Origin of the sequence: Streptomyces sp. NPDC048191 (assembly GCF_040652655.1) — a bacterium.
Lineage (GTDB): Bacteria > Actinomycetota > Actinomycetes > Streptomycetales > Streptomycetaceae > Streptomyces.
The window spans coordinates 114,992-170,243 of sequence record NZ_JBEZMO010000015.1 but is presented as its reverse complement, the minus strand read 5'-3'; the positions used below and the strand labels follow the sequence as shown (position 1 = coordinate 170,243).

Below are 55,252 nucleotides of genomic sequence, written 5' to 3'. Positions count from 1 at the left end.
CGCGACCCTGTCAATGCCGGGTTCCCGGGAACGGCGGTGCCGCGCCCCTGACGGGACGCGGCACCGGGGGCGTACGAGTCCTCAGGCCAGCTCGGCCGTGAGGGTGATGGTCGTACCGGCCAGAGCCTGGCTGACCGGGCAGTTCTTCTTGGCGTCCTCGGCGGCCGAGGCGAAGCCCTCCGCGTCCAGGCCCGGCACCTCGCCACGCACGGTGAGGTGGATGCCGGTGATGCCCTCGCCGGGCTGGAAGGTCACGTCGGCCTTGGTCTCCAGCCGGGTGGGCGGGGTGCCGGCGCCGGCCAGGGCGTGCGAGAGGGCCATGGAGAAGCAGCTGGAGTGGGCGCCGGCGATCAGCTCCTCGGGGCTGGTCCTGCCGTTCGCGTCCTGGGAACGCGACGCCCACGTGACCGGCTGCTCGCCGATGCCGGAGGAGTCGAAGGTGACGACGCCGTTGCCCTCGAGCAGGTTGCCTTCCCAGACGGTGTGCGCGGTGCGCGTGGTGGCCACGTTGGTTCCTTTCGCGTCGGGTCCCGTTACGGGGGTTTTCCGTAGCCCTATCCGATCACATCCGGGCTCGTCGCACTCTGAAGACGGGCCCACGCGCAGTGAACGGAAGGTGACTTCCCCGCGGAATCGGAACACGGGCCGGACCGACCAGCTTTCAGGCCGCCCGCTCGTCCTCGGTGTCGTCCGCGCCGGTGTCGTCCGCGCCGGTGTCCTCCGCGCCGGAGGCCTCGACGCCGGAGGACTCGACGCCGGAGGACTCGGTGCCGGTGACCTGGCTCCCGGAGGCCTCGGTGCCGGTGTCGGCGGTCAGCGGCACCTGGGGCCCGTTCAGCTCGCCCAGCCAGCGGCGCAGCACCCGGTGCACGTGCTCCGCGCCGGCCAGTTCCTCCTCGTCGTCGACGGGGGCGGACAACTCCAGGGGCGAGAGCAGGAACGGGTGGGACTGGGCGCCGCCGAGGCCGCCGTGGGAGCCGATCTGCTCCTCGAAGGCGAGAACCTCGCCGTCCGCGGGGTCGAGGGCGGAGTTCACCATGATGTCGGCGGTGTGCGGGAAGGAGTGGGTACGGCGGACCGCGTCGGCGGCACCGGGCCCGAAGCGGGCCAGCGGGCCGGGCCGCTCGTCGAGTTCGGCGAGCGGGATCTCGGCGCCGTGGGCACCGAGCACCACACCGTCGTGCTCCTCGCTGCGCACCAGCAGGAAACCGATTCCCGGGTGGTTGGCGAGGGTGGTGAGCAGAGCGGGGTGGCGGGCGTCGATCTCCTCCTTCGTCATGCGGTGGCGCACGTCGGGGAAGGAGACCAGGCCCAGGTTGCCGGAGGCCAGCACGATCGGCTCGGAGCCGGGCACAGGGCGCTGCTGACCGCCTTTCTCCTCCACGGGACGGCGCAGCGCGGCCCGGACGGCGGCCCGGGCCTCGGCACCGCTGTGCGTGCCCTCGGCCCGGCGCGGCACATGCAGCCCGCACCCGGCCCGGACCAGGTCGCCGAGGGTGAGGCCGTAGCGGGAACGGAAGGTCTCGCCGGGGCTCTGCCCGTGGTCGGAGAGGACGACGAGGCGGTACGGGCGCGGGGCGTGCTCGGCGACCCGCTGCAGGAGGGCGAGGGCACGGTCGAGGCGCTGCAGGACCTTCTCGGCGTCCCGGCCGCACGGGCCGGAGTGGTGGGCGACCTCGTCGTAGGCGACGAGATCGGCGTAGACGGCGGTGCGCCCGGCGAGCATGTCACCCATCACCGCGGCGACGACGACGTCCCGTTCGACGACGGTGGCGAAGGCACGCACGAGCGGATAGAGCCCGCCCCGGCTCACCCGGGGGCGCTGCCTGGCGATCCGGGCGCGGGTGGACTGGCCGATCTCGCGGCCCACCTCGGCGGCGAAGGACAGGGCGGTGCGGACGGCGTTCGCGGGATCGGAGAAGTAGGCGAAGTAACCGGCGCGGGAACGGTTCTCGCGGCCCCGGCGGCGGGCCGCGATGGACAGGACGAGGGCCTGCTCGCCGGCGCCGCCGCTGAAGAGGTTGCCGCGGCTGGCGCCGTCCACGGTGAGCAGCCCCCCGTCGCCGGTGTGCCGTACGGCGCGGCGCTGCAGTTCGGCGGCGCTCGTCGGCCGGTTGCAGACCATCACCTCCCCGCGGTCCTTCTCGTACCAGCGGAAGGCCGGCACGTCGAAGGTGCTGCCGTGCAGGATGCCGAGCTGGCTGGCCCCGGTCTGGCTGGACCAGTCGGTGCGCCACGGAGTGAGGCGGTGGGTCGGCCGCGGGCCGTCGCCGGCCGGTGGTGTGCCGTCGCCGGTCGTCAGCCAGCGCGCGACCGTGGGCATCAGACCCTTGCGGACCGCGGCCGTGAGGACGTCGTGGCCGACGCCGTCGAGCTGGACGAAGACCAGACCGGGCGTGCTGGGGCAGGGCAGGCCGGTTCTGCGGCGGCGGGCGGCGAGGCGGTGCAGGCGCCGTCGGTAGGTCTCGTCGTCGCGTACGGCGAGGGCGGCGCCGGTGGCCGAGGCGACGGCGGACATCACCGCGGCCACGATGACGGCGGTCTCGGGGGCGGCCTCGCCCCGGCCGGAGGGGTTGACGCGCAGGGCGAGCAGCAGCAGGGAGCCGTTGAGGAAGAAGACCAGCAGGCCGAGCACGAGAGCGGGTACGAGCAGCAGGAGCCGCACCAGGAGGGGCCAGACCACGGCCGACAGCACACCGAAGGCACCGGCGCCGCAGGCCGCGGTGACGGCTATCCGGGTGGCGCTGTCGCCGTCGGCGGACTGGAGCTGGAAGTCGGGCAGGAGGCCGGCCAGGACCAGCATGGTGAGCGTGGACACCGCCCATACGACGGTGCTCCGCCCGATCTGACTGGCGACCCGTCGCCACCGCACCCCGCGCACGCCCTGCACACCTCACGTCCGGGCCCTGCTCCGCCCCTTCGGCGGGAGGACCCCGTCTCGCTTCGCCGGCCCGGCGGGCCGGGATCCACCTTGTCATACCGGACACGGCGTCTTCGGGGCCGTACCGGACGGCCACGGCCGGGACCGGTCCGGTCCGGTTCGGTCCGGCAGGGTGTCAGCGGCCGTCGTAGCCGGCCGTCGGCATGGACAGCCGACGGTGCACGCGCGCCTTCATCTGTGCGTCGTACGACGGCTCGGCCCGCCCGACGGTCTCCACCCGGACGCCGCGGCGCGCGCACTCGGCGGTGAACGCCTCGACCGGGGACACGGCCCGCTGGAGCACGCGCAGGCTGGGTGCGACGAAGACGTCCACGCCGGGCCGTACGCCGTCCCACAGCGCGCCGTGGTCGAAGCGCAGCCCGCCGACGAGGAGCTCCCGGGCGATGACGTATCCGCGTTCGGCGGCCCAGCGGGCGCACATGGCGTGCTGGCTGCGGGAGTCGACGAGGAAGGGGTCGGCTTCCAGTTCCTCCAGGGGGGTCAGGCTCGCGATGGCGGTGACGCGCACGGTCGAGAGCGCGTCGAAGGAACCCCGCAGCTGTCCCATGGCGTCCCCCCTCACCTCCGGGTTTCGCCGCCGACCCTACTCCTGCCCGTAGGCTTCGGGGAGTCGCGTGAAGGAGGCGAAGAAGGTGCCGGTGGAGATCACCTGGTGGGGTCACGCCACCTGCACGCTGCAGGACACGAACACGCGTGTGCTCACCGATCCCCTGTTCGCCCGCAGGCTGGCGCACTTGCGCCGACGCCGGGGCGCCCTGCCGCCGGCCGAGGCTCGTCACGCCGACGTGGTCCTCGTCTCCCATCTGCACGCCGACCATCTGCATCTGCCGTCGCTGGCGGATCTCGCCCCAGGCACGCGCCTGCTCGTGCCCCGGGGCGCACCACGGGCGGTGCCCGGTCTGCGCCGTCTGCGGCAGGCACGGGTGACCGAGGTGGTGCCCGGGGACCAGGTGCGCGTCGGTGAGCTGCTGGTGCGGGTGGTGCCGGCGCTGCACGACGGGCGGCGGCTGCCGGTGGGGCCGCACCGCTCGCCGGCGCTCGGCTACGTCGTGGAGGGTGAGGCGCGCACCTACTTCGCCGGGGACACCGGGCTGTTCGACGCGATGGCCGAGCGGGTCGGGCCGGTGGACGTGGCGTTGCTGCCGGTGGGCGGCTGGGGGCCGTACCTCGGTGCGGGGCATCTGGACGCGGGGCGGGCGGCGCGGGCGCTGGCGGGGCTGGCGCCGCGGGCCGCGGTGCCGGTGCACTACGGGACGTACTGGCCGATCGGGATGGACGCGGTGCGCCCGCACGAGTTCCACGCCCCGGGTGACGAGTTCGTACGGCTGGCGGCCGCCGCGGCGCCGGAGGTGGCCGTGCACAAGCTGGGTCACGGGGAGAGTGTGCGGCTGGAGGTCGCACGGTGAGGTGGCCCGCCTCGGTGGCGGTGCTGGCCGCCGCGTCCACGTCGACGGTGCCGCCGGAGTCGACGCAGCAGGCGCTCGGGTACCCGTCGTTGTTCCTGCTGGTGCTCATCGGGGCGCTGGTGCCGGTGGTGCCGACCGGGGCGCTGGTGAGTTCGGCCGCGGTGGTGGCGTTCCATCAGACGGCGCCGTTCGCGCTGGCCCTGGTGTTCGCGACGGCGTCGCTGGCGGCGTTCCTGGGGGATGCGGCGCTGTACTGGCTGGGGCGGCGCGGGATGCGGTCGCGGAACGGGTCGCGGTGGCTGGAGGCGATACGTGCCCGGGCGCCGGAGGAGCGGCTGGCCCAGGCGCGGGGGAAGTTGGCGGAGCACGGGGTGGCGGTGCTGGTGCTGTCCCGGCTCGTCCCCGCGGGGCGGATACCGGTGATGCTGGCCTGTCTCATGGCCGACTGGCCGCCCCGGCGGTTCAGCCGGGGGAACCTGCCGGCCTGCCTCGCGTGGGCGGCCACGTATCAGGTGATCGGCATTCTGGGGGGTTCGCTGTTCCACGAACCGTGGGAGGGGGTTGTGGTGGCGGTCGCGCTGACCGTTGTGATCAGCGCGATGCCGGGTGTCGTGCGACGCCTTCGGGGGGCTCTGCGATAGCGCCGCCGGGGTTCTTGTCCGCTTCGGGCCGCGGGTCCCTCGTGATGTCCCGCGCGGTTCCCCGTGCCCCTTTCAGGGGCACCTCACTCGAGCACCTTGGAAGCGCCGACCGGCAGATCCCACAGGTCCTTCCGCTCCAGTCCCGTCTTCTCCCAAGCGGCCCGAACCCGCGTGAGCGGTTCCAGAACCGGCTCGGCCGAGAGGACGAAGGTGCCCCAGTGCATGGGGGCCATGCGGTGGGCGCCCACGTCGAGGGTGGCCTGGACGGCTTCCTCGGGGTCGCAGTGGACGTCGCTGAGCCACCAGCGGGGGTCGTAGGCGCCGATGGGCATGAGGGCGAGGTCGATGCCGGGATAGCGGCGGCCGATACGGGAGAACCAGTGGCCGTAGCCGGTGTCGCCCGCGAAGTACAGGCGCTGTCCGTCGGCGTCGGTGAGGACCCAGCCGCCCCAGAGGCTGTGACAGGTGTCGGTGAGGGTGCGCTTGGACCAGTGGTGGGCCGGGACGAAGTCGAAGCGGACCCCGGCGAGTTCGGCGCCCTCCCACCAGTCCAGCTCGGTGACACGGGTGAAGCGGCGGCGGCGGAACCAGCGGCCGAGGCCGGCCGGTACGAACACCGGGGTGTCCCGCGCGAGTCGGCGCAGGGTGGGGGCGTCGAGGTGGTCGTAGTGGTTGTGGCTGATGACGACGGCGTCGACGGACGGCAGGGAGCCCCAGGGGACGCCGACCGGCGTGATGCGGGACGGGGTGCCGAGGATGCGGCGGGACCAGACGGGGTCGGTGAGGACGGTCAGGCCGCCGATCCGGACCACCCAGCTGGCGTGTCCGGCCCAGGTGACGGCGAGGGTGCGGGTGTCGACGCGGGGCAGCGGGGCGGGTGCGCAGGGGAGCCTCGGGAGGTCGGCGAGGCCTTCGCGGCCGGGGCGCACGGTGCCTTCGCGGGCGAAGCGGGCGAGGGCCTTGAGGCCGGGCAGCGGGGCGGTGAGCCGGTCGTGGAAGGTACGCGGCCACACGCGGTGTTCGCCGAGCGGCCGGGGCTCGGCCAGCGGGGGGAAAGGGGGTGCCAGGGGAGCCGGCGTGCCGGTGCCGCGCGTCGGCGGGGTGGTCGTCGTCACGGTGGTCGCGGGCGTCGCGGGCGTGGCGGTGGTCGCGGGCGTGGACGTGGTCGTGGTCGTCGTCGTGGCCGGTCCGGGCTCGTGGGTGTCGGGCTCGTGCGTCTCGGGCTCATGCGTCTGCTGCGTCATCGAGGAGGCTCCCATCGCTGAGCTTCGTCGCGGAGGTCGTCGAGGACCGACGTCAAGGAGTTCAACGCGCGTTGCAGGTGTGGCAGTTCCAACGGTGCGGGTGAGGTGAGGCATTCCCCGCGTTCCTCGTCCGTGCCGCCCAGCAGGGGGCCCGTGGCGAGGCGGACGCGCAGCGCCCCGAGGTCGTCGCCGAAGCGGTGGCCGCCGGGCGCCGGCATGCCGAGCCGGGCGGTGAGCAACTCCTCCAATTCCTGGGCGTCGCGGACGCCTTGGGCCGCGAGGGGTTCGCGCAGCGGGCCGAGGTCGGCGTACAGGTGGCGGCCGGCCTGCGGGGGGCGGGCGAGGGCACCGGCGGCGACGACGGCGGCGTGCGCGGCGGCGGCCACGCGCGCGTGCAGCCGGACGGCGGCCTCGCGCCGTTCGGTGACGGGCAGGGGTTCGTCCAGGGCGTAGCCGGCGGCCGCGGCGACGGGTGCGGCGATGCGGGCGCCGAGCGCGGTGAGGATGTCGAGCACACGCGCGTGGAGGTGTTCTCCGGTCTCGGTGTCCGGGAAGCGGGCGACGGCGGCGGGCCAGCCGGCCGGCAGCAGGGAGCCGGCGAGGTCGGTGACGACGGTGACCCGGTCGGACCACATCTCCGCAGGACTGAGCAGCACGGTGCCGTGCGGGTGGTGCAGGGTGTCGCGCCACGTCTCGTCGCTGACCAGGTGCAGGCCTTCGGCGGTGGCGGCCTCGACGGTCTCGTGCAGCAGCTCGGGCGGGGCGACGGTGGCGGTGGGGTCGTCGGCGACGGACAGCACCAGCAGTCGCGGGTCGCCGCCCTCGGCACGGACCCGGCGGACGGTCTCCAGCAGGGCGTAGGGGTCGGGCACGCCGCCGCTCTCGGCGGGGGTGGGGACGTGGTACGCGGGCCGGCCCAGCACCCGGGCGTACGGCACCCACCACGCGGCGCACGGCCGGGGCACGAGGATGTCCGCGCCGTCGCCGGCGAGTGCCGCGGTGAGGGCGAGCAGCAGCGCGGGGGCGCCGGGGCCGGCGGCCACCTGGTCGGGGACGGTGGGCAGGCCGCGCCGGGTCCAGTAGCCGCAGGCGGCTTCGAGGAGGGCGGGGGCACCGCCGACGGGCTGGGCGCCGGTGCGGCTCGCGGCGGCGGCGAGTACGGCGGTGAGTTCGGGAAGTACAGGGAGGCCGTCGGCGGGCAGGGGCGGGCCGTAGCGGACGGGGCCATGGCCCTCGGTGTCCGTCCGCCGCATGTCCGCCTCCGCGCGGTCCTGGTGCCGTGTGCCGCCGGTCCGGTCCGGGTGGCCGGGGCGGGCTGTGCCGTCGTGCCCTGCCGGTCGTGCCGGTCGGCTACCGCCGTCGCCCGTGTGTCGGTCGGTGACCGCCGTGGCCTGAGGTGCCGTTTGCTACGGGAGCCGCCTTCCGGTGTTCTCGTGAGGGTGTGTACCCGCCCGGCGGCCCTTCATGGGGCGGGCGAGGTCCCCGTCTCACATGTCCAGGGGCCGCCCGCCCGCGGCGCGCCGGCGGCCGTACAGCCGGTAGCCGGCTCCGCCGCAGGCCGCGGCGATGAGGGTGGCGCCGGAGGCGAGGGCCGGGACCGATTCGGTGAAGGCGCCGCCCTCGCCGGCCGCGACCCCGTGCTGCACGGTGGGCGGGCCGCACCGGTCGGGTCCGGGGGCCTGCCGGTCGCCGGGTCCGCCGCAGTCGCGCCCGTCGGAGTGGGGCTGGTCGTGGGCCTGCGGGTTCCCGTGGTCGTCGCCGTGGCACTGACCGGGCTCGCGGCACGGGGTCCGGTCGGGGCACGTCTCCCCCGTCTTGCAGGCCGCACCGCTCGGGCAGGGCTCGCCGGCCCGGCACGCGGCGGTGCTGTCGTGGGACTGACCGCACTGCTGGGGCGTGACGCACGGGCTCGGGGCGGCGCTGGGGACCGCGCCGCCGGACGGAAACACCGTGCCCGGTACGTCACCACGGGATGCACCGCCGGACGGAAACACCGTGCCCGGTACGTCACCGTGAGGTGCGGTGCCCGTCGGGTAGCCGGTGCCGGGGACATCGCCACGCGATGCGGTACCGGAGGGATACACCGTGCCCGGGACATCGCCACGAGCCGCGGTACCCGCCGGATACCCGGTGCCCGGAACATCGCCACGCGCTGCGCCGCCGGACGGGTACAGCGTGCCCGGGACCTCACCAGGGGCCCCGGTGCCCGTCGCATACCCGGTGCCCGGACCACCGCTGAGGCCCGTGCCGCCCGGCGGATACACAGCGGCCGGGACATCACCGCCAGCCCCCGCACCCGCCGGATACCCGGTGCCCGGAACCTCACCACGAAGTGCGCCGCCGGACGGGTACACCGTGCCCGGCACGTCACCAGGAGCCCCCATGCCCGTCGCATACCCGGTGCCCGGACCACCGGTGAGGCCCGTGCCACCCGGCGGATAGCCGGCTCCGGGGCCTGGTTCGGCGGCGGTCGCGGCGGGCCCGGACAGGGCGAGCGCGGCACCGGCGACGAAGGCGACGGACAGGGCACGGGCGGTGCGGCGCATGGGACGGGCTCCTCGGCGGAAGGTCGGCGGTGGTGGGTGGGCCGGACACCGGTACGGCAGCGCGTCGGGCACCGGTTGGCGGTGCGGTGGCACGGCCCGGCGGCGTCACGGGTACGGGGCACGGGGTGCGCCCTCACTGCCATCACAGCCCGCGCGGCGCCACGGCGCGCGCGGCCGGGCCCCATTCGCAGGACCCGCCACGCCCGGCCGGGTGACGGAGCCCGCCGCAGGCCCCTCCGGAACACCTGAACGGTCCCGCGTCCGCGCCATGGGGAGGTTTTCCGTCCCCGGCGCAGGTCACTCGGTAGCTGCTGACCGGGTTGTCCGTTCGTCCCCCACCGTGGAGGTCACTTCATGAGCACCAAGGTCGCCGACCACATCCTCGAACGCCTGCGCGCCTGGGGCGTGGACCAGGTATTCGGCTATCCGGGCGACGGCATCAACGGGCTGCTGGCGGCGTGGGGCCGGGCCGAGGACCAGCCCCGCTTCATCCAGTCCCGGCACGAGGAGATGTCCGCGTTCGAAGCAGTCGGGTACGCGAAGTTCAGCGGCCGGATCGGCGTGTGCGCGGCGACGTCGGGTCCGGGTGCCATCCATCTGCTGAACGGCCTGTACGACGCCAAGCTCGACCATGTGCCGGTGCTGGCGATCGTCGGCCAGACCAACCGGACCGCGATGGGCGGCTCCTACCAGCAGGAAGTCGACCTGCACACGCTGTACAAGGACGTCGCCTCGGACTTCGTGGAGACCGTGACGGTGCCGGAGCAGCTGCCCAACGTGCTGGACCGCGCGATCCGCACGGCCTACGCCCGGCGCTGCCCGACCGCCCTGATCATTCCCGGCGACGTGCAGGAACTGGACTACTCGCCGCCCACGCACGAGTTCAAGATGGTGCCCTCCAGCATGGGCATGAGCGACTACACGGCGACCCCGACGGACGAGGCGCTGCGCCGGGCGGCGGACGTGCTGAACGAGGGCGACAAGGTGGCGATCCTGGTCGGGCAGGGCGCGGCCGGTGCGGTCGCGGAGGTCCAGGAGATCGCCGAGCTGCTCGGCGCGGGCGTCGCGAAGGCGCTGCTGGGCAAGGACGTCCTCAGTGACGAGCTGCCGTACGTCACCGGGCCGATCGGGCTGCTGGGCAGCCGGCCGTCGTACGAGCTGATGCGGGACTGCGACACCCTGCTGACGATCGGTTCGTCGTTCCCGTACACGCAGTTCATGCCGGACTTCGGCAAGGCGCGGGGCGTGCAGATCGACATCGACCCGCACATGATCGGCATGCGCTTCCCGTACGAGGTGAACCTGGTCGGCGACGCCCGGGCCACGCTGCGGCGCCTGATCCCGTTGCTGAACGGCGAGCGGGGCGGACGCGAGTGGTACGACACGGTGTGCGCGAACGTACGGCGCTGGCACGAGACGATGGACCGGCGGGCGGGCCTGTCGGCCGATCCGATCAACCCGGAGTACGTGGCGCGGGCGCTGGATCCGCTGCTGCCGGAGAACGCGATCCTGACCTCCGACTCCGGTTCGGTCGCCAACTGGTACGCACGGCACATCACGATGCGGCCGGGCATGCGCGGTTCGCTGTCCGGGACGCTGGCCACGATGGGGCCGGGGGTGCCGTACGCGATCGGCGCGAAGTTCGCGCATCCGGACCGGCCGGTGTTCGCGCTGGTCGGAGACGGCGCGATGCAGATGAACGGCCTCGCGGAGATGATCACGGCGGCGAAGTACAAGGACCGCTGGTCGGATCCGCGGCTGGTGGTGGGGGTGTGGAACAACCAGGACCTGAACCAGGTGACGTGGGAGATGCGGGCCATGGAGGGCGCGCCGTCGTTCCTGCCGTCGCAGGAGATCCCGGACGTGCAGTACGCGGCGTTCGCCCGTTCGCTCGGCCTCACCGGGGTCCGGGTGGAGAAGCCGGAGGACGTGGAGGCGGGCTGGCGTGCGGCCCTGGAGGCCGACGGGCCGTGTGTGATCGAGTTCCTGACCGATCCCGCCGTACCGCCGATCCCGCCGCACGCGAGCTGGGAGCAGATGGAGTCGACGGCCGCGTCGATCCTCAAGGGCGACGCCGACCGCGGGTCGATGATCAAGCAGGGACTGAAGGCGAAGGTGCAGGAATTCCTGCCGGGCAAGGACAAGAGCTAGCCCCTCGTGGAGGCAGACATGCAGCGAGGCAGTGACCGGCTGAACGTCCATCGGGACGACGAGATGAAGCACGAGCTGAAGGGACTGCTCAGGTCCGGGCATCCGACTCGGGTGGAGGAGTGGCACGATCCGGAGCCGGCCGCCGACGACGACCCGGAGGTGTGGAGCGGGCCCGTGGGCGGCCTGGGATCGCCGGCGTCGCTGGAGCGGGTGCGGACGGAGCTGACCCACACCCTGAGTCGCAGCTCGTTCCCGGCGACGGCCCGTGACGTGGCCCGGATGCTGCGTCGGCGGAACGCGCCCGCCGGACTGGTCGACGCGGTGGCCCGGCTGCCGCACTCGGCGCGCTACGAGAACGTGCAGCAGCTGGCCGAGGCGCTGGCGGCCGGCCGGTGAGCCGGGGCCAGGCGGCGGACATCGCACGGGGTGCCGGTGTCGACGTCGACGTGGCGACCACCCGGTTCCTGCTGTACGGGCTGCTGCCCGGCTGGTTCGTGCCCGGCCTCGCCGACTGGGCGATGCACCGGCGCACCCGGATCGAGGACACCGCCGGGACCAAGGAGTCCCTGATCCACGCGCTGATGATGGCGGAGGTCGGGCTGCCGATCGCGCTGACCCTGAGCTGCCGGATCAATCCGCTGCTGCTCAGCGTGCAGCTCGGGACGGCGGCGGTGCACGAGGCGACGGCGCTGTGGGACGTGCGCACGGCCGTGAACAGCGACCGGGAGGTCGGGCCGGTCGAGCAGCACATCCACAGCTTTCTGGAGTCGCTGCCGTTCGGCGCGCTCGCGTCGCTGATGTGCCTGCACGCCGACCAGGTGCGCTCGCTCCTGCGGGGCGGCCGCGGGGATCCGGACGCCTGGCGGCTGCTGCCGCGCCGGCGGCCGCTGTCGCCGGGCTATCTGGCCGGCATCGGCCTCGGGATCGGGCTGTGCGTGGTGCTGCCGTACGGCGAGGAACTGCTGCGCTGCCGGCGGGCGGCCCGGCGCCGCAGGCGGCGCACCCGCGACCGCAAGGCCGTTCTGAAGGGCATGGAAGGAAGCTGAGCACGATGCGTATCGCTTTTCTCGTGGCGCCCGAGGGCGTCGAGCAGGTCGAGCTGACCGAGCCGTGGAAGGCGGCCTCCGACGCCGGGCACCAGCCGGTGCTGGTGTCGACGAAACCGGGGAGGATCCAGGCGTTCGACCATCTCGACAAGGGCGACACCTTCGACGTGGACGAGGTGGTGGGCGAGGCCTCGGCGGGGTCGTTCGGCGCTCTCGTGCTGCCCGGCGGGGTGGCCAACCCGGACTTCCTGCGGATGGACGACAAGGCCGTGGCGTTCGTGAAGGACTTCTTCGACCGGGGCCGTCCGGTCGCCGCGATCTGCCACGCGCCGTGGACGCTGGTGGAGGCGGACGTCGTACGGGGCCGGGTGCTGACGTCCTGGCCGAGTCTGCGCACGGACATCCGCAACGCGGGCGGCACCTGGGTGGACGAGCAGGTCAAGATCTGCGACCACGGCTCCAACCAGCTGGTGACCAGCCGCAAGCCGGACGATCTGAAGGCGTTCTGCGACGCGTTCCTGCACGTGTTCGCCGGGGAACCCGGCTGACCCGGTGTCCCTCGACCCGGTGTCCTTCGAAGGCCGGCCCGCCCGGGCCGGCCCTTTCGTGCGCCCGCCCGGGCCTTGGGGACGCGCGGTGTGCCGGTCAGGTACCGGACGCCTCCGGAGTCGCCGCCTCGCCACACCGACGGTCACGGGCGCCCTCCCGGGTGCGGCCCGCGCTGACCAGGCGGCGCGGGTTGCGGCGCAGATACTCGCCCTCCAGCTGCGCCATGCGCTCGTTGTGGGTCCGCAGCGCGTCGTTCGAGCCGTACAGAAGGGTGTCGTGGCGCGTGCGGTGGATCGTCTCCAGCTCCTTCATGAGCTGCTGGTCGTCCAGTCGGTTGGGGTCGACTCCGGTCATGTGGTGCCCCGCTCGTCGTGTCCGTGTCCGTGGGTCCCGGCCGGGTACCCGCCCGGCATGCACTGCCCCCGAGCGTTTTCCGGGAGGAATCCATGGAGCTCGCGTTCCTGAGTCCACTGTACGAACATCCGGGGTCCTGGGCCTCCGCATACGTCGACACCTCGGTGCACACGGAGGACCAGCAGCAACGACGTCATCTGAGTGCGGAGGCGGTCACCCGGGAGCTGGCCCGGCTGGGGGCGGACGAGCCCATCTGCCGTGCGGTGCACGACGCCCTGGAGGGTCTGCGGCACGCTCCGGAGCCGTACGGCCGGGCCGTGTTCGCCCGGGACGGCGAGGTGGTCCTGGAGGTCCCGCTGACACGGGGGCCGCAGGACGGCGAGGCGTACTGGGGCGCTCTGCCACGGGTGACACCACTGCTGGACCTGGCCGGTGAGGACCCGCTGACGCTGGTGGCCTACATCGACCGCACCGGTGCGGACTTCGAGCTGCGCAGCGCACTGCTGCACCAGGAGGCCGGGCAGGTGACGGGCCGCCAGTGGCCGATGCACCGGTCGAAGGCCTCCGACTGGTCCGAGCGGCACTTCCAGCTCAAGGTGGAGAACACCTGGGAGCACAACGCGCGCGAGGTCGCCGCGGCACTGGCCGCCTGCCAGGAGGAGACCGGCGCCGACCTGCTGATCCTGTGCGGTGACGACCGGGAGCGCAGGTCGGTGCACGAGCAGTTGCCGAAGGCGCTCCAGGACCGTGCGGTGGAGATGTCCCGCGGCAAGGACAGCCCGCTGCTGCCGCGGGAGGTGGAGGAGATGCGTGCCGACCACGTACGGCGGCGGATCCTCGCCGAGACGGAGCGGTTCCGGGCGGCGCGGACACCGGACGAGGAGCGGCGGGCCGCGGCCGTCGAGGGGGTGCCCGGGCTGATCGAGGCGGCGCGCGAGCACCGGCTGGCCGAGCTGTTGATCCGTCCGGACGCGCCCGACACCCATCGCGAGGTGTGGATCGGTGAGGACCCGGACCAGCTGGCCGCCCGCCGGGGCGAGCTGCGGACCCTCGGCGAGCGGCAGGCGTGGCCGGCCCGCGCCGACGACGCGCTGATCCGGGCGGCCGTGGTGACAGACGCGCCGGTCGTGTCGCTGACACCCGTGCTGGAGGACACCGGTGCTCAGGTCGCGGCGGGCGGCCTGGGCGGGCTGCTGCGCTGGAGGTGACGGGGCGCCGGGGGCCCGTGACGGACCCGCGTGCTTCGCCGGCCGTAACCCCCGCCGGGGTCAACGGGCCCGTTCCACGCGGCGTTCGTCCCAGACCGGTTCCGGGGTCTCGCGGACGCGGCCGTCGCTGCCGAAGACCAGGTAGCGGTCGAAGGAGCGGGCGAACCAGCGGTCGTGGGTGACCGCGAGGACCGTGCCCTCGAAGGCCTCCAGACCCTCCTGGAGCGCCTCGGCCGACTCCAGGTCGAGGTTGTCGGTCGGCTCGTCGAGCAGCAGCGCGGTGGCGCCGGCCAGTTCCAGGAGCAGGATCTGGAAGCGGGCCTGCTGGCCGCCGGAGAGCCGGTCGAAGGCCTGCTCGGCCTGCAGGGTCAGCTCGTAGCGGCGCAGCCTCGACATGGCCGCGCCGCGGTCCTGGGAGTGTTCCTTCCACAGGATGTCGAGCAGGGTGCGGCCCTTGAGTTCGGGGTGTGCGTGGGTCTGCGCGAAGTGTCCGGGTACGACGCGTGCGCCCAGCTTCCACTGCCCGCTGTGCGCGACGTCCTCGCCGGCGAGCAGGCGCAGGAAGTGCGACTTGCCGGAGCCGTTGGAGCCGAGGACGGCGACCCGTTCGCCGTAGAAGACCTCCAGGTCGAACGGTTTCATCAGGCCGGACAGCTCAAGTCCCGTGCAGGTGACGGCCCGTACGCCGGTACGGCCGCCCTTCAGGCGCATGGTGATGTCCTGCTCGCGCGGCGGCTCCGGGGGCGGTCCGGCCTCCTCGAACTTGCGCAGGCGGGTCTGGGCGGCCGCGTACCGGGAGGCCAGCTCGTGGCTGACCGAGGCCGCCTGACGGAGGCTCAGGACGAGCTTCTTCAGCTGGGCGTGCTTCTCGTCCCAGCGGCGGCGCAACTCCTCGAAGCGGGCGAAGCGTTCGCGGCGCGCCTCGTGGTAGGTGGCGAAGCCGCCGCCGTGCACCCAGGCGTCGGCGCCGGCCGGTCCCGGTTCCACGGAGACGATCTTCTCGGCGGCGCGGGCGAGGAGTTCGCGGTCGTGGGAGACGAACAGGACGGTCTTGCGGGTCTCCTTGAGCTGCTCCTCCAGCCACCGTTTGCCGGGCACGTCGAGGTAGTTGTCGGGCTCGTCCAGCAGCAGCACCTCGTCGGTGCCGCGCAGCAGGGCCTCCAGGACGAGTCGTTTCTGTTCGCCGCCGGAGAGGGTGCTCACCTGCCGCCACTGGGCGCGCTCGTACGGCATGCCGAGCGCGGCGGTGGTGCACATGTCCCACAGGGTCTCGGCCTCGTAGCCGCGTGCCTCGGCCCAGTCGGCGAGGGCCTGCGCGTAGGCCAGCTGTGCGGCCTCGTCGTCGACGGTCATGATGGCGTGCTCGGCCTCGTCGACGGCCTTCGCCGCCTCCCGGATCCGGGGCGGTGCGACGGACACGAGCAGGTCCCGTACGGTCGTCTCGTCCCGTACGGAGCCCACGAACTGGCGCATCACGCCGAGGCCGCCGCTGACGGTGACGGTGCCGGCGTGCGGCTTCAGCTCGCCGGAGATCAGCCGCAGCAGGGTGGTCTTGCCGGCGCCGTTCGGTCCGACGAGCGCGACGGCGGCACCCTCGCCGACCCGGAAGGACACGTCCCCGAGCAGGGTCCTCCCGTCGGGGAGGTGGTACTCGAGGTGCGCGGCTTCCAGATGTCCCATGCCGAGGCATTCTCCGGGCCGCCTTGCCCACGGGCAAACGGATATCCCCCGTCCACCTACCACCCGGGCCACCGGACGCCCCCGTGGCCCGTTCCGCGTGGGCGCAGGCCAGGGTCCGGTCGGCCCACAGACCGCTCCACGAGGCCCGCTCCCCGGCCGTGACGAAGGTCTTCCTGCGCCGGCGCGTCCTAGCCGGCCGTGTCCACCGGCTCCCCCGCCGGTCCGGCCTCTCCTGCCGGTTCCACCGTGGCTCCCTCCCAGGAGAGGGCCTTCCAGCCGTCGGCCGGGGTGCCCTCCAGGACGATGGTGCCGGTGTTGCCCAGGGGGCGGGCGGCGGCGAAGGCGATGTCGACGTTGTCGGCGCGGGCGGAGGTCCACAGGCGGATCGCGGCGCCGTGGCTGACCACGGCGACGGTGCCGGCGCCGCTCGCGGCGGCCTCCGCGATCACCGCGTCGTACCGGGCGAGGGCCTCCTCGCCGCTCTCCCCGCCGGGGATGCGCGACGCGGTGTCGCCGGCCGCCCAGGCGAAGATCGTGCGCATGTACTGCCGGCCCTCGGCGGATTCCCCGGGCAGCATCTCCAGGTCGCCCGCGGACACCTCCCGGATGCCGTCGCGGACGATCACCTGAAGGCCCCGGGCGGCGGCCAGCGGGGCGGCGGTCAGCCGGGTGCGCAGCAGCGTGGAGGCGTAGACGGCCTCGATGTCCTCGTCGGCGAGCGCCTCGGGCAGTGCGGCTGCCTGCGCCTCGCCGAGCGGGGTCAGCGCCGGTCCGGGCACGGCGGTGTCCAGCAGACGGTCCACGTTGGACGGGGTCTCACCGTGGCGGACGAGGAGCAGGCGCATCCGGGGAACTCCTTACGCGCCGGCCGGGCACCCGGCGCTGACAGGCACAACAAACGGGCACTTCAGGGTAACCGGACCCCATGAGCCCGGATCTGGATCTCACTGCCCGTACGACCGGCCACCGCACCCTGTGCTGGCTGCTGGACCTGGACGGCCGGCTGTTCGAGGCGGCGGCCTCCTGGCACTGGCCCGGCGCCGAACGGGTGCTGCCCCGCCTCAGCCGCAGCGCGAACCACGGAGTGCTGTGGTTCGCGACGGCGGCGGCGATGGCGGCGAGCCGCACCCCGAGGGCCCGTAGCGCGGCCGCCCGGGGCCTGGCCTCCCTCAGCGTGGCCTCGATGGCCATCAACACGATCGGCAAGCGCTCGGTGCGCCGGGCGCGGCCGGTGCTGGACCCGGTGCCGCTGGTGCGGCAGCTGAAGCGGCAGCCGATCACCACGTCCTTCCCCTCCGGGCACTCCGCGTCGGCCGCCGCGTTCGCGACCGGCGTCGCGCTGGAGTCCCCGGCGTGGGGCGCGGCGCTGGCCCCGGTGGCGTTCTCGGTGGCGGCCTCCCGGGTGTACACGGGTGTGCACTTCCCGAGCGACGTGCTGGCCGGCGCGGCCCTCGGCGCGGGCGCGGCGTTCTTGGTACGACGGCTGATGCCGACCCGCAACCAGGCGCGCCGGGCGGCCCGCCCGCGGGCGGAGGCGCCCGCGTTGCCGGAGGGCGAGGGCCTGGTGATGGTCACCAACCGTGCCTCGGGCACCGCGGACCGCGTGCGGGCCCTGCACAACGCGCTGCCGAGGTCGGAGATCGTCGAGTGCGCGCCGGAAGAGATCGGCGACGAGCTGGCCAAGGCGGCGGCCCGGGCCCGGGTGCTGGGCGTGTGCGGGGGCGACGGCACCGTGAACGCGGCCGCCGGGATCGCCCTCAGGCACGGACTCCCGCTGGCGGTGCTGCCCGGCGGCACCCTCAACCACTTCGCCCTCGATCTGGGCGTGGAGGACGAGCGGGACCTGGCCCGTGCGGTCCGGCACGGCGAGGCGGTGCGGGTGGACGCGGGCCGGTACGCCACCGGCGCCGAGGAGGGCCTGTTCCTGAACACGCTGAGCCTGGGCGTCTACCCGGAGCTGGTGCGCGAGCGGAACCACTGGTCGCACCGGATCGGCGGCTGGCCGGCCGGGCTACTGGGCGCGCTGCGGGTGCTGCGCGCCGACCGGCATCCGCTGGAGGTGGAGCTGGGCGGTGAACGGCGGCCGCTGTGGCTGCTGTTCGTCGGCAACGGCGTCTATCACCGGATGGGGCTCGCGCCCGGCCGCCGTACCGATCTCGCGGACGGGCTGCTGGACGTGCGGGTGGTGCACGGCAGCCGCCGGCCCGCGCTGCGGCTGCTGGCCGCGGCCGCGGCGGGCCCGCTGACACGGTCCCCGGCGCATGCGGCGGTGCAGGTGAACCGGCTCCGGCTGACGGGGGTCGCGCCGGGCACCCCGCTGGCGTACGACGGCGAGGTGACGGCCGCGTCGGGCGAGGTGACCCTGGAGAAGCTGCCGGAGGCCCTGACGGTCTACCGCCCGTTGAACACCGGTTCCTGACGGGTGGCCGGTGGACCGGATCTGACGCTCCGTCAGTCCATTATGCAAAACGGCGGTCTCATCATTCGGCATGCGCGCGTACGGTGATGCGTACCAGCGGTGACGAGGGGCGAAGGGGAACACCATGCCGAAAGCGCAGGAGACCGCCGTCTACACGCACGGGCACCACGAGGCGGTGCTGCGTTCGCACACCTGGCGGACCGCCGAGAACTCCGCGGCCTATCTGCTGGGCTCCCTGAAGCCCCACATGAAGATCCTGGACATCGGCTGCGGGCCGGGCACCATCACGGCCGACCTGGCGGCGCTGGTCCCGGACGGCCATGTCACCGGCGTCGACCACGCGCCGGGCGTCCTGGAGCAGGCCCGGGCCACCGCCACCGCGCGCGGCCTGACCAACGTGGACTTCGCGGTCGCCGACGTGCACGCCCTGGACCATCCGGACGACACCTTCTGCGTGGTCCACGCCCATCAGGTGCTGCAGCACGTCGGCGACCCCGTGCAGGCGCTGCGCGAGATGAGGCGGGTGACCAGGCCGGGCGGGTTCATCGCCGTACGGGACGCGGACTACGCGGCCATGACCTGGTATCCGGCGGTGCCGGGCCTGGAGGACTGGCTGGACCTGTACGAGCGTGTGGCCCGCGCCAACGGCGGCGAGCCCGACGCCGGGCGCCGGCTGAGGGCGTGGGCACGGGCGGCCGGGCTGACCGACGTCACCGCCACCTCCAGCACCTGGACCTTCGCCACGGCCGCGGAGCGGGCCTGGTGGAGCGGCCTGTGGGCGGACCGGACCGTGGCCTCCGCCTACGCGGAACGGGCCACGGAGGGCGGTCACGCGACGGCGGAACAACTGGGGGCCGTGTCCGAGGCATGGCGGGAATGGGGCCGGCACGAGGACGGCTGGTTCGCGGTACTGCACGGAGAGATTCTGTGCCGTAAAGAAGCCTGATCCGCGAAATTCGGGAAACCCGTTCTGCAGGAGGTTGACATTATGGTTCCCATCCTGCTGGTACTGCTTCTGGCGCTGATTCTTTTCGGCGCCGGATTTGCGGTGAAGATTCTCTGGTGGATTGCTCTGATAGTGCTTGTCGTCTGGCTGCTGGGTTTCCTGGTCCGCAGCACCAACGCCGGTGGCGGCAGGGGCCGCTGGTATCGATGGTGACGTGAGCTAGTCGCGAGGCAGTAGCGGTCCGAGCGGCCCGAGGTCCAGGTTCAGGTCCTCGGGCCGCAGGCCGTACCGGTCGCGCAACTCGGCCATGCGGTCCTCCAGGAGCATCAGGGTGAGCCCGATCCGCTCCTCCTGCTCCTCGGTCAGCTCGCCGGTGTCGAAGCGGCGCACGGCCTGCCGTTCCATGAGCTGCCGCAGCAACTCCACGACGGTGAGCACCAGTTTGACCAGGTCACGCTCGACCGTGTCGGGCTCCAGGTCGAGCCGGTTGCGCGGGGTCACAGGATCTCCTCGAAGGGCGAGGGCACCGACTCGTTCACCGAGCTGATCAGCGCGTTCAGATCGATGCGGACCAGGTCGACGTCCGCGATCCGCAGGGTGACGTCACCCGTGATCACCACTCCGCCGGCCAGCAGCCGGTCGAGCAGGTCCACGAGGGCGATCTCACGCCGTTCGACCACGGTCACGGCGTCGCCTCCCCGACGAACGAATAGGCGGCCCAGGGTCCGGTGAGTTCCACTCGGATTCCGGGCGCCTCGTCCTTCGTACGGTCCACCATTTCCACGAATTCCTCGGAATGTCCGCGGGGCACCAGATAGGCCGCGTTGAGTACGTTGCGGCCGGGCTCGGCGGAAAGCGCGGAATTCTGTGGGGCATGCAACCGGGAATCCTCGGCATACCGGGAAAGACCCTCGTGCAGCGACCGGGCGAAGGCCTCCGCCCGCTGCCACCGCTCCTCGGTCGCGTGGGTGCTCTCGCGCCGTCGGCGCAGGTAGTCCCGGCCGCTCGCGGGCTGCGCGGCGGGGGCGAGCTCGGCGGGCTCGGCGGGCTCGGGTTCCAGGTACACCTTGACCCCCCACTCCACCCGGCCCTCCAGCCGGTCGAGGGTGCGCAGGAAGTCGTCCTCGCGGGCCTCGATCATCATGCGCACCCCGCTGTCGTCCCGGAAGACGGTGGCGAGCTGGAGCGGCAGCGGGGTGGTGACCGTGGTGAGGGCGTCGATCACGCCCTGGTGCGCCCGCGCGGTCACGGCGAGCCAGTCCAGGTCCTCCAGGTGCGCCTTCAGCGCCTCCTCGCTGAAGTCCGCCGGCGGGACCTGGCTGACCACCGCGATCAGGCCGCGGTGGTGCAGCAGCGCGGGCGGGGCGCCCCCGACACCCGTGAGCTGGGACTGCAGGGGCGTCCCGAAGGGGCGGCACACGGCGTAGACGTAGCGCAGTCCGGTCATGGTGCCTCCTTCGGCGCGCGGCCCGGCTCCAGCTCCTCCAGGCGGGCCAGCCGTTCCCTCAGCTCGACGTTCTCCCGGGTCAGCTGGTCGCGGCGGGCCCGCGAGGAGAGCGCGGGATCGCTCTCCCACCAGTCGATGCCCATCTCCTTGGCCTTGTCGACCGAGGCGACGATGAGCCTCAGCTTGACGGTCAGCAGTTCGATGTCGAGCAGATTGATCCGGATGTCACCCGCGATCACCACACCTTTGTCGAGCACGCGCTCCAGGATGTCGGCGAGGTTGGCTCCGCTGCCCTGGCCGTACGGCTCGGGGAACCGGCTGGGCGTCGTCATCGACGGCTCCCGCGCTCGGCGTACTCGGGCTCCTCTTCCTCTTCCTCGTACGCGTCCTCCTCGGGTTCGTCCTCGTACGTTCCCTCGTCCTCGCCCTCGTACTCCTCCGGCTCCTCCTCTTCCTCCTCTTCCTCGTCGGCCTCCTCGGATTCCCCGGGCTCCTCGGACTCGTAGGGCTCCTCCTCGTCCTCGTACTCCCCGGACTCCTCCTCGGCGTTCTCCTCCTCCTCGGCCACCGCGTCCTCGTGGCTCTGGACGAGCTCGCCGTCGCTGATCTCGCCGCGCCAGCCGTCCTCGGCCTCACCCTTCAGGGTGATGAACCTCGCGTAGTTCTTCAGGTCCAGCCTGACCCGCCGGCCCTGGGCGCGCCACAGATTGCCGGTCTTCTCGAAGAACCCGCTCGGGTAGTACTCGATGACCAGCAGGATCCGGGTGAGGTTCTCGCCGAGCTCGTGGAAGGTGACGACGCCCTTGGTGCTGCCCTTGGCGCCCTGCGAGGTCCACTGGATGCGGCGGTCGGGTATCTGCTCGGTGGTGTGCGCCTTCCAGCTCCGGCTGGACCAGAAGATCTTGGCCTGCCAGTCGGAGTCGGTGTCTCCGGCGCGGCTCGCGCTCTTGACGCCCTTGGCGAAGGTGGAGAAGTCCTGGTACTGGGTCCACTGGTCGTAGGCCGTGCGCAGCGGCACGCCGACGTCGACCGACTCCATGATGACCGTGGGCTTGTTGCCGCTCCGGCTCTTCTTCCCGCCCTTGCCGCCCCCGAGGTTCTTGAAGGCTTCCGTGACGTTGTCCTTGACTCTCGAGGTCCCCAGCTCCAGGGCGGAACGCAGCGGCCCCTTGCCTTCGGCGACCTTGCGCCCCGCGTCGAGGGCCAGCTTGGCGAAGCCGGGGCTGTTGCCCTCGGCGATGTCGGTGAGCTTGACGGTGGTCTCGCCCAGCTTGCGGCCCAGGCCCGAGAGCAGCCGTTCGGCCTGGGCGGACAGGTACTCCTCGGCCTCGGCCTTCAGCCGGTCGGCGGCCTCGCTGTGGGCGAGGTCGGCGAGCGGGTTGCCCTTCGCGCCCTTCCCGGTCGCGCCCTTCGCGGCCCGGCCGGCCGTGGAGGCCGCCGATCCGAGCGTCTCGGTCATCGGTCATCGCCGCCCTTCGACGAGCCCCCGCCACGCGTTCCGGCCGTCTTCTTCGCGGCCGTCCTGCGGGCGGGGCCGGTCTTCCCGGCCGCAGCCTTCTTCGCCGGGGCCGTCCTCTTTCCCGTTGCCTTCTTGTCGGTTGCCTTGTTCGCGGGGGCCTTCTTGGCCGTCTTCCTGCCGGACGGCTGCCGCTGCCGCTCCTCGCGGTCCGGGTCGTCGTCCTTGCGTGCCCTGCGGCCACCCTCGCCCCGCGCCTCGCGGTCGTCGTCCTCGCCCTCGGCGTGGTCGTCGTCCGCACGCTCCTCGTCCGAGCCGGCCGTGGGCAGCGCCCCGGACAGCCCGTCGCGGACGTGGGCGGTGCGGTCGTGCAGCCGGTCGGCGAGCGCGCCCATCTGCCGCTCGACCATGGCCCCGGACGCGGCCTTGCCCACGCCCCGCAGGTCCTCGCGCAGCTGATCGCCGATCTCCTTGAACTGCGGGTTGTCGCGCAGTTGCTGCCGCGCCACGGCGGCGAGCGCGCCGGGACCCAGGTTCAGCTTCTTGCCCGCGACCAGGGAGCCGACCGCGAGCGCCATCTTCAGCTTCTTCGTGCGTCCCAAGAGATACCCGGCCCCTATCGCGAGGCCCAGTGCCGTTCGGTTCATCATCACGTCCCGTCGCCTGTGGCTTGGCCTGAGTGCAGGCCGGTCTCCAGCCGGTCGAGCAGTTCGTCCTCGCGGCGGTCGAACTCCTCCTCGGTGATCTCGCCCGCCTCCAGTTGTTCTTCCAGTCGCGCCAGCTCGGCCCGTACGGTTGCGGGGTCGTAGTAGATCCGTTCCGCCTCGCGGAGGACCTGGCCGACCGCCCACCTGGCGCCGCGCACCGGTGCGAACGGCAGCAGCAGCACCTCACTGATCAGTCCCATGGGCTCCTCCTTCCGTCCGGGCCGCCCGGTCAGCGCGCCCCGCTGTCCGTGCCGGCCGGCTCGGCCGCCGGCTGGGCGGGGCCGGGCTCGACGAAGCTGTACGGCGGCAGCGGACCGTTGACCCGCAGTTCGAGGTGGGGGTGGTCGGCCCGGACCCGGTCGACGGCCGCCAGGAAGTCGGCGGCACCGTCCCGGGCGACCAGGAACGAGACGTTGAGCAGCCAGCCGGTGGACTGCGGACCGGCGCTGACCGCGGCGGCGGCCGGCTCCAGCCCGGACTGCACCGAGGCGGCGTCCTCGGCCTCCTTGGCCTTCACGGCGCTCGCGACCAGTTCGCCGAGGCGCAGCTTGTCGTCGTAGCTGCCGCCGCCCGCGCGCCGGTTGGCCTCGGCGAGGCTGCGCAGCTCCGTGTTCTCGGCCATCACACGATGCAGCACGGCCTCTTCGATGTGGCTGGCCTTGACGTTGTACTCGACCTTCCCGTCGAGGGCTTTCAGTCGCTCCAGGTAGTGCTCGGCGCGCTCGTCGAGCACGTGGGCGACGGCCTCGTCGTCGGGCGCCACGTTCCCGAACCGCATGGGCAGCACACAGCCGGCCGCGCCGGTCTCGGCGAGGACGTTCTGGTGCGCCAGCAGGTCCCGGCGCTTGGCGCGCAGGCCCTCGGGGGCATCGCTGACCACGGCGGCCAGCTCACCGCTGCTGAGAACCCGCACCCGCTGGGGCGGCTCGCCCACGCCGTTCATGCCCTCGGGCAGCCCCCGGTGCGAACGGGCGGTGATCCCGTAGACGTAGGTACTCACTCCCGCTCCTCCTTCCGGCGGGCCGGGGCCTTACGGGGGCGGGGCCGGTCCTCGCCCTCCTCGCGGGCCTGCTTGAAGGCGTCGGAGATGGTCTCCGCCGCGCCGGACAGGGCACCCTTGGACTTGCCGCGGGCACCGGACTCGGTGACCTCGCCGACGAGGTCGGGCAGCCCCGGGCTCTTGCGGGGTCCGGCCTCCAGGTCGAGCCGGTTGCACGCCTCGGCGAAGCGCAGATAGGTGTCGACGCTGGCCACGACGACCCGCACGTCGATCTTCAGAATCTCGATACCGACCAGGGAGACCCGCACGAACGCGTCGATCACGAGCCCCCTGTCCAGCACCAGTTCGAGTACGTCGTAGAGGCCGCTGCTGCCGCCTCCGCCTGCGGCCTGCTGTGCCGGGACAACAGTCATGCCGGCCGTTCCTCCTCTTGGATAGTCGGTGTCACAGTGGCTCCGCGGACGCGGCAGGAGGCGGGGCGGCCTAGCGGCCGCCGCGACCTCGCGCGTCGGCCCGCCCGCGTTCGTATCGGTGGACGCGTCGGTAGCCGGTGAGCTGCCCCGAGTGGTCGAGTTCGACCTGGTAGCTCGCCATCAGGCTCATCGTGTCGGGAACCCGCGCGAGCTCGAGGACCTCCACCTCGAGCGCCCATCCGTCCTCGGTCCGCTCGAAGGAGGTCACCGACTCGGGCGCGAGCCCGGTGAGTTCGGCGAGCTGGGCACGCGCCTGCCGCAGCACCTCCATGGGTGCCGAACGCTCCTCGTCGGCCCTTCTCGGCTCGGCGTCCTGTGACTCCTGTGAGTTTTGGTTTTCCTGTGAAGTCTGTGACTGGGATGTGTTCTTTGTGTTCGACATGGCCACCTCTCTCTGCGGGTGGCCCCTCATCCCATGGCCAAACCTCAGGAGCGAATCTCCGCCAGGCGCCGCCGGGCCGGGCCCAGGGCGCGGCCCCGGCCCGGCAGGCCCGCCCAGGGGTCGCTGCGGGCCTGGTCGACGGCGTCGGCGATGGTCCAGCGGCGGGCGTCGAGCCCGGGGTCGTCCAGCTGCTCCCAGGCGAGGGGGACGGCGACGGGCGCGCCGGGGCGAGCGCGCACGGTGTAGGGGGCGACGGCGGTCTGCGCGTAGGCGTTGCGCTGCACGTCGAGGTAGAGACGGTCGCCGCGGTCCGCCTTGCGGGCCGCGGTGGTGAGCCGGTCCGGGTGCCGGGACGCCAGCAACTCGGCCACGTCCCGGGCGAATCGGCGCGCCTCGTCGAAGTCGCTGCGGCCGTCGAGACGGACGACGAGATGGAGTCCGCGCGAGCCGGTGGTCATCGGGGCGGCGGGCAGCCCCAGTTCGTCCAGCAGCTCCTTCAACCGGACGGCCGCTTCGCACACTTGGGAGAAGTCGTCGCCCGGCGGATCGAGGTCGAAGACGAGCTGGTCGGGGTGGTCGACACCGCCGGAGCGGTCGGTCCGCGAGAGCCAGCGGTGCAGGGTGAGGCAGGCCTGGTCGGCGAGGTAGAGGAGGGTCGCGGTGTCGTCGCAGACGGCATGGGTGACCGTGCCGCCCTCCTTGGCGACCTCGGCGCGGGTGATCCAGTCGGGATAGTGCTCCGGGACGTTCTTCTGCATGAACCGCTGCCCGTCGAGACCGTCCGGGTAGCGCTCCAGCATCAGCGGACGGCCCCGCAGGTGCGGCAGCAGGTGCGGGGCGACGGACCGGTAGTAGTCGGCGAGGTCGCCCTTGGTGTACTCCGCGGCGCCGGAGCCGCCCGGGAAGAGCACCTTCCCGGGCCGCTGGATCCGCACCGCACGGCGGCCCGCCCGTATGGTCCGGGCGTCCGCGGCGCTCATCGCACGACCGCCTCCTCCACCAGCAGCTTCGCGGCCGCCGTGATCCCGGCGGCGTCGATGCCGGACGCGTGCAGCTGCTCGTCGGGCGCGGCCGACCCCGGCATGGTGCGCACCGCGAGCCGGACCAGCCGGGGCACGGGCCGGCCGTCGCCGAAGGCCTCCGCCACGGCGTCGCCGAGGCCGCCCTCGGCGCGGTGGTCCTCCACGGTGAGCAGACAGCCGGTCTCCTCGGCGGCCCGGTGCAGCGTGTCCGCGTCGACGGGCTTGACGGAGTACAGGTCGATCAACCGCACCGGGATGCCGTCCTCGGCGAGCCGGTCGGCCGCGGCCAGCGCCTCGGGCACGGTGACCCCGGCCGCGACGACCGTCAGCCGGTCCTCCTCGCTGGAGCACAGCGTCTTGCTGCCGCCCACCGGGAACTCCTCGTCGGGGCCGTAGATCACCGGTGTCTTGCCGCGGGAGGTGCGTAGATAGCGGATGCCGTCGAGCCCGGCCATGGCCCCGACCAGCCGGGCGGTCTGGTTGGCGTCGCACGGGTACAGCACCGTCGAGCCGTGCACGGCCCGGAACATCGCCAGGTCCTCCAGGCCCATCTGCGAAGGCCCGTCCTGCCCGATGGAGACGCCGGCGTGCGACCCGACCACGTTGATCCCGGCACCGCTGATGGACGCCATCCGCACGAAGTCGTAGGCGCGGGTGAGGAACGCGGCGAACGTCGACGCGTACGGCAGCCAGCCCCGCGTGGCCATGCCGACGGCCGCGGCGAGAAGCTGCTGCTCGGCGATGTAGCACTCGAAGAAACGGTCGGGGTGGGCCTTGGCGAACTCCTCGGTGCGGGTCGAGTCACCGACCTCGCCGTCCAGGGCGACGACGTCGCCACGGGCCGAGCCGAGCGCGGCGAGGGCGGCACCGAAGGCGTCCCGGGTCGCGACCTCGTCGCCCTCGTCGTAGCGCGGGAGCTGAAGCACCTCGGTGGTCAGGTCGCGCAGCGCGGCGGCGGCCGGCGGCTCGCCGACCCGGACGTGGAGGGTGCGCGGTCCGCCGAGCTCGGCGACGGCCTCCTCCGCGTCCGGCAGCGGCTTGCCGTGGTGGCCCTCCAGGTCCTCCACGGCGGCCACACCCTTGCCCTTGAGGGTGCGGGCGAGGATCACCACGGGCTGCCCGGTCGTGGACAGCGCCTCGCCATAGGCCCGGTCGATCTTGTCGACGTCGTGGCCGTCGATCTCGACGGTGTGCCAGCCGAAGGCCTGGAACCGGCGGGCGTAGGCGTCCAGGTCGTGGCCGTGCCGGGTGGGGCCGCGCTGGCCGAGCCGGTTGACGTCCACGACGGCGATCAGGTTGTCCAGGTGCTCGTGCCCGGCGTGTTCGGCGGCCTCCCACACCGAGCCCTCCGCCAGCTCGCTGTCGCCGCACAGCACCCACACCCGGTAGCCGGTACGGTCCAGGCGCTTGCCGGCGAGGGCGATGCCCACACCGACGGGCAGGCCCTGGCCGAGGGACCCGGTGGCCGTCTCCACCCAGGGCAGCCGCCGGGGCGTCGGATGCCCCTCGAGCCGGCTGCCGAGCTTGCGGAAGGTGAGCAACTCGCCGTCCTCGATGGCACCGGCCGCCTTGTACGCGGCGTACAGCAGGGGCGAGGCGTGTCCCTTCGACAGTACGAAGCGGTCGTTGGCGGGGTGTTCGGGGCGCTCGAAGTCGTAGCGCAGATGGTGGGCGAGCAGCACGGCCATCAGATCGGCCGCGGACATGGAGGACGTGGGATGCCCGGATCCCGCGGCGGCCGAGGCCCGCACACTGTCGACACGCAACTGCTGTCCCAGTTCGGCGAGTTCGTCGGGGTTCATGAGTCTCCTTGCGGTGAGTCGAGGGGTACGGTCCGCGGTGTCACTGGGCGGCGGGGTCCGGGGGGTCGGTGCGCTTGACGGGGCCGGGGGCGGGATGGTCACCGCGCTCGGCGGCGGGCGGCGCGTCCGCGCGTTCCGGTGCCCGGTCCTGCTCGGGCCGCCGTTCCGGTCCGCCGGGCACGCGGGGCAGCTCCGGGGAGGCCGTGTCCAGGGGGACCGACCAGGACCGGACGAGACCCAACTGGACGCCCTGGCGCGGCAGTACGGCGTCCAGCAGCCAGTCGGCGGCGACCCGGACGCGGTTGCCGGGCAGCGCGGCCAGGTGATAGCCGCGGGTGACCGCGCCGGCCGCCGGGCCGGACAGCGGGATGCCGAACGGGTTGGCGGCGGCCCGGACCCCGCCGAGGTCGACCGCGAAGCCCAGGTCGCGATGGCGGTAGACGCGCCGGCGCCGCCCGAGAGCGAGCGAGGCGGCCACGTTCTCCCCGGCCACCCGGCCCTGCCGCCACGCGTGCTGGGCCGTCATCGGCGTGAACGCCCCGGGACGCTCCAGGTCCGGTACGGCGGCCGCATCTCCGCAGGCGAACACCTCCGGCCGGCCCGGCACCTGCAGATACGGGTCGACGATCAGCCGGCCCCGCTCCAGCGGCTGCCCGACGGACTCCACCAGCGGATCGGGCCGTACCCCGACACACCACACCAGTGTCCGGGACGCGACGAACTCCCCGTCGGTGAGCAGCACCCCGTCATGGGCGGCCTCCTTCACCGAGGTGCCCATCCGCACGTCGACGCCCCGCGACCGCAGCACCCGGTCGGCCGTACGGGACAGCCGCTCGTCCATCTCCGGCAGCACGCGCTCGGCCACGTCGAGCAGCATCCAGCGCGGCCGGAGCCCGCCGGGCAGCGGATGCCGGCGGGCCAGCTGGTCGGTGAGCAGCTGCATCTGCGCGGCCACCTCGGTGCCCGTGTAGCCGGCACCGACCACGACGAAGGTGCAGCGGGCGGCGCGGACCTTCGGGTCGTCCTCGCCGGCGGCCAGCTCCACCTGCCGGGTCACGTGGTCGCGCAGGTACAGCGCCTCGGGCAGCCCGCGGAAGCCGTGCGCGTGCTCGGCGACCCCGGGGATGGGCAGCAGCTTGTTCACGCTGCCGACGGCCAGCACCAGCCGGTCGTAGCCGAGGGTGCCGATGCCGCCCTCGGGGTCGGAGTAGTGGACGGTACGGCCGTCGAGGTCGATGTGGTCCGCCTCGCCGAGCACCATCCGCACCCCGTGCAGGGTGCCCGGCAGTGACACGGTGACCCTGCGGGCCTCCAGGGTTCCGGCGGCCACCTGGGGCAGCAGCGGCAGGTAGAGGAAGTAGTCGGTCGGGTTCAGCAAGGTGATGTCGGCCTGGTTCCGGGTCAGCCGGGCCAGTGTGCGGGCAGCCCGGTACCCGGCGAACCCGGCACCGACGATCACGACGTGAGGTCGGCTCACGGTGCGCCTCCGGCGGTATGGCTCGTCCGAGGTTTTCCGCGTAACCGGGGCCGGGGCACCCAAACGCCGGGCGGGTCACCCGTACGCGGGTCGGAGCACCCGAACGCCGCGCCGTCCCCGCGGCGTTTCGCCCGAGCGGCCCCGGTTACCCGGCCCGGGACCGGATCACACCCACATCGGCTGCGCCCGCGCGGAGGTGCTTTCCCATGCCCGAGTACGGCTATTTCCTGGCGAGCGAGGAGCACGACCCGGCGGCACTCGTCGAGCAGGCGCGCATGGCCGAGCAGGCCGGCTTCCAGGCCCTGTGGATCTCCGACCACTTCCACCCGTGGAACGACGCGCAGGGGCAGAGCGCGTTCGTGTGGTCGGTGATCGGTGCCCTGTCGGAGGCGGTGTCGCTGCCGGTCGAGACGGCGGTGACCTGTCCGACCGTGCGGATGCACCCGGCGGTGACCGCCCAGGCCGCGGCGACCAGTGCGGTGATGACCGAGGGCCGCTTCCGGCTCGGCGTCGGCACGGGCGAGGCGCTGAACGAGCACATTCTCGGCGACCGCTGGCCGCCGGTGCATGTGCGCCTGGAGATGCTGGAGGAGGCCGTCCAGGTGATGCGCCGGCTGTTCACCGGCGAGGAGGTCAACCACCAGGGCACGCACTACACCGTGGAGAACGCCCGCCTCTACACCGTCCCCGACGAGCCCGTCCCGATCGACATCTCCGGCTTCGGCCCGAAGGCGACGTCGCTGGCCGCCCGGGTGGGCGACGGGTACATCACGATGGCGCCGGAGGAGGAGATGGTCACGCAGTTCCGCAAGGGCGGTGGCGGGACCAAGCCGGTCAGCGGCGGCACGAAGGTCTGTTACGGCACCGACCGCGAGGAGTGCGTCCGCACGGTGCGCTCGCTGTGGTTCAACGAGCTGCTGCCCGGGGAGATGGGGCAGGTGCTGCCGTCGCCGCGGCACTTCGAGCAGCTGGGTGAGCTGGTCACCGAGGACATGGTGCGCGAGAAAGTGGTGTGCGGGGACGATCCCGACCAGCACGTGTCCACGCTGACGGCCTTCGCCGACGCCGGGTTCGACCGGGTGTACGTGAACCAGATCGGCGCCGATCAGAAGGGCTTCTTCGACTTCTACCGGACGAAGGTGCTGCCGCGGCTCGGCGGATGACGGGTACCGGCCGGTCAGGCCCTGTGGTCGCCGGTCTCCGGCGGCTTCGTGGGCATCGGCGGGTAGGGCATGCCCAGGCCGCTCGGCGGGGCGCCGGGCGGGGTGCCGCCGACGACGTGGCCCGGTGCCGACGGGTGGGCGTGCTTCGGGTGGGCCGCGCCGCGCAGGGCGTAGGCCACGATGGCCATGACCGCCGCAGTGATGAGCGCCGCGCCCCAGCCGGGCAGGCCGATCGCCAGGGCCAGGCCGACGGCGAGGGCCAGCGCGGCGCCCGCGTACAGGGCGGCGGCACCGGAGGCGGCGTAGAGCGTGGCGGTGCGGCGCTGCTTGCGGGACTGCTCGCGCAGCTCGTCGCGCACCGTCTCGCGCGCCACCTGCGCCAGCTCCTCGACCAGGTGCTTGTCCAGGTGTTCCAGGTGATCCAAACGGTCCATAACCTGCGGGTACCCGGTGGGCACAGCCGGTAACACGGGCGCCCTGCACGGGCCCGGCCGTCCCAACTAGGCTCGGGCGCATGGAGATTCTGGGCGCCTCGCTGCGCATCTGCGTCGACGACCTCGAGACCGCGATCCCCTTCTACGAGCGTCTGTCGGGCGGCAGAGCCCTGCGCTTCGAGCGCGGCGGGGTCCAGGTCGCCGCGATCGGCTCCTTCTTGCTGATGAGCGGCCCGGAGGCGGAACTGGAGATCCTGCGCAGGGTGACGGCGACCGTCGCCGTCGAGGACGTGGACGAGGCGCACCGGCTGCTGACCGACCTGGGCGCCACGGTCCTCGCGGGTCCGGTGCCGACGCCGGCGGGCCGGAACCTGCTCGCGATGCATCCGGACGGGTCGGTGTTCGAGTACGTCGACCAGCGCGGCTGAGCCGGTCAGGCCGGGTCGGGCCGCATCCGGAAGTCGTGGCGGGCGGGCAGGGGTTCGTCGGTGAGCCGGGACCACAGGCGGCCGAGGGCCTCCTCGCCCTCCCGCAGATCGGCGACCTCGAACCCGGCGTCGAGGACGGCCCTGGCCTCGGCCGGCCGGCCCTCGGCGAGCAGCAGCTCGGCCTCCAGGAGCCGGAACCGGCCGCGCCGGCGGACGGCGGGCAGCAGCCGGTCCCAGACGGCCCGCGCGTCCGCGATCCGCCGCGCCCGCAGCAGTGCCTGGAGGGTGTCCCGGCCGAGCGCGGCCACGGCGGCGGTCCATTCCGCGCCGTCGTCGCGCCGCTCGCGGCACAGGTCGTCGAAGGCGTCAGCGTACCGTTCGGCGGCCCGCTCGTGGTGGCCGTACTCCTGGTCGGCCACGGCCAGGCAGCGCAGCAGCGGCCAGAGCGAGGGGGCGAGTGGGAGGGCGCGCTCCCAGCTGCGGACGGCCTGGGCGCGGTCACCGGCGTGCCACTGGGCGATCCCGAGGTGGTACTCGGTGTGCGGGGTGGCGGGCGCCGTCTCCAGCATGTCCCGCCAGTGCGGGGCGACGAGGGTCTCGCCGGGCGGCCGTACCCGGCGGGGCTCCGGCAGGGAGCCGGTGCGCAACAGCTCCCGCCAGGGCTGCTGGGCCTCGCCGAGGGTGGACTCGGGGAAGGGGGTGCCGGGCAGTTTCCAGTCGGCGCGCAGGACTTCGAGCGCGCCCCAGCCGGATCCGGAGGCCAGGGCCTCGCCGGGCTCGGTGTCGGCGCACGGCCGCCATGCCGCGTACGCCTCCTCCACGCGGGTCCGGGGCAGGGCCGTCTCCAGGCGCTCCTCCGCGCCCCGGACGGCCCAGGTCCACTCCCTCTCGGGCGGTGCGTCGAGCGGTCCGTACGCCTCCAGCCACGCCACCTCGCTCTCGGGCTCCAGCCGGACGTGTTCGAGCTGGGTGCGGGCGAGGCCGGCCTGGATCTCGCAGTAGCCGCCGGTGCCGGGTTCGGTCAGCCACTCCTGCCAGCGCCGGCCGCCGGGCCGGTTGCCCCACACGAAGAGCTTGCGGCCGCGCAGGACGTCGGTGGACGTCTGCACCAGCCCGTGGCCCTCGGCGTCCAGCGCGGCGATCCAGCGGCGGCGGCCGTCCGGCACCTCGTAGAAGTAGTCGGCAGCGTAGGGACTGTTGAGGGGGTACGTGCGGTCGATGCCGTCGTACGACGGGACGGGCACCCGGCGCAGCCGGCGCTCGTAGCCGAAGTGCCACGCCTCCTCCGCGGGGGCGAGGACCCGGACCTCCTCGGGCACGGCGATGTTGGACCACCAGTAGGCCGGCACCGGGCGCTCGTGAGGGTTGCGGACACGCACCCCGACGTAGAGGAAGTCGGAGCCGTCCGGCAGCCACAGGTCGACCTGGAAGGGCAGGTCGCGCAGCCGCTCCCACTCCCACAGGCGCAGCATCTCGGTGCCGTCGGGGGCGGGGACGCGGGCGGCGTGCAGGGGTGCGCAGGAGAGGGTGGTGTGGCCGGTGGCGCCGATGTTCCATTCGATGCCGCCGGAGTACCAGGCGCCGTTGAGGGCGAAGTTGGCCGGCTGGAACACCGGGTTGCGGTAGAGGAGTTCGCGGCCCGTGGGCAGGTGGACCAGGGAGGCGACGCGGCCCCCGAGACCGGGCAGGACAGTGGCGCGCAGCCGGTCGTTCTCGATGACCAGGGCGTCCAGGGCGCGGGGCTCGCGGTTTCTGTCGTAGCCGTCGCGGACACGGACCGGCAGCAGGCCGGCGAGCGGCTCGTACGCGAGCTGGCGGGCCATGTCCGCGGGCATGCCGTCCCGGTCGCGCTCGTCGATCCGGTGGACCTCGTCGAGGGGGCGCAGCGGGGGCAGGGGGTTGTCCGGGCCCAACTGCGCGGCGGGCAGCGTCAGTACCTCACGTCGGATCCTCGTCACGATGACCATGGAACCCGGCGGAGGTCGAGTCGGCCAGGGGACGTGCCGGTCAGGATTGCGCAAAGGCCCGGGACCCGGGCCACTGCGCGCCCGCGTGTTCAGGCGTCGGTGCCGCGCATCTCGGCGGTGAGCGCCCAGCGTTCGTGGTCGCGCCAGGCACCGTCGATGTAGATCATGTCCGGGGAGAACCCCTCCAGCCGGAAGCCGCCGCCCCGCGCCATCGCGACCGAGGCGGTGTTCTCGGGCTGCACGTTGATCTCCAGCCGGTGCAGCCCGAGCGGGCCGAACGCGTACCCGACGACCAGGTCGAGGCCCTCGCGCATGAGGCCGCGCCCGGCGGCGTGCGCGAAGGCGCCGTAGCCGAGGGCACCGCACTGGAAGCCGCCGCGCACGATGTTGTTGATGTTGATGAACCCGGCGATGTCCCCGCTGTCCTTCTCGCACACCAGGAATCCGGCCTTGGACTGGTCCTCGATCAGCCGGCCGGCGTAGGCGGCGTAGGCGTCCTCGGTGTCGGGCGGGAACAGCCAGGGCCGGTGCAGGTCCTTGCTCTCACGGGCCCGGGCGGTGAACTCGGGGCCGTCGTCGAGGGTGAAGTGACGGATGGCGACGCGCGGGCCCTCGGCCAGGTAGTGGGGTGCGGTGTGCGGCATCCGGCCAGCGTACGGCGTCCCCGCCCGCGCGTCGCCCGTTGTACGCCCCGGGTGTCCTTGCGGCGCCGTGCCCCTGCGGGACCGGGCCGCTCAGCTCAGTGCGGGCGCGTCCAGGGTCAACGTGCCCGCGTCCGCGTCGAGTTCGGCCGCCACACCGAAGGGGACCGTCAGGGCGCCCGCGCAGTGCCCGAAGCCGAACTCCTCCACCACCGGCACGCCGAGACCGCCGAGCCGGTCGGCGAGCAGCGTCCGCACCTCGGCGTAGTCCGGGCAGCTCTCCCACGAGCCGAGCAGCACCCCGCGCACCCCCTCCAGCCAGCCAGCGCGCAGGAGTTGGGTGAGGTACCGGTCCAGCCGGTAGGTCTCCTCGCCCACGTCCTCCAGGCACAGCAGCCCGCCGGCCGCCGAGGGCCGCGCGTGCGGGGTGCCGAGCTCGGCCGCGAGCAGGCACAGACAGCCGCCCAGGGTGACACCGCGCGCCCGGCCGGGTACCAGGGCCGTGCCGCCGGAGGCGATCGTGCGGACCGTCTCCGGGGCGAAGAGCGTGGCCCGCAGGTGCTCCTGCGCCCGGGCGTTCTTGACGAAGTCGACGCCGGCCGCCATCGGCCCGTGCAGTGTGGCGAGTCCGAGGCGGGTGGCGAAGGCCTCGTGCAGGACGGTGACGTCGCTGAAGCCGACGAACGCCTTGGGCCCGGCCGCCCGCATCGCGTCCCAGTCCAGCAGGTCGGTCATGCGCTGCGCCCCGTATCCGCCGCGGGCGCACAGCACCGCGGCGACGGAGGGGTCGCACCAGGCGTTCTGGAAGTCGGCCGCGCGGTCGGCGTCGCGCCCGGCCAGGTAGCCGAACTCGCCGTGCCGGTCGAGCACATGGGGTGCCACGACCGGGTCGAGGTCCCAGCCGCGCAGCACGTCGAGCCCGGCCTGGAGCCGCTCCTCGGGCACCGGCCCGCTGGTGGCGACGACGGCCACGCGGGCGCCCGGGGCCAGCCGCCGCGGCCGTGTCAGTTCCTTCACGTGTGCAGCTCCAGCCTCGGGACACCGGGCACGTCCAGCCCGAACACCTGGGCGTACAGGGACAGTTCGGCTTCCAGGGCGCGCACCATGGTCTCGGCCCGGCGGAACCCGTGCCCCTCCCCGGCGAAGGTCAGATAGGCGTGCGGCACGCCCCGGCCCTCGATCCGGGCGAGGAAGCGTTCGCACTGGGCGGGCGGGCAGATCACGTCGTCCAGGCCCTGGAGCAGCAGGAACGGCACGCCGAGCCGGTCGGCGTGGGTGGTCGGCGACCGCTCGGCGTACCGGGCCGGCACCTCGGCGAGCGGCCCGATCAGCGACTCCAGGTAGCGGGACTCGAAGTCGTGGGTCTCCCCCGGGCCCCAGGTGGCCAGGTCCAGCACCGGGTAGACGATCGTGCCGCAGGCGTAGACGTCGGTCGTGGTCAGCGAGGCGGCGGTGGTCCAGCCGCCCGCGCTGCCGCCGCGGATGGCCAGCCGGTCCGGGTCGGCGGTGCCCTCCTCGGCGAGGGCTCGGGCGACCGCCGCGCAGTCCTCGACGTCGACCACCCCCCACTGCTCGCGCAGCCGCTCGCGGTAGGCCCGGCCGTAGCCGGTGGAGCCGCCGTAGTTCACCTCGGCGACCCCGATGCCGCGCGAGGTGAAGTAGGCGATCGCCAGGTCCAGCACGAGCGGGGCCCGGCCGGTCGGGCCGCCGTGCGCCCAGATGACGTACGGCGCCGCCTCCCCGTCGGGCGCAGCCCGTTCGGGGTGGTGCGGCGGGTAGACGTGGGCGTGCACCTCGCGGCCGTCCGGTCCGGTGAAGGTGCGGATCCGCGGCTCGGGGTAGTACGCGGGGTCGACGGCGTCCCGGTGCCGGGCGGCGACGGCGCGGGCCCGGCCGGTGGCGGTGTCCAGCTCGACCAGCTCGGGCGCGGTGCGCGGGCTGGCGCCGACCCCGACGACCCGCCCGCCGTGCACGGCGAGGGTGGCGCCGAACTCGGTCCACGGCCCGGCGGCGTCGACGATCTCCCCGGACTCCGCGTCGAGTATCCCGAGCACGCTCGCGCCCCGGCCGTGCACGACCGCGACCAGCCCGTCGTCCAGCGGCGCGAACCAGCGCAGGCCCGGCTTCCACAGCGGTCCGGCGAACTCCTCCTCCCGCGGGCACAGCGGGACGCCGTCCCGGTACAGGTTCCACCAGCCGCTGCGGTCGCTCGCGTACACCAGCCGGTTGTCCGCGGACCACTCGGCCTGCGCGACGGACTCCTCGGGCCCGCCGGCCACCGTGCGGACGGTGTGCAGGGTGCCGTCGTCGCCGATCTCGCCGACGAGCAGTTCGGTGCCGTCCCAGGGCATGCGGGGGTGGTCCCAGGCGAGCCAGGCCGCCCGGCCGCCGTCGGGCGAGACGCGGGGCCCGGTGACGAACCGGTGCCGGCCGTCGGTGAGTTCGCGGACGGCCGCGCGGTCCCCGGCGGCGGACCCGTCCAGCGGTACGGCGGCCAGGACCCGCCGTACGTCCGAGGGGCCGTCCCCGGTGAACTCCTCCAGCACGCACCACACCTCGCCGCGCGCGAGGTCGATGTGCGGGTCCGCCCAGCGCAGTCCCGCCTCCCTCGGCGGGAGGGGGGTCAGCGGACGGGGCTCGCCGCCGGGTTCGTACCGGTACAGCCGCTGGTCGGCGAAGTGCGTGAACACGACGAGCGGTGTGCCCTCGTGCACCGCCCCGGCCCAGGGCCGGCCGCCGTACTCCACGACCCGGTTGCGCACGTTCCACGGCGCGGGCAGTACCACCTGTTCCGCGCCCCCGGCCGTGCGCCGCAGCAGTGCCCGGCGCCCGCCCTCGGCCGGCCGGGGCTCGGTCCACCACACCTCGTCCCCGACGAAGCCCACCCACTCCGGCTGCCCGTCGTGCGCGGCGGCCAGTGCCGCGTCGACGGGCGACGGCCACGATCCGTACGGCGACGTCCGCACCTCTCCCCCCATTCCTTCAGGCCGTCCGCAGGAAGCGGTCGAGCACCCGAACCCCGAAGTGCAGCGCCTCGACGGGCACCCGCTCGTCCACGCCGTGGAACAGCGCCTGGTAGTCGAGGCCTTCGGGCAGCTTCAGCGGGGCGAAACCATAGCCGGTGATGCCCAGCCGGGAGAACTGCTTGGCGTCCGTGCCGCCGGACATGCAGTACGGCACCACGTGCCCTTCGGGCGCGAACTCCCGCACGGCGGCCCGCATCCTCGCGAAGGTCGGCGAGTCCACCGGCGCCTGGAGAGCCACCTCGCGGTGCACGAACTCCCAGGCCACGTCCGGGCCCGTCAGATGGTCGAGGGTGGCGGTGAACTCCTCCTCGGCGCCCGGCAGATAGCGTCCGTCGACATGGGCGACCGCCTCGCCGGGGATGACGTTCAGCTTGTAACCGGCGTCCAGCATGGTCGGGTTGGCGCTGTTGCGCAGGGTCGCCTCGACCAGCTTGGCCGCCGGACCGAGCTTCTCCAGCAGCAGGTCCATGTCCCCGAAGTCGGGCTCGATGCCGTACACGGCCGCGAGTTCGGTGAGCGCGGCCCGTACCGTCGGGGTGAGCCGGAGGCGCCACTCGTGCTCTCCGATGCGGGTGACGGCGGCGGCGAGCCGGGTCACCGCGTTCTCCTTGTTCACCTTGGAGCCGTGCCCGGCCCGCCCACGGGCGGTGAGCTTCAACCAGCCGGTGCCCCGCTCCCCCGCCGCGATGGGGTAGAGCTGCCGGCCGGCGCCGTCGTGGAAGGTGAAGGCGCCGGACTCGCTGATGCCCTCGGTGCAGCCCTCGAACAGTTCGGGGTGGTGGTCGGCGAGGAACCCGGAGCCGTCCTCGGCGCTGGCCTCCTCGTCGGCGGTGAACGCGACGACGATGTCCCGGCGGGGCCGTACGCCCGCCCGGGCCCAGCCCCGGACGACCGCGAGGATCATCGCGTCCATGTTCTTCATGTCGACGGCGCCCCTGCCCCACACCACGCCGTCACGGATCTCGCCGGAGAAGGGGTCGACGCTCCAGTCGGCGGCCTCGGCGGGCACCACGTCGAGGTGACCGTGCACCAGCAGCGCGTCGGCGGACGGGTCCGTGCCCTCGATCCGCGTCACCACGTTCGTACGCCCCGGCGTCCGCTCCAGCAGCACCGGCTCCAGGCCCGCGCCGGCCAGCCGTTCGGCCGCGTACTCCGCGGCGGGCCGCTCCCGGCAGTCCCCGCCGCCCCGGTTGGTGGTGTCGATGCGGATCAGTCCGGAGGTGAACTCCACGACCTCGGCCAGCGCCAGCTCATCGGCCTGCCGGTCAGCCATACTGCTCCTCCACTGCGGCGGAGACGATCGTGGTGACCGCCTTGAACGTCCTGATCCCCTCGTACATGGTGGCGCTGGTGTACGCCACCTTCCGCTCCCCGGTCCGCGCCACGCCGGGCACTACGGTCGCGGCCATCGCCAGGTGCTCGGCGTCGAACTCCACCGCGACCGTGAACGGCCCGGCCGCAGCGGGTGCGTGGCGCACCGCCAGCCCGGCGGCCTCCTTCGCGGCGGCGCGGATGTCGGCGGCGGTACGGGCGGGGGTCCGGCACACCGCCGCGTACCGGGACACATGGTCCTTGACGGCGACCTTCAACGCCTCGGGCGCGTAGCCGAGCGCGTCCTCACAGGCGAGGTCGTCGCCGGTGACGAGGACGACGGGGACGCCGTACTCGGCGACTACGCGCGCGTTGAGCAGGCCCTCGCTGGCGCGGACGTCGTTCAGCCACACCCCGGTGATCTGGTTGGCGAGGTAGGTGTGGGCGAGGACGCCCTCCATGCCGGCGCCCGCGTGGTAGCCGACGAAGGCGATGCCGTCGACGTCCCCGTGCTGCACGCCCTCCACCATGGACAGCGCCTTGTGCCGTCCGGTGAGCATCTCGACCCGGTCGTCGAGCCGCTCCAGCAGCAGGTTGCGCATGCTCCAGTGGGCCTCGTTGACGAGCACCTGGTCGGCGCCCCCGTCGAAGAAGCCCTCCACCGCGGCGTTCACGTCCGAGGTGAACATCGACCGGCACCGCTCCCACTGCGGCGTCCCCGGCAGCACATCGCCCGGCCAGGTGACGCCCGTGGCGCCCTCCATGTCGGCACTGATGAGGATCTTCATGCTGCGTCACGTTACGCGTCGCGGCGCGGCCAGGCTACGACCGCGGCGATGCCGGCCGGCACGCTGTCAGCCCGTCCGCTGCCGGACCCAGATCTCGACGTGCCCGGCGCCCGTGGAGGTGCGGTACGGCAGCCAACCGGCGAGCCGGGCGGTACGGGCGTAGGTGACCGTGCCGGCCAGGGCGACGGCGACGAGCGGCCCGGCCCAGCGGGCGGAGTCGTGGAGGATCTGCCCGGCGGGGGTGTCGCCGTGGGCGCGGGCGGTGGTGGTGCTCTGGATCGCGGACAGGTAGCCACTGGCCGCCGGCCCGCCGACGAGCAGCGCGAGGGTGGCCGCGCCGAACAGCGCGCCGCGCAGCAGGGCGCGCCACGTGTAGTGGTGCCGGTAGGCGGTCAGCACGTACAGCAGGACCAGGGTGGGCAGGAACAGCGCCGAGGCGTACTTCACGCCGACGGCGAGCGCGGCGGCCGGGGCGACGGCGGCCGCCCACGCCCAGTGCCGGGGCGCGATCACCACCAGCATCCAGGCGGTCAGCGCCAGCAGGCAGACGGCCATCGCGTCGTAGGTGGCGAAGTGGCCGAGGAACAGCGTGGGCATGGAGACGGCGAACAGGGCGCTCGCGCAGAGCCCGGCAGCACCTCGAGGGGCTCGCCGCAGACGGGTAGGAAGACGTCGACGCCCGGGTAGTGGTCCGGCTGCCGGCGGCGGACGGCACGGCGGTGCGCCCTGAGGTCGAAGCTCGGGGCGAACGCCTCCAGCCGCAGGGATGTCAGGAAGCCGACACGGCCGGCAGCAGGGCCGGGGCGAACATCCAGATCCACGCGCTGCGTTCCTCAGACTCGGAGCCAGGTGCTCCGGAAAGGGAAGCGGGGGGGGGGGGGCCGCGGGGGGGGGGGGGGGGGGGCGCGCCCCCCCCCCCCCCCCACCCCGGCACGCCTTCGAAACCGCCTACCCGCCGACGAGGACGAACCAGCGTGCCGGCAGGTCGATGCGGGTGCCGTCGGTCAGGTACTCGGTCTGCGGCAGGCTGGTCTCCCCCTCGGCGAGGACCTTCAGGCCGGCCTCGCCGAGCAGGCGCGGGATCTCCGTGTCGTCGGCGTCGGCGGGCTTGAGGCCGTGCTGGAAGACACGCTGCAGCTTGGGACCCGGGCCGCCCTGCTGGGTCGCGGCACGCTTCAGCACGTCCCGGGAGCCGGAGGTGAGCTCCACGACGAAGGCCCGCCCCTCGCCGCCGATGAGCTCGGCTACGGCGGCGGCGACGGCCGGCCGGGCCCCGGGTTCGCTCTGGTGCATGACGGCCCGCATGTAGACGTTGACGTCGCCGAGCCGCTCGTGCAGCGCGCGTACGGCATCGGCGTCGGTGAGGTCGAGCTGCTGGAACTCCACCGCGTCGTCCCGCGTGGCCCGGCGGGCGTGCTCGACGGCGGCGTGCGAGAGGTCGACGCCGACGGCCCGGGCGAACCGGGTGGCGAGGTAGCGGGTCTGGGTGCCGTTGCCGCAGCCGAGGTCGACGATGGTGCGCGCCGGGTCCGCGTGGGGCAGCAACAGGGCGCTGTACGGTTCGGCGGACAGGGCGGGATCACAGTCCCAGATCGCCTCGCCGGTCCCGTCGGAGGTCTCGCTCCAGTAACTCTCCCAGTTGCTGCGGTACTTGTCCGAGACGTTCATGCGATCTCCCCACGGTTCGGTTCCGTGATCGGGATATCGCGAGCGCCCGGAGCGGGGCAAGGGGCCGGGGGCCACCTTCACCGGAAGTGCGGACCCCGGACATCTCCAGCGGCGCGCGCCCGCAGACCGCACGCCCCCCTTGTCATCCCCTTCCGGCGAGAACCTGTTCGAACCAGACGGTCTTGCGGTGCCCGGTGGCGCTGGCGCCCCATTCCCGGGCCAGCCGGCTGACCACACGCAGGCCGCGGCCCGACTCGTCGTAGGGCTCGGCGCCGAGCATGGCGGGCAGGGCGGGTTCGTCGTCGGTGACCTCGAACAGCAGCGCGTCGGTGCGCACCACACGCAGCCCGACCGGCTCGCCCACGGCGTGCCGTACGGCGTTGGTGACGACCTCGCTGACCAGCAGCTCGGCGGTCTCCACGGCCTGCGGCAGGCCCCACTGAAGGAGTTGTGCGCGGACCAGGCGACGGGCCCGGGCGACCTCGCGCGGGTCGGCGTCGAGCCGCCATTCGGCGACGTGGTCGTCAGGGATGCCGTTGAGGCGGGCCATCAGCAGGGCGACGTCGTCCTTGCGGCCGCCGCGCGTGTTCAGGGCGCGGATGATGGTGTCGCACGCGTCGTCCATGGAGGCGGCCGGGTGCGCGGCGGACTCGCAGAGCGCGGCGAGGCCCTCGCCGATGTCGGAGCCGCGCACCTCGACCAGGCCGTCGGTGCACAGCACGAGCCGGTCGCCGGGCGAGACCTTGACCCGGACGGCCTCGAAGGGCACTCCGCCCACGCCTATGGGCGCGCCGGTGGGCAGCTCCAGCAGTTCGCTGCTGCCGTCCTCGGCGCGGACCAGCACGGGCGGGATGTGTCCGGCATTGGCGAGGTGCAGTTCGCCGCGGATCGGGTCGTACACCGCGTACAGGCAGGTGGCGAGATAGGTCTCGCCGAGCCTGCGGGCCAGGTCGTCGAGGTTGCGCAGCAGCTGGGCGGGCGGGGTCCCCATCGTGGCCATGGTCTGCACGGCGGTGCGCAACTGGCCCATCATGGCGGCCGAGTTGAGGCCGTGGCCCATGACGTCGCCGACCACGAGGGCGGTGCGCGAGCCGGGCAGTTTGATGGTGTCGAACCAGTCGCCGCCGATCCGGCCGAGCCGGGTGCCCGGCAGATAGCGGGTGGCGACGTCGCACCCGGCCATCCGCGGGGTGACCTGCGGGAGCATGCTGTCCTGCAGGGTGTCGGCGACGTTCTCCTGGTAGGTGTACATGCGGGCGTTGTCGAGCACGAGGCCCGCGCGGGCGGCGAGTTCGGCTCCGGTGGCGCGGTCCATGTCGTCGAACTGCGGCCGGTCGGGGCGGCGCATCAGCACCATGAAGCCGAGGACGACGTTGCGTGCCTTGAGCGGCACGATCAGCAGGGAGCGGCCGCCGATCAGCGGTCTGAGGTCGCGCTTCTCGAACTCCCCGGCGATGCGATTGGACAGTTCCTCGGTGACCCGCGGGATCAGCACCGGCTCACCGGTGCTCATGCACTTGTAGAACGGCGTGTGCTCGGGGAAGGCGAAGGCCTCGCCGACCGGCACGGTGTCGTCCCACCGGCCCGGTTCGTCGTTGTGCTCGACCCACACCCGGAACATCACGGTCCGCGCGTCCGGCGGGCCGTCCGGGAAGCCCTCGCCCGCGAGGACGGCGGCCCGTAGATGGGTGCCGGCGAAGTCCGCGAACCGGGGCACGGCGGCGCTGGTGACCTCGCGGATGGTCTCGCCGAGGTCGAGGGAGGACCCGATGGCGGAGCTGACCTCGTTGAGGAACTCCAGCCGCTCCCGCACGGCGGCGTACTCCAGGTCCTGCTCGGCGCCCACCGGAACCACGGCGGCGGCCGGCCGCTGCTGCGGTACGACGGCTTCGGCGCTCCGGCGGCCGGGACGCCGGGGCACGCCCCAGTACGGAGTGACGGGCACCCGGTCGTACTGGCTGAACTCCAGGACGGGATAGCCCAGTTCGAGCACCTGGGAGGTGATGCGACCGCTCAGGTCCGGGCCCATGCTGGGCAGGATCTCGGGCAGCCGCCGTTCCAGTTCCTCGGAGGCGGGCAGTTCGGTGTGACGGGCGAAGCCGGGCGCGATGCGTTCGGCGGTCTCGTGGTCGTAGCCGCGCTCGTCACGCAGCCGGGTGGCGTCGGCGGCGAGCACGAGCAGCCGGGAGGGGCCCGGGCCGACCAGCGGGTAGGCCCACCACAGCACGTCGAGCCGCTCGTCCTCGGGTGCCTGCTCGTGCGGGAAGAGCCGGGCGCGGCCGGCGGTGGCGTAGGCGGTGTGCCCGCCGAGCGAGGCCTCGAGGTCGGGGCCGAACCCGTCGTACGCCTCGTAGGCGTCCGGTATCGCGTCGCCGTTCAGATCTTCGGGGAGGGCGCCGGAGACGGGCAGCAGATCGGACGCGGCCCGCCCGACGGCCTCCTCCCGGCTCGCGCCGAACAGGCGGCGCGCGCCACTGCTCCAGTGGGACACCAGGCCGTCGCGGTCGACGACGACCACGGCCAGCGGAATCCGGCCCGCCGCCGCGGTGCCGGCACCGCGCCCGGGAGGTGTGTCCCGCTCGCTGCCACGGTCCATGGCCCTGGCCCTCTCTCCCCACGGCTGTACGCAAACGATCTGTGCCGCCCGCCACTACGGTACGGCGGCGGCCGGTCGCGATGTGTGGCAATCCTGGAATTGGTTTCACATGATCGCACCGGCGCGCAGCTCAGCGCCCCTGCGGGCGCCCGGCTCAGTCCTCGTGACCCAGTTGCAGGTCGCGTTCGGTGCGGCCGCCGCCCGCGACCTGGAGCACGGTTGCGACCGGCGGGTAGCCGGCGGCGATGACGGTGTACTCGCCCGAGGAGAGGTCGACGAACCGGAACGTTCCGTCCGCCCCGGTGGTGAGGGTGTCGACGACGTTGCCCGCGGCGTCCAGGAGCGTCACGCGCGCGTCCTCCACGGGACGTCCGCCGCTCGCCCGGACGGTGCCCCTGAGCACGGCGCCGCCCGCGAGTTCGACGTCCTGCCGGGTCTCCCGGGAGGCCTGCACGCTGACCGGGAGCGCGGCCGGGCGGAAGGCGGGGGCGCTGGCGGCGAGGGTGTACTCGCCGGCGACGAGTTCGGTGATGACGTAGCCGCCCTCGCGGCCGCTGCGGGTGGCGGAGACGACCTCGCCGTGCACGTTGGTGAGGGTGACGGTGGCGTCGCGCACGGGGGTGCCGTCGGCGGTCAGGACGCTGCCGGCGAGGCGTCCGGCGCCGCCGAGGACGACGTCGAGTTCGACGGGCCGTTCGCCGACGGTGACGGAGACGGCCTGCGGCTGGTGTCCGCCGGCGGCGGCGATCAGGACGTACGAGCCGGAGCCGGGCGTGCTGAGCGCGTACCGCCCGTCCTCGCCGCTCGCGCCCCGCCCGATCTGCACGCCGGCGACGTCGATGAGGGTGAGCGCGGCACGGGGCACGACGGTGCCGTCGGGGTGCTGGACCGTGCCGCAGACGGGGATTCCGGCGGCGTACGGCGACCGGGGCGTCACCGGGGTCGCCGCGCCGGACGGCTGGGGGCGGGCCTGGGGGATCGGGGATTTCCCCGTCTCTTGGCCGGGTTCGGTTTCGGCGGTGGGGGACACCAGTGGTTTCTCCTTGAGGAAGAAGGCGATGAGCAGACCGAGGACGAGCACCGGGACGAGATAGAGGAAGATCCGGGGCATCGCGTCGGCGTAGGCGCGGATGTAGGCGTCGCGCAGGGCCGGGGGCAGCGCGTGGACCGCCTGCGGCGTGATGGATTCGGGGTCGGGCAGCCGGACGCCGGCGCGGGGCGGCAGTTCCCTGCGGAGGGCGTCGGTGAGCCGCCCCGCGAAGAGGGTGCCGAAGACTGCGGCGCCCACGCTGCCGCCGATCTGCCGGAAGTAGTTGTTGGCGCTGGTGGCGGTGCCGAGGTCGGCGGGCCGCACCGAGTTCTGCACGGCGAGGACGAGGACGGGCATCACCATGCCGATGCCGGCGCCGAGGACGGCCATCCAGATGCTGTACTGCAGCCGGGGCGTGTCGGCTTCGAGGCGGGACAGCAGCCACATGCCGACGGCGGAGACGGCGCCGCCGAGCACGGGGAAGGCCTTGTAGCGGCCGGTGTGGCTGATGAGCTGCCCGCCGACGATGGAGGCGCCGACGATCCCGGCCATCATGGGCAGCATCAGCAGCCCGGACTCGGTGGCGCTGGCCCCGTCGACCATCTGCAGGAAGGTCGGCAGATAGCTGGCGGCGCCGAACAGCGCGACGCCGATCACGAGACCCACCAGGCCGCTGACGTTGAAGACGGAGTCGCGGAACAGCCGGAGCGGGATGAGCGGTTCGGCGGCGTGGCGCTCGGCGACGAGGAAGAGGACGACGGCGGCGAACGCGCCGGCACCGAGGCCGATGATCTGCTGGGAGTCCCAGGCGTACTCGGTGCCGCCCCAACTGGTCAGCAGCACCAGGCAGGTGGAGGCGGCGGCGAGCAGCAGCGCGCCGAGGACGTCGAGGCGCCCTCGGCTGGTGGGTTTGGGGAGCTTCAGCACGAGGGTGACGACGGCGAGGGTCACCAGCCCGAAGGGGACGTTGACGTAGAAGCACCAGCGCCAGGAGAGGTGGTCGGTGAAATAGCCGCCGAGCAGGGGCCCGGCGACGGAGGCGAGACCGAAGGCGGCACCGATCAGGCCCATGTAGCGGCCGCGCTGCCGGGGCGGCACGATGTCGGCGATGATCGCCTGTACGCCGATCATGAGTCCGCCCGCGCCGACGCCCTGGACCGCGCGGAAGGCGATCAGCTGGTCCATGGTGTGCGACCGGCCGGCCAGCGCGGATCCGACGACGAAGACGGCGATGGCGAACTGGAAGACGCCCTTGCGGCCGACGAGGTCGCCGAGCTTGCCGTACAGGGGCAGGCCGATGGTGGAGGTGAGCAGATAGGCGGTGATCGCCCAGGACATCCGGTCCAGGCCGTGCAGTTCACCGACGACCTTGGGCAGCGCGGTCGCGACGATCATCTGGTCGAGCGCCGCGAGCAGCAGGGCGAGCATCAGCCCGAAGAAGACCAGCCGCACGCGGCGAGTGCCGGTTTCGGTGGCCGGTGCGGGGGTCTGCGGCGCGGCGGCGGTCTCTTCGCCGGCCGGCGTCACCACCGGCTCCTGCTCCACGAGTGCTGTGCCGCCCACGTACCGCTCCCCTCGCCACACCTGTCACAATTCCCGCGTTACGCGTCAACTGTGAACAACTGCGGTGAGTCACGGCATCGTTCCGGGCAAGGGGGAGATCCACTCGAACCGGTGAAGGGGCGCAACACCCCTCCACCGGAGGAGCCTTGGGGCTACTTCTCGACCTCGGCGGCGAGCCTGGCGAGCACGGCGTCGTAGATCCGGCCGAGGCCCTTGGGGGCGAAGGTCTTCTCGAAGAAGCCGCCGATGCCGCCGGCGCCCTTCCAGGTGGTGGTGACGACGACCCGGGACTTCCCCTCGCCGGCGGGGGTGACGCGCCAGGTGGTGACCATGGAGGAGTTGCGGTCCTTCTCGACCAGCTCGCCGTCCGTGGGCTCGCCGACCTCCAGCAGGCAGTCGCGCACCCGCTTGCTGGTGGCCTGGAGCTTCCAGTGGACGAGGGTGCCCTCGCCGTCGCCGCCCTCGCGGACCTCGTACTCGCTGAAGTGCTCCGGCAGCAGCTTCTGCCGCGTGCCGCGGTAGTCGGCGAGGGCGTCGAACACCTTCTCCGCGTCCGCCGCGACGACCCGCTCCGTAGTGGCCTCGACCTGCGCCATTGCGTTCCTCCAGGACCGTGTTTCTCGGGGTTGGGGCAAGCCAACCACCCCGGTGCCCGGCCCCCCAAATCGGGGGTCGCCGCCGACGGTCCTCACCAGGGGTCGCACGATCATGGGAACAGATGTTCTAATCTGGGCCGCAGTGCTACCGAGGAGGCGTCATGCGCTGGGAGAACCTCACCGTCGAGTCCGCGTCCGGGACGTCCGGGGAGCCCGCCGCGCACGGCCGGGCCGCCGAGGCGGCTCTCTTCGGCGCGGACGCCGTGGTCAGCCGCACCTTCGACACACCCGAGTTCCGTGGCATCACCTTCCACGAGGTCCGGGCGCGCTCGGTGCTGAACCGGGTGCCGGGCGCCTCGCGCATGCCGTTCGAGTGGACCGTCAACCCCTACCGGGGCTGCACGCACGCGTGCGTGTACTGCTTCGCCCGCAAGACGCACAGTTATCTGGACCTCGACACCGGCATCGGTTTCGACACCCAGATCGTGGTCAAGGTGAACGCACCCGAGGTGCTGCGCCGCCAGCTCGCCTCCCGCCGCTGGCAGGGCGACCACGTGGCGATGGGCACGAACGTCGACTGCTACCAGCGCGCGGAGGGCCGCTACGCTCTGATGCCGGGCATCATCTCCGCCCTCACCGAGCACGCCAACCCGTTCTCGATCCTCACCAAGGGCACCCTGATCCTGCGCGACCTGGACCTGCTGGTCCGGGCGGCCGAGGTGACGGACATCGGCATCTCGGTCTCCGTGGGCTTCCTCGACCCCGCGCTGTGGCGCACGGTGGAGCCCGGCACGCCCTCGCCGGAGCGCCGCCTGGACGTGGTGCGCACCCTGGGCGAGCACGGCATCGGCTGCGGGGTGCTGATGGCACCGGTCATCCCGTTCCTGAGCGACCACCCGGCCCAACTGCGGGCCACGGTACGGGCGATAGCGGCGGCCGGGGCCACCTCGGTGACCCCGCTCGCCCTGCATCTGCGCCCCGGCGCGCGGGAATGGTTCATGGCCTGGCTGGCCCGGCACCATCCCCACCTGGTGCGGCGCTACGAGCGGCTGTACGCGGAGGGCGCCTACGCGCCGAAGTGGTACCAGCGCCGGATCACCCGTCAGGTGCACGAGCTGGCGCAGGAGTACGGCATCGGGCCCACCCGCCCGGGCCTGGCCCGCCGGATCCGCCCCGCACGGCCGGCCGAGCCCTTGGCCGGGGCGGAACCGACCCAGCTCACCCTCATGTGAGGGCAAGGCCCGCCCCCACATGAGGGCGTTCGAGCGCTTCGGGCGACCCAATCGGGTCAACTCTGCCCATAACGCCTTTTCAGAACACCGATTCCGGGACGATGCGGCGAAAGATGTGACCCCCACGCTCCGCCGACACCTCCGTCCCGGGAGAACGCATGAGAACACGCGCAGCCGTGCTGTGCGCGGCCGCCGCCGTGCTGGCGGGCTCGGTCACCGCCCTGCCCGCGCACGCGGCTTCGGCGGCCCCCGCCGCACATCTCGCCTGGAAGAAGTGCGGCACCAGCGACTACCCGACGCTCCAGTGCGCGTCCCTGAAGGTGCCCCTGGACCACGCCCACCCCTCGGGCCGGCAGATCACTCTCGCCCTCTCCCGCGTGCGGCACACCGCGAAGACCTCCCAGGGTCCGCTGCTGGTCAACCCCGGCGGGCCGGGCGGCAGCGGCCTGACGCTGGCCGGGTTCGTCGCCTCGGCCCTGCCGCGCAGGGTCGCCGCCCAGTACGACGTCATCGGCTTCGACCCGCGCGGGGTCGGCCGCAGCAGCCCGGCCCTGGACTGCGCGCCGGGCCACTTCAGGACGGTGCGCCCGGACACCGTACCCGCGACGACCGCGCTGGAGCGGACCAACCTCGCCCGCGCGAAGTCCTTCGCCGCCGCCTGCGGACGCAGGTACGCCGGTCTGCTGCCGTACATCGACACCGTCAGCGCCGTACGCGACATGGACTCCGTCCGCGCGGCCCTCGGCGCCCGGCGCATCAGCTACTTCGGCTACTCCTACGGCACCTATCTCGGCGCGGTCTACGCGAAGCTGTACCCGCAGCGGGTCCGCCGCCTGGTACTGGACTCGGTCGTCGACCCGACCGGCATCTGGTACGAGGACAACCTCGGCCAGGACTACGCCTTCAACGACCGCCACCGCGCGCTGATGGCCTGGATCGCCCGGTACGACTCCACGTACCACCTCGGCAAGGATCCCGCGAGGATCGAGGCCGAGTGGTACGCGATGCGCGCGGCCCTGGCGAAGAAGCCGGCCGCCGGCAAGGTGGGCGCCTCGGAGTTGGAGGACACCTTCATCCCCGGCGGTTACTACAACGGTTACTGGCCCGAGCTCGCGGAGGCGTTCTCGGCGTACGTGCGCGGGAGGAACGCCGGGCCGCTGGTGGAGGCGTACGAGAACCTCGGTGCCGTGGGCGGCTCGGGCGAGAACGGTTACAGCGTCTACTCGGCGGTGCAGTGCCGTGACACCTCCTGGCCCGGCGGCTGGAGCCGGTGGCGCACCGACGCCTGGAAGGTGTACGGCAAAGCGCCCTTCATGGTCTGGAACAACGCCTGGTACAACGCGCCGTGCGCGTACTGGCCGACCGCGCGGCGCAAGCCCGTGGGCATCGCCAACGCCAAGCTGCCTCCGGTCCTGCTCTTCCAGGCGACGGACGACGCGGCGACGCCGTACCCGGGCGGGGTCACGGTCCACCGGCTGCTCGCCCGTTCCAGCCTGGTGGTCGAGGAGGGCGGCGGCAACCACGGCATCACGCTGGGCGGCAACGCCTGCCTGGACCGGTACCTGGCCGCGTATCTCGCGAACGGCAGGGTCCCGCGGGGCACGGGTGTCGCCGACGCCGTGTGCAGGAAGTCGCCCGACCCGAAGCCGCAGGCCACGAAGGCGGCGTCGACGGCGTCGCGCCGCGCTGCCCTGCACGCCCTGCTGGGCTTCCGGCGGTAGGAGGCCCGCCCGCGGGCCGGACCGCCGCGACCGTCGGGGGCGTTGTCAGTGGCGTGCCCCACCATGGACACATGACCGAACCGACTCGCATCCCCGCTCCCGACGGCGTGGCCCCCGCGGCCCAGTACAGCCACGTCGTCTCGGCCACCGGCCGCCTCGTCGCCGTCTCCGGACAGCTCGCCCTGGACGAGCACGGCAAGCTGGTCGGCGAGGGCGACCCGGCGGCCCAGGCCCGTCAGGTGTTCGAGAACCTGAGGCGCTGTCTGGCCGCGGCCGGAGCCGGCTTCGAACACGTGGTGAAACTGACCTACTTCGTCACCGACACGGCCCACCTCCCGGCGATCCGCGCGGCCCGGGCCGCCCACATACCCGACGACCGCCTCGCCGCGTCCTCCGCGGTCCAGGTGGCGGCACTGGTGGCCCCGGAGTTCCTGCTGGAGGTCGAGGCGCTGGCGGTGGTCGGCGGCGCCTAGGGGCCTGTCCTTTGGATCACGCCGCAGACGCGGGGGCTGGCACGCACGTCTGCGGCGATCAGCCCCGGCGCTGTCCTGCGACCTGATCCAAACGACCGGCCCTAGCCGGGACGCCGGCGCCGGGCCGCCGCCGTACGCAGGAGGGCGTGGCCGGCGCCGGTGACCACCAGCAACAGCCCGGCCCCGCACGGCAGTACGCTCTTCTCCGTCCCCAGCTGCCGCTTCGTCCCGGCCATGGGCAGGACCACATGCGCCGGGTCGTAGACCACCGGTACGCGGTCGTCGAGGACCGGCTCCAGGCGCTCGCAGGTGTCACCGGCCGCCTGCAACTCCCGTGTGTCGCCGCCGGGCAGGGTGACCGTGCAGGTGTACTCCTCGCCGCCGTCGCGCGTCCGCGTGGCGCTCCGGTCGACGACGGTCGCCGTGCCCTCCTCGCCCCGGCTGTCGAGGTAGACCCGCGGGGCGGCGTATCCCGCGCCGAGGACCAGGATCACGTACCCGAGCCCCGCGAGGACGCCGGAGAGTCCGTGCCCCGGCGAGCGCGGCATCCGCCGCCGGAGCCAGAAGACGTACAGGAGGGTGAACGCGACCCAGGTGCCGACCGCGGGCAGGCGCCCCATCGTCACGGCGACGACGGAGGCGGCCGCCACCACGAGGAGATCGAAGGCGAGCAGCTGGGACCACCGCCGTACCACGAGCCCCGTGTCCGACGAGCCGTCCTCGCCCACGCCAGGCGGCTGACGGCCCGTCATCTGGCCTGTTCTTCCTCAGGGAGGCCGGCCAGTGCGTGCACCGCCGCCCTGGCCAGTGCGGGATGGGCGAGGGCCTCCTTCAGCACCCGGCGGGCGCGGGGGTCGGCGAGGGTGCCGAGGCCTTCGACGCACGCGAGGGCGACACGGCGGTAGGGATCGTGGGGGCGCAGCCGGCGCTCCAGGGTGGTGATGAGCGCGGGCACGGACTCGGGGGCGCGGAGTTCGACCAGGAGACGCACCGGGTGCAGGGCGTAGGCCACCCGCAGTTCGTTGGTCGCCAGGGCCGCCGCCGCCCGGGCCGTGCGCGGGTCGCCGAGCCGGGCGAGGGCGTGGGCGGCGGAGGCGCAGCGCGGGGGGTCGCGGTGGTTGAGGAGGAGGACCAGGGATTCGAAGGCGCGCCGGTCTCCCACGAGGCCGAGCCGGAACGCGGCCAGTTCCCTGGCCCACAGCGGCTGTCCGGGAGCGGTGAGCACCTCCGCGAGTTCGTCGTGGTCCTCGGTCGCCAGCAGCCGGTCGAACGCCGCCGATCCGCGTGACTCCTGCCGTACGCGCTCCGTGAGCGATCGCAACTCTTCGTCCACGAAGTCCAGCGTAGGCGGGTGGCGAGGCGGGAGGGAGCTACATCACAAAGTCCGGTGCGACGCAGGGCTGGCACGCTCGTTACTCGCGGGTTAAGCTCAGACGAGCGAGTTACCCACTCGCACTTCCGCTGGCGACGGTTTGGTGACGCAGCCGTTGTGAGCGTTGTCGGTTCGGTACGACGTGTACCGCTGTACGACCCGGCTCCGGGACAGGGCCGGTCGGATTCCCTGCCGTTCGCGGGCGTGTGCGCGCCCGTGGCACCGGCGGCACCGGGCGTGTGCGCTCGCAGCCCGGCAACACCCGCACTCCTCTCCGCTCCGCGGTGCGCCCTCGGCGCACCCGGCGCGCTCCTCGTCGTCACCCTCATTCCTGGAGTCCCGCGATGGCCACTCCCCTGTCCCCCCAGTCCGGCACCCCCCGGTCCCCGCTCAAGACGATCGCCGTCGTCGGCCTCGGCACCATGGGCACCGGCATCACCGAGGTCCTCCTGAAGGCGGGCCGCGAGGTGATCGGCATCGACGTCAGCGAGGCCCAGGCCGCGAGGTCCGTCGCCGCCCTCGAGGCCTCCACCGCCCGCGCCGTGGAGCGCGGCCGGCTCACCGAACAGGACCGCGCCGACGCCCTGGCCCGGCTCCTCGTCACCACCGACCTCACCGCGGCGGCCGACGCCGACCTCGTCATCGAGGTGGCCCCGGAGTCGTACGAGGTCAAGCACCAGATCTTCCGCGCGCTGGACGGCATCGTCCGCCCGGAGACCATCCTCGCCACCGGCACCAACGCCCTGTCGGTCACCCGCCTCGCCGCCGACTCGGCCCGCCCCGAGCGGGTGCTCGGCCTGCACTTCTTCAACCCGGCGCCGGCCATGAAGCTGGTCGAGGTGGTCTCCTCGGTGCTGACCGCCCCGCAGGCCGTGGCCACGGTCACGGACCTCGCGATCGAGCTGGGCAAGGAGCCGGTCGCGATCGGCGACCGTCCCGGTTTCGTCGCGGACGGCCTGCTCTTCGGCTACCTCAACCAGGCCGCCGCGATGTACGAGGCCCGCTACGCCTCCCGCGAGGACATCGACGCGGCGATGCGGCTCGGCTGCGGCCTGCCGATGGGCCCGCTCGCGCTGCTGGACCTGATCGGCATCGACACCGCGCGCACGGTCCTGGAGGCCATGTACGCCGAGTCCCGCGACCGGCTGCACGCCCCGGCCCCGATCCTGAAGCAGCTCAGCGAGGCGGGCCTGACCGGCCGCAAGGCCGGGCGCGGCTTCTACACCTACGAGGCGCCGGGCAGCGCCACGGTCGTGCCGGACGCGCTGACCCCGGCGGCGGACGCCGCGGCGGCCCAGGGGCGCGAGGTCCGCTCGGTCGGCGTCGCCGGCTCCGGCACCATGGCCTCCGGCATCGCCGAGGTGTTCGCCAAGGCAGGCTACGACGTCGTCCTGGCCGCCCGCAGCGAGGAGAAGGCGCAGGCCGCCAAGGCCCGTATCGGCAAGTCGCTTTCACGCTCTGTCGACAAGGGCCGGCTGACCGCCGAGGCCGCCGCGCAGATCCTGGACCGGATCGCCCCGGCCGGGTCCTACGACGCCTTCGCCGAGGTCGACCTGGCCGTCGAGGCGATCGCCGAGGACCTGGAGGTCAAGCGGCAGCTGTTCGCCACGCTGGACAAGGTCTGCAAGCCCGGCGCGGTCCTCGCCACCACCACCTCCTCGCTGCCCGTCGTCGCCTGCGCCCGCGCCACCTCGCGCCCGCAGGACGTCATCGGCATGCACTTCTTCAACCCGGCGCCGGCGATGAAGCTGGTCGAGGTCGTGCGGACCGTGCTGACGGCCGACGACGTCCACGCGACCGTCCGCGAGGTCTGCGCGAAGATCAAGAAGCACGCGGTGGACTGCGGCGACCGGGCCGGCTTCATCGTGAACGCGCTGCTGTTCCCCTACCTCAACAACGCGATCAAGATGGTCGAGGAGCACTACGCGTCCCTGGACGACATCGACGCGGCGATGAAGCTCGGCGGCGGCTACCCGATGGGCCCCTTCGAGCTGCTGGACGTGGTCGGCCTGGACGTCTCGCTGGCCATCGAGAAGGTCCTGCACCGCGAGTTCCGCGACCCCGGGCTCGCACCGGCGCCGCTGCTGGAGCACCTGGTGGCCGCGGGCTGCCTGGGCCGCAAGACCGGCCGCGGCTTCCGCGAGTATGCCCGCCGCTGACGGCGCCGGCGACTGGTCCCACGCGGAGACCGACTGGGGCGGACTGCTCGACCCCGCGGACGCTCCCCCGCCCCTGTGGGGCGGGGGAAACCCCTCACCCGCGCGCCGAACTGCGCACATGCAGTACGTTCGGGTCATGTCCCAGCCCGCCAAGTCCTCACGTACACCAGCTACGCCCGACGCGCCGGAAAGTGCCGCAGGCAGTCGCGCCGCCGCCCAGCGGCTCAAGATGCGCCGAGAACTGGCGGCCGCAGCCATGGAGCTGTTCGCGACCAAGGGGTACGAGGCGACCACCGTCGACGAGATCGCGGCCGCAGCGGGAGTCGCCCGACGCACCTTCTTCCGCCACTTCCGCTCCAAGGAAGAGGCGATCTTCCCGGACCACGACGACACGCTGATCCGCGCCGAGGCGGTCCTCAACGCCGCCCCCGCGCACGAGCACCCGCTCGACACCGTGTGCCGAGGCATCAAGGAAGTCATGAGGATGTACGCGGGCTCGCCCGAGATCTCGGTCGCCCGCTACAAGCTCACCCGAGAGGTGCCCACCCTGAGGGAGGCCGAGATCGCCTCGGTGGCCCGCTACGAACGTCTCTTCACCCGCTACCTCCTCGGCCACTTCGACGAGCACGCGCACGCCGACGACGCCAACGACGACCCGTTGCTGGCCGAGGTGGCCGCCTCCGCCGTCGTCACCGCCCACAACCACGTCCTACGGCGCTGGCTGCGGGCGGGCGGCCAGGGGGACGTGGAGACCCAGCTGGACCACGCCTTCGCGATCGTGCGCAAGACCTTCGGCTCCGGGATCGGTGCCGGGCGCGGCCCGGCCCCCAGGCCGGCCGCCGGCACCGCGCCGGCGACGGTGTCCGCGCACGGCGAGGTGCTCGTCACCGTGGCCCGCACCGACGCCCCGCTGGACGAGGTCATGCGGACCATCGAGGAGGCCCTGAAGGAGCGCTGAGACCGCTCCGGGGCTGCACCCGCGCTGTGATGACGGCCACCCTTCGGGGTGGCCGTTTTGCCATGTCAGGGACCGTTTTCGAGCAGATTTCACAGCCCGTTCGATCGATCATCGCTCGTTTGTTACGTAAAGATTTCACCTGAGCCAGACTTCTGGCACTCAGTGCCTTGCGGCCTGACACGCGGTGTCATACGTTGAGGGTGTCCGGGTGGCCGGCGAGCAGAGACCGTTCGCTCGCCGGCTGTCCCCAAAGGCCCCACGGCCCGCGCGCCCGGACGCCTGCGTCACAGGCAACCTCCCGCGCCACAAAGCGCTGCCGAAGCACCACCGAGCCGAACCGACGGCACACCCTCAAAACCCTCAGCAGCACTCATCGCAGCACCGACGAATCCCCAGCGCCCCTCCCTCAGGGCGCTCACCGCCGGAGGCAACACCGTGACCGTGAAGGACATCCTGGACGCGATCCAGTCGAAGGACGCCACGTCCGCCGACTTCGCCGCCCTGCCGCTCCCCGAGTCGTACCGCGCCATCACCGTGCACAAGGACGAGACGGAGATGTTCGCGGGTCTTGAGACCCGGGACAAGGACCCGCGCAAGTCGATCCACCTCGACGAGGTGCCCGTGCCCGAGCTCGGCCCGGGTGAGGCCCTGGTGGCCGTCATGGCCTCCTCGGTCAACTACAACTCGGTGTGGACCTCGATCTTCGAGCCGCTGCCGACGTTCGGCTTCCTGGAGCGCTACGGCAAGCTCAGCGAGCTGACCAAGCGGCACGACCTGCCGTACCACATCATCGGTTCCGACCTCGCGGGCGTCGTCCTGCGCACCGGCCCCGGCGTCAACGCCTGGAAGCCCGGCGACGAGGTCGTCGCCCACTGTCTGTCCGTCGAGCTGGAGTCCTCCGACGGCCACAACGACACCATGCTCGACCCCGAGCAGCGCATCTGGGGCTTCGAGACCAACTTCGGCGGCCTCGCCGAGGTCGCGCTGGTCAAGTCCAACCAGCTGATGCCGAAGCCCGGCCACCTCAGCTGGGAGGAGGCCGCGGCCCCGGGCCTGGTCAACTCCACCGCCTACCGGCAGCTGGTCTCCCGCAACGGCGCCGGCATGAAGCAGGGCGACAACGTCCTGATCTGGGGCGCGAGCGGCGGCCTCGGCTCCTACGCCACCCAGTTCGCGCTGGCCGGCGGCGCCAACCCGATCTGTGTCGTCTCCAGCGAGCAGAAGGCGGA

The 55,252-nt window shown here is 73.2% G+C and carries 53 protein-coding genes and 1 pseudogene (1 of these 54 only partly in view); 18 read left to right on the top strand and 36 right to left on the bottom strand.

Annotation, left to right across the window (positions count from 1 at the left end):
- Positions 1-81: 81 nt before the first annotated feature.
- From AB0D93_RS24445 to AB0D93_RS24435, 3 genes are all read right to left on the bottom strand, one after another.
- Positions 82-507 (bottom strand): OsmC family protein, encoded by a 426-nt coding sequence (locus tag AB0D93_RS24445; RefSeq protein WP_362122676.1) that lies wholly within the window; start codon positions 505-507, stop codon positions 82-84.
- A 154-nt stretch (positions 508-661) separates the two neighbouring features.
- Positions 662-2,881 (bottom strand): phage holin family protein, encoded by a 2,220-nt coding sequence (locus AB0D93_RS24440; RefSeq protein WP_362122673.1) that lies wholly within the window; start codon positions 2,879-2,881, stop codon positions 662-664.
- Between the two features lie 175 nt (positions 2,882-3,056).
- Entirely contained in the window at positions 3,057-3,488 is a 432-nt protein-coding gene (locus AB0D93_RS24435; RefSeq protein WP_362122670.1) for a hypothetical protein, read from the bottom strand.
- An 85-nt stretch (positions 3,489-3,573) separates the two neighbouring features.
- Here AB0D93_RS24435 and AB0D93_RS24430 point away from each other — a divergent pair, with 85 nt between their 5' ends.
- Positions 3,574-4,347, top strand: coding sequence for an MBL fold metallo-hydrolase (locus tag AB0D93_RS24430; protein WP_362122827.1), 774 nt, complete (start codon positions 3,574-3,576; stop codon positions 4,345-4,347).
- A gap of 14 nt (positions 4,348-4,361) precedes the next feature.
- On the top strand, positions 4,362-4,988 hold the full coding sequence (locus tag AB0D93_RS24425; RefSeq protein ID WP_362122667.1) for a VTT domain-containing protein: 627 nt from the start codon (positions 4,362-4,364) through the stop codon (positions 4,986-4,988).
- A gap of 83 nt (positions 4,989-5,071) precedes the next feature.
- Here AB0D93_RS24425 and AB0D93_RS24420 read toward each other — a convergent pair whose 3' ends face one another.
- The 3 genes from AB0D93_RS24420 to AB0D93_RS24410 all read right to left on the bottom strand — a co-directional run bounded on the left by AB0D93_RS24420 (position 5,072) and on the right by AB0D93_RS24410 (position 8,778).
- Positions 5,072-6,346 (bottom strand): MBL fold metallo-hydrolase, encoded by a 1,275-nt coding sequence (locus AB0D93_RS24420; protein ID WP_362122664.1) that lies wholly within the window; start codon positions 6,344-6,346, stop codon positions 5,072-5,074.
- The gene (locus AB0D93_RS24415) at positions 6,229-7,485 is read right to left on the bottom strand and encodes an aminotransferase class I/II-fold pyridoxal phosphate-dependent enzyme (RefSeq protein ID WP_362122661.1); all 1,257 of its coding nucleotides are present in this window, start codon (positions 7,483-7,485) and stop codon (positions 6,229-6,231) included. The genes AB0D93_RS24420 and AB0D93_RS24415 overlap by 118 nt, the downstream gene beginning before the upstream one ends.
- Positions 7,486-7,719: 234 nt before the next feature.
- Entirely contained in the window at positions 7,720-8,778 is a 1,059-nt protein-coding gene (locus tag AB0D93_RS24410; RefSeq protein WP_362122658.1) for a hypothetical protein, read from the bottom strand.
- A 354-nt stretch (positions 8,779-9,132) separates the two neighbouring features.
- On the opposite strand from AB0D93_RS24410, the gene AB0D93_RS24405 reads away from it, so the two are divergent.
- The 4 genes from AB0D93_RS24405 to AB0D93_RS24390 are packed head-to-tail and all read left to right on the top strand — an operon-like array spanning position 9,133 to position 12,523.
- Positions 9,133-10,929 (top strand): thiamine pyrophosphate-requiring protein, encoded by a 1,797-nt coding sequence (locus AB0D93_RS24405; protein WP_362122655.1) that lies wholly within the window; start codon positions 9,133-9,135, stop codon positions 10,927-10,929.
- 18 nt (positions 10,930-10,947) lie between these two features.
- Positions 10,948-11,325 (top strand): DUF2795 domain-containing protein, encoded by a 378-nt coding sequence (locus AB0D93_RS24400; RefSeq protein WP_362122652.1) that lies wholly within the window; start codon positions 10,948-10,950, stop codon positions 11,323-11,325.
- Positions 11,322-11,975, top strand: coding sequence for a diguanylate cyclase (locus AB0D93_RS24395; protein ID WP_362122649.1), 654 nt, complete (start codon positions 11,322-11,324; stop codon positions 11,973-11,975). Before AB0D93_RS24400 ends, AB0D93_RS24395 begins: the two co-directional genes overlap by 4 nt.
- Before the next feature lie 5 nt (positions 11,976-11,980).
- Positions 11,981-12,523: a type 1 glutamine amidotransferase domain-containing protein gene (locus tag AB0D93_RS24390; RefSeq protein WP_362122646.1), complete on the top strand. Its 543-nt coding sequence runs from the start codon at positions 11,981-11,983 to the stop codon at positions 12,521-12,523.
- Positions 12,524-12,620: 97 nt separating this feature from the next.
- Here the strand turns inward: AB0D93_RS24390 and AB0D93_RS24385 are convergent.
- Positions 12,621-12,937, bottom strand: a pseudogene (locus tag AB0D93_RS24385) (DUF6158 family protein).
- 33 nt (positions 12,938-12,970) lie between these two features.
- On the opposite strand from AB0D93_RS24385, the gene AB0D93_RS24380 reads away from it, so the two are divergent.
- Positions 12,971-14,086, top strand: coding sequence for a Vms1/Ankzf1 family peptidyl-tRNA hydrolase (locus tag AB0D93_RS24380; RefSeq protein WP_362122643.1), 1,116 nt, complete (start codon positions 12,971-12,973; stop codon positions 14,084-14,086).
- A 60-nt stretch (positions 14,087-14,146) separates the two neighbouring features.
- Here the strand turns inward: AB0D93_RS24380 and AB0D93_RS24375 are convergent, their stop codons facing one another.
- Positions 14,147-15,766 (bottom strand): ATP-binding cassette domain-containing protein, encoded by a 1,620-nt coding sequence (locus AB0D93_RS24375; RefSeq protein WP_362122640.1) that lies wholly within the window; start codon positions 15,764-15,766, stop codon positions 14,147-14,149.
- Positions 15,767-15,954: 188 nt separating this feature from the next.
- The gene (locus AB0D93_RS24370) at positions 15,955-16,611 is read right to left on the bottom strand and encodes a histidine phosphatase family protein (protein WP_362122637.1); all 657 of its coding nucleotides are present in this window, start codon (positions 16,609-16,611) and stop codon (positions 15,955-15,957) included.
- An 80-nt stretch (positions 16,612-16,691) separates the two neighbouring features.
- Here AB0D93_RS24370 and AB0D93_RS24365 point away from each other — a divergent pair, with 80 nt between their 5' ends.
- From AB0D93_RS24365 to AB0D93_RS24355, 3 genes are all read left to right on the top strand, one after another.
- A complete protein-coding gene (locus AB0D93_RS24365; protein ID WP_362122634.1) occupies positions 16,692-18,185 on the top strand; it encodes a phosphatase PAP2 family protein in 1,494 nt (497 codons plus the stop codon).
- 124 nt (positions 18,186-18,309) lie between these two features.
- Positions 18,310-19,131: a class I SAM-dependent methyltransferase gene (locus AB0D93_RS24360; RefSeq protein WP_362122630.1), complete on the top strand. Its 822-nt coding sequence runs from the start codon at positions 18,310-18,312 to the stop codon at positions 19,129-19,131.
- Positions 19,132-19,173: 42 nt separating this feature from the next.
- Positions 19,174-19,344, top strand: coding sequence for a hydrophobic protein (locus tag AB0D93_RS24355; RefSeq protein ID WP_362122627.1), 171 nt, complete (start codon positions 19,174-19,176; stop codon positions 19,342-19,344).
- Positions 19,345-19,350: 6 nt separating this feature from the next.
- Here AB0D93_RS24355 and AB0D93_RS24350 read toward each other — a convergent pair whose 3' ends face one another.
- The 13 genes from AB0D93_RS24350 to AB0D93_RS24290 all read right to left on the bottom strand — a co-directional run bounded on the left by AB0D93_RS24350 (position 19,351) and on the right by AB0D93_RS24290 (position 28,897).
- On the bottom strand, positions 19,351-19,632 hold the full coding sequence (locus AB0D93_RS24350) for a gas vesicle protein K (RefSeq protein WP_189990685.1): 282 nt from the start codon (positions 19,630-19,632) through the stop codon (positions 19,351-19,353).
- On the bottom strand, positions 19,629-19,817 hold the full coding sequence (locus tag AB0D93_RS24345) for a gas vesicle protein (protein WP_362122623.1): 189 nt from the start codon (positions 19,815-19,817) through the stop codon (positions 19,629-19,631). The genes AB0D93_RS24350 and AB0D93_RS24345 overlap by 4 nt, the downstream gene beginning before the upstream one ends.
- Positions 19,814-20,578 (bottom strand): GvpL/GvpF family gas vesicle protein, encoded by a 765-nt coding sequence (locus tag AB0D93_RS24340; protein WP_362122620.1) that lies wholly within the window; start codon positions 20,576-20,578, stop codon positions 19,814-19,816. The genes AB0D93_RS24345 and AB0D93_RS24340 overlap by 4 nt, the downstream gene beginning before the upstream one ends.
- Positions 20,575-20,910, bottom strand: coding sequence for a gas vesicle protein (locus tag AB0D93_RS24335; protein WP_362122617.1), 336 nt, complete (start codon positions 20,908-20,910; stop codon positions 20,575-20,577). The genes AB0D93_RS24340 and AB0D93_RS24335 overlap by 4 nt, the downstream gene beginning before the upstream one ends.
- Positions 20,907-22,037 carry an SRPBCC family protein gene (locus AB0D93_RS24330; RefSeq protein WP_362122614.1) on the bottom strand — a complete coding sequence of 377 codons (1,131 nt, stop codon included), beginning with the start codon at positions 22,035-22,037 and terminating at the stop codon, positions 20,907-20,909. The genes AB0D93_RS24335 and AB0D93_RS24330 overlap by 4 nt, the downstream gene beginning before the upstream one ends.
- Positions 22,034-22,681 (bottom strand): DNA primase, encoded by a 648-nt coding sequence (locus tag AB0D93_RS24325; protein WP_362122824.1) that lies wholly within the window; start codon positions 22,679-22,681, stop codon positions 22,034-22,036. The genes AB0D93_RS24330 and AB0D93_RS24325 overlap by 4 nt, the downstream gene beginning before the upstream one ends.
- Positions 22,682-22,683: 2 nt before the next feature.
- Positions 22,684-22,941 carry a gas vesicle protein GvpG gene (locus tag AB0D93_RS24320; RefSeq protein ID WP_362122611.1) on the bottom strand — a complete coding sequence of 86 codons (258 nt, stop codon included), beginning with the start codon at positions 22,939-22,941 and terminating at the stop codon, positions 22,684-22,686.
- Positions 22,942-22,970: 29 nt separating this feature from the next.
- Complete coding sequence (locus AB0D93_RS24315; RefSeq protein WP_362122608.1) at positions 22,971-23,741, bottom strand: GvpL/GvpF family gas vesicle protein; 771 nt, start codon at positions 23,739-23,741, stop codon at positions 22,971-22,973.
- Positions 23,738-24,154, bottom strand: a complete 417-nt coding sequence (locus AB0D93_RS24310; RefSeq protein WP_362122605.1) for a gas vesicle structural protein GvpA — start codon at positions 24,152-24,154, stop codon at positions 23,738-23,740. Before AB0D93_RS24310 ends, AB0D93_RS24315 begins: the two co-directional genes overlap by 4 nt.
- Before the next feature lie 70 nt (positions 24,155-24,224).
- Positions 24,225-24,596 carry a gas vesicle protein gene (locus AB0D93_RS24305; RefSeq protein ID WP_362122602.1) on the bottom strand — a complete coding sequence of 124 codons (372 nt, stop codon included), beginning with the start codon at positions 24,594-24,596 and terminating at the stop codon, positions 24,225-24,227.
- A gap of 44 nt (positions 24,597-24,640) precedes the next feature.
- On the bottom strand, positions 24,641-25,576 hold the full coding sequence (gene ligD / locus AB0D93_RS24300) for a non-homologous end-joining DNA ligase (protein ID WP_362122599.1): 936 nt from the start codon (positions 25,574-25,576) through the stop codon (positions 24,641-24,643).
- The gene (locus tag AB0D93_RS24295) at positions 25,573-27,420 is read right to left on the bottom strand and encodes a transketolase (protein ID WP_362122596.1); all 1,848 of its coding nucleotides are present in this window, start codon (positions 27,418-27,420) and stop codon (positions 25,573-25,575) included. The genes ligD and AB0D93_RS24295 overlap by 4 nt, the downstream gene beginning before the upstream one ends.
- 40 nt (positions 27,421-27,460) lie before the next feature.
- Positions 27,461-28,897 (bottom strand): NAD(P)/FAD-dependent oxidoreductase, encoded by a 1,437-nt coding sequence (locus AB0D93_RS24290; RefSeq protein ID WP_362122593.1) that lies wholly within the window; start codon positions 28,895-28,897, stop codon positions 27,461-27,463.
- Positions 28,898-29,103: 206 nt separating this feature from the next.
- On the opposite strand from AB0D93_RS24290, the gene AB0D93_RS24285 reads away from it, so the two are divergent.
- Positions 29,104-30,060: an LLM class F420-dependent oxidoreductase gene (locus AB0D93_RS24285; RefSeq protein ID WP_362122590.1), complete on the top strand. Its 957-nt coding sequence runs from the start codon at positions 29,104-29,106 to the stop codon at positions 30,058-30,060.
- A 14-nt stretch (positions 30,061-30,074) separates the two neighbouring features.
- Here the strand turns inward: AB0D93_RS24285 and AB0D93_RS24280 are convergent, their stop codons facing one another.
- Positions 30,075-30,494 (bottom strand): phage holin family protein, encoded by a 420-nt coding sequence (locus AB0D93_RS24280; protein ID WP_362122586.1) that lies wholly within the window; start codon positions 30,492-30,494, stop codon positions 30,075-30,077.
- Between the two features lie 80 nt (positions 30,495-30,574).
- On the opposite strand from AB0D93_RS24280, the gene AB0D93_RS24275 reads away from it, so the two are divergent.
- Positions 30,575-30,922 carry a VOC family protein gene (locus AB0D93_RS24275; RefSeq protein ID WP_362122583.1) on the top strand — a complete coding sequence of 116 codons (348 nt, stop codon included), beginning with the start codon at positions 30,575-30,577 and terminating at the stop codon, positions 30,920-30,922.
- 5 nt (positions 30,923-30,927) lie between these two features.
- On the opposite strand, the gene AB0D93_RS24270 is transcribed toward AB0D93_RS24275, so the two are convergent.
- The 11 genes from AB0D93_RS24270 to AB0D93_RS24220 all read right to left on the bottom strand — a co-directional run bounded on the left by AB0D93_RS24270 (position 30,928) and on the right by AB0D93_RS24220 (position 46,108).
- Positions 30,928-32,889 (bottom strand): DUF5107 domain-containing protein, encoded by a 1,962-nt coding sequence (locus AB0D93_RS24270; protein WP_362122580.1) that lies wholly within the window; start codon positions 32,887-32,889, stop codon positions 30,928-30,930.
- 89 nt (positions 32,890-32,978) lie between these two features.
- A complete protein-coding gene (locus AB0D93_RS24265) occupies positions 32,979-33,533 on the bottom strand; it encodes a GNAT family protein (RefSeq protein ID WP_362122577.1) in 555 nt (184 codons plus the stop codon).
- Positions 33,534-33,623: 90 nt separating this feature from the next.
- The gene (locus AB0D93_RS24260) at positions 33,624-34,547 is read right to left on the bottom strand and encodes an LD-carboxypeptidase (RefSeq protein ID WP_362122574.1); all 924 of its coding nucleotides are present in this window, start codon (positions 34,545-34,547) and stop codon (positions 33,624-33,626) included.
- The gene (locus AB0D93_RS24255) at positions 34,544-36,508 is read right to left on the bottom strand and encodes a prolyl oligopeptidase family serine peptidase (RefSeq protein WP_362122571.1); all 1,965 of its coding nucleotides are present in this window, start codon (positions 36,506-36,508) and stop codon (positions 34,544-34,546) included. Before AB0D93_RS24255 ends, AB0D93_RS24260 begins: the two co-directional genes overlap by 4 nt.
- Before the next feature lie 4 nt (positions 36,509-36,512).
- Complete coding sequence (locus tag AB0D93_RS24250) at positions 36,513-37,829, bottom strand: M20/M25/M40 family metallo-hydrolase (protein ID WP_362122569.1); 1,317 nt, start codon at positions 37,827-37,829, stop codon at positions 36,513-36,515.
- The gene (locus tag AB0D93_RS24245; protein WP_362122566.1) at positions 37,822-38,655 is read right to left on the bottom strand and encodes a M55 family metallopeptidase; all 834 of its coding nucleotides are present in this window, start codon (positions 38,653-38,655) and stop codon (positions 37,822-37,824) included. Before AB0D93_RS24245 ends, AB0D93_RS24250 begins: the two co-directional genes overlap by 8 nt.
- Before the next feature lie 66 nt (positions 38,656-38,721).
- The gene (locus AB0D93_RS24240) at positions 38,722-39,312 is read right to left on the bottom strand and encodes a glycosyltransferase family 39 protein (RefSeq protein ID WP_362122821.1); all 591 of its coding nucleotides are present in this window, start codon (positions 39,310-39,312) and stop codon (positions 38,722-38,724) included.
- A 291-nt stretch (positions 39,313-39,603) separates the two neighbouring features.
- Complete coding sequence (locus AB0D93_RS24235) at positions 39,604-40,323, bottom strand: class I SAM-dependent methyltransferase (RefSeq protein ID WP_362122564.1); 720 nt, start codon at positions 40,321-40,323, stop codon at positions 39,604-39,606.
- Positions 40,324-40,465: 142 nt separating this feature from the next.
- The gene (locus AB0D93_RS24230; protein ID WP_362122560.1) at positions 40,466-42,919 is read right to left on the bottom strand and encodes a SpoIIE family protein phosphatase; all 2,454 of its coding nucleotides are present in this window, start codon (positions 42,917-42,919) and stop codon (positions 40,466-40,468) included.
- Between the two features lie 154 nt (positions 42,920-43,073).
- On the bottom strand, positions 43,074-45,512 hold the full coding sequence (locus AB0D93_RS24225) for an MFS transporter (protein WP_362122557.1): 2,439 nt from the start codon (positions 45,510-45,512) through the stop codon (positions 43,074-43,076).
- A 152-nt stretch (positions 45,513-45,664) separates the two neighbouring features.
- Positions 45,665-46,108 carry an SRPBCC family protein gene (locus tag AB0D93_RS24220; protein WP_362122554.1) on the bottom strand — a complete coding sequence of 148 codons (444 nt, stop codon included), beginning with the start codon at positions 46,106-46,108 and terminating at the stop codon, positions 45,665-45,667.
- Between the two features lie 161 nt (positions 46,109-46,269).
- Here AB0D93_RS24220 and AB0D93_RS24215 point away from each other — a divergent pair, with 161 nt between their 5' ends.
- The 3 genes from AB0D93_RS24215 (at position 46,270) to AB0D93_RS24205 (ending at position 49,534) form a co-directional block, all read left to right on the top strand.
- Positions 46,270-47,340 (top strand): Rv2578c family radical SAM protein, encoded by a 1,071-nt coding sequence (locus AB0D93_RS24215; protein WP_362122551.1) that lies wholly within the window; start codon positions 46,270-46,272, stop codon positions 47,338-47,340.
- A 158-nt stretch (positions 47,341-47,498) separates the two neighbouring features.
- Complete coding sequence (locus AB0D93_RS24210) at positions 47,499-49,061, top strand: alpha/beta hydrolase (protein WP_362122548.1); 1,563 nt, start codon at positions 47,499-47,501, stop codon at positions 49,059-49,061.
- 71 nt (positions 49,062-49,132) lie between these two features.
- Positions 49,133-49,534 (top strand): RidA family protein, encoded by a 402-nt coding sequence (locus AB0D93_RS24205; RefSeq protein ID WP_362122545.1) that lies wholly within the window; start codon positions 49,133-49,135, stop codon positions 49,532-49,534.
- A gap of 101 nt (positions 49,535-49,635) precedes the next feature.
- Here AB0D93_RS24205 and AB0D93_RS24200 read toward each other — a convergent pair whose 3' ends face one another.
- Together AB0D93_RS24200 and AB0D93_RS24195 are read right to left on the bottom strand one after the other, a co-directional pair.
- Positions 49,636-50,286 carry a hypothetical protein gene (locus tag AB0D93_RS24200; RefSeq protein WP_362122542.1) on the bottom strand — a complete coding sequence of 217 codons (651 nt, stop codon included), beginning with the start codon at positions 50,284-50,286 and terminating at the stop codon, positions 49,636-49,638.
- The gene (locus AB0D93_RS24195; protein ID WP_362122539.1) at positions 50,283-50,867 is read right to left on the bottom strand and encodes an adenylosuccinate lyase; all 585 of its coding nucleotides are present in this window, start codon (positions 50,865-50,867) and stop codon (positions 50,283-50,285) included. Before AB0D93_RS24195 ends, AB0D93_RS24200 begins: the two co-directional genes overlap by 4 nt.
- Before the next feature lie 383 nt (positions 50,868-51,250).
- Between AB0D93_RS24195 and AB0D93_RS24190 the strand changes: the two genes are divergently transcribed.
- The 3 genes from AB0D93_RS24190 to ccrA form a co-directional block, all read left to right on the top strand.
- Entirely contained in the window at positions 51,251-53,065 is a 1,815-nt protein-coding gene (locus AB0D93_RS24190; RefSeq protein ID WP_362122536.1) for a 3-hydroxyacyl-CoA dehydrogenase family protein, read from the top strand.
- 136 nt (positions 53,066-53,201) lie between these two features.
- Positions 53,202-54,023: a TetR family transcriptional regulator gene (locus AB0D93_RS24185; protein ID WP_362122534.1), complete on the top strand. Its 822-nt coding sequence runs from the start codon at positions 53,202-53,204 to the stop codon at positions 54,021-54,023.
- Positions 54,024-54,464: 441 nt separating this feature from the next.
- Positions 54,465-55,252: the 5' portion of a crotonyl-CoA carboxylase/reductase gene (gene ccrA / locus AB0D93_RS24180; RefSeq protein ID WP_362122818.1), read on the top strand. It continues 550 nt past the right edge of the window; the window shows 788 of its 1,338 coding nt (coding positions 1-788); its start codon is at positions 54,465-54,467; the stop codon falls past the right edge of the window.

Excerpts from the sequence above, each read along its gene's own strand:
- AB0D93_RS24435 (WP_362122670.1), bottom strand. The coding sequence starts at position 3,488 with ATGGGACAGCTGCGGGGTTCCTTCGACGCGCTCTCGACCGTGCGCGTC.
- AB0D93_RS24420 (WP_362122664.1), bottom strand. The coding sequence starts at position 6,346 with ATGCCTCACCTCACCCGCACCGTTGGAACTGCCACACCTGCAACGCGC.
- AB0D93_RS24415 (WP_362122661.1), bottom strand. The coding sequence starts at position 7,485 with ATGCGGCGGACGGACACCGAGGGCCATGGCCCCGTCCGCTACGGCCCG.
- AB0D93_RS24410 (WP_362122658.1), bottom strand. The coding sequence starts at position 8,778 with ATGCGCCGCACCGCCCGTGCCCTGTCCGTCGCCTTCGTCGCCGGTGCC.
- AB0D93_RS24405 (WP_362122655.1), top strand. The coding sequence starts at position 9,133 with ATGAGCACCAAGGTCGCCGACCACATCCTCGAACGCCTGCGCGCCTGG.
- AB0D93_RS24400 (WP_362122652.1), top strand. The coding sequence starts at position 10,948 with ATGCAGCGAGGCAGTGACCGGCTGAACGTCCATCGGGACGACGAGATG.
- AB0D93_RS24390 (WP_362122646.1), top strand. The coding sequence starts at position 11,981 with ATGCGTATCGCTTTTCTCGTGGCGCCCGAGGGCGTCGAGCAGGTCGAG.
- AB0D93_RS24380 (WP_362122643.1), top strand. The coding sequence starts at position 12,971 with ATGGAGCTCGCGTTCCTGAGTCCACTGTACGAACATCCGGGGTCCTGG.
- AB0D93_RS24375 (WP_362122640.1), bottom strand. The coding sequence starts at position 15,766 with ATGGGACATCTGGAAGCCGCGCACCTCGAGTACCACCTCCCCGACGGG.
- AB0D93_RS24370 (WP_362122637.1), bottom strand. The coding sequence starts at position 16,611 with ATGCGCCTGCTCCTCGTCCGCCACGGTGAGACCCCGTCCAACGTGGAC.
- AB0D93_RS24365 (WP_362122634.1), top strand. The coding sequence starts at position 16,692 with ATGAGCCCGGATCTGGATCTCACTGCCCGTACGACCGGCCACCGCACC.
- AB0D93_RS24360 (WP_362122630.1), top strand. The coding sequence starts at position 18,310 with ATGCCGAAAGCGCAGGAGACCGCCGTCTACACGCACGGGCACCACGAG.
- AB0D93_RS24355 (WP_362122627.1), top strand. The coding sequence starts at position 19,174 with ATGGTTCCCATCCTGCTGGTACTGCTTCTGGCGCTGATTCTTTTCGGC.
- AB0D93_RS24340 (WP_362122620.1), bottom strand. The coding sequence starts at position 20,578 with ATGACCGGACTGCGCTACGTCTACGCCGTGTGCCGCCCCTTCGGGACG.
- AB0D93_RS24335 (WP_362122617.1), bottom strand. The coding sequence starts at position 20,910 with ATGACGACGCCCAGCCGGTTCCCCGAGCCGTACGGCCAGGGCAGCGGA.
- AB0D93_RS24330 (WP_362122614.1), bottom strand. The coding sequence starts at position 22,037 with ATGACCGAGACGCTCGGATCGGCGGCCTCCACGGCCGGCCGGGCCGCG.
- AB0D93_RS24325 (WP_362122824.1), bottom strand. The coding sequence starts at position 22,681 with ATGAACCGAACGGCACTGGGCCTCGCGATAGGGGCCGGGTATCTCTTG.
- AB0D93_RS24320 (WP_362122611.1), bottom strand. The coding sequence starts at position 22,941 with ATGGGACTGATCAGTGAGGTGCTGCTGCTGCCGTTCGCACCGGTGCGC.
- AB0D93_RS24310 (WP_362122605.1), bottom strand. The coding sequence starts at position 24,154 with ATGACTGTTGTCCCGGCACAGCAGGCCGCAGGCGGAGGCGGCAGCAGC.
- AB0D93_RS24305 (WP_362122602.1), bottom strand. The coding sequence starts at position 24,596 with ATGTCGAACACAAAGAACACATCCCAGTCACAGACTTCACAGGAAAAC.
- ligD (WP_362122599.1), bottom strand. The coding sequence starts at position 25,576 with ATGAGCGCCGCGGACGCCCGGACCATACGGGCGGGCCGCCGTGCGGTG.
- AB0D93_RS24295 (WP_362122596.1), bottom strand. The coding sequence starts at position 27,420 with ATGAACCCCGACGAACTCGCCGAACTGGGACAGCAGTTGCGTGTCGAC.
- AB0D93_RS24285 (WP_362122590.1), top strand. The coding sequence starts at position 29,104 with ATGCCCGAGTACGGCTATTTCCTGGCGAGCGAGGAGCACGACCCGGCG.
- AB0D93_RS24280 (WP_362122586.1), bottom strand. The coding sequence starts at position 30,494 with ATGGACCGTTTGGATCACCTGGAACACCTGGACAAGCACCTGGTCGAG.
- AB0D93_RS24275 (WP_362122583.1), top strand. The coding sequence starts at position 30,575 with ATGGAGATTCTGGGCGCCTCGCTGCGCATCTGCGTCGACGACCTCGAG.
- AB0D93_RS24270 (WP_362122580.1), bottom strand. The coding sequence starts at position 32,889 with ATGGTCATCGTGACGAGGATCCGACGTGAGGTACTGACGCTGCCCGCC.
- AB0D93_RS24265 (WP_362122577.1), bottom strand. The coding sequence starts at position 33,533 with ATGCCGCACACCGCACCCCACTACCTGGCCGAGGGCCCGCGCGTCGCC.
- AB0D93_RS24255 (WP_362122571.1), bottom strand. The coding sequence starts at position 36,508 with ATGGGGGGAGAGGTGCGGACGTCGCCGTACGGATCGTGGCCGTCGCCC.
- AB0D93_RS24250 (WP_362122569.1), bottom strand. The coding sequence starts at position 37,829 with ATGGCTGACCGGCAGGCCGATGAGCTGGCGCTGGCCGAGGTCGTGGAG.
- AB0D93_RS24245 (WP_362122566.1), bottom strand. The coding sequence starts at position 38,655 with ATGAAGATCCTCATCAGTGCCGACATGGAGGGCGCCACGGGCGTCACC.
- AB0D93_RS24235 (WP_362122564.1), bottom strand. The coding sequence starts at position 40,323 with ATGAACGTCTCGGACAAGTACCGCAGCAACTGGGAGAGTTACTGGAGC.
- AB0D93_RS24230 (WP_362122560.1), bottom strand. The coding sequence starts at position 42,919 with ATGGACCGTGGCAGCGAGCGGGACACACCTCCCGGGCGCGGTGCCGGC.
- AB0D93_RS24220 (WP_362122554.1), bottom strand. The coding sequence starts at position 46,108 with ATGGCGCAGGTCGAGGCCACTACGGAGCGGGTCGTCGCGGCGGACGCG.
- AB0D93_RS24215 (WP_362122551.1), top strand. The coding sequence starts at position 46,270 with ATGCGCTGGGAGAACCTCACCGTCGAGTCCGCGTCCGGGACGTCCGGG.
- AB0D93_RS24210 (WP_362122548.1), top strand. The coding sequence starts at position 47,499 with ATGAGAACACGCGCAGCCGTGCTGTGCGCGGCCGCCGCCGTGCTGGCG.
- AB0D93_RS24205 (WP_362122545.1), top strand. The coding sequence starts at position 49,133 with ATGACCGAACCGACTCGCATCCCCGCTCCCGACGGCGTGGCCCCCGCG.
- AB0D93_RS24200 (WP_362122542.1), bottom strand. The coding sequence starts at position 50,286 with ATGACGGGCCGTCAGCCGCCTGGCGTGGGCGAGGACGGCTCGTCGGAC.
- AB0D93_RS24190 (WP_362122536.1), top strand. The coding sequence starts at position 51,251 with ATGGCCACTCCCCTGTCCCCCCAGTCCGGCACCCCCCGGTCCCCGCTC.
- AB0D93_RS24185 (WP_362122534.1), top strand. The coding sequence starts at position 53,202 with ATGTCCCAGCCCGCCAAGTCCTCACGTACACCAGCTACGCCCGACGCG.